This window comes from Serratia sp. PGPR-27 (genome assembly GCF_022678525.1).
Classification (GTDB): domain Bacteria; phylum Pseudomonadota; class Gammaproteobacteria; order Enterobacterales; family Enterobacteriaceae; genus Serratia; species Serratia nematodiphila.
Genome location: NZ_JALBYS010000044.1, coordinates 1 through 46306, shown reverse-complemented (window position 1 = coordinate 46306; position 46306 = coordinate 1). Strand labels below are relative to the sequence as shown.

Genomic DNA, 46306 nt, shown 5'->3' with positions numbered 1-46306 from the left:
GACCTTCGACAGCGTAAGCACCTGCTCGAACAGCTGTACCAACTGGGTTTCATTGACCGCCATGGCCTGTCTCCTGTCACGTCAAGGGTATCCGACGCCCGCAAGGCGACGGTTATTTTTCAAACAATTTAAAGTGAACACACTCATTTTATCTAAGTCAAAAAAGGAAGAGAAAGCAAGCCACAGATGGCCATCATAAGAAAGTCCTATTTCATGCCTTATCAATCCTGTGATTAACATGAGTTTAACAGTAATGCGCTGTCAATTAGCGTGAGCAAGATCTGATTTAACACTTTTGCAACTTTGCGTTATCTAGTGCATACACTATAAATCAATCGTCCAACCACGCGTTGGGCCTACGCTGAAAAAAGCCAACAGACAGGGGAAACATGATGAGCAAACAACCACGCATCGCCGTCGTCGGCGCCGGGCTGGGGGGCGCCGCCGCCGCCGGGCTGCTGCAAAAAGCCGGCTTTACCGTCGATCTGTATGAGCAGAGCCCGGCGTTCTCGCGCCTCGGCGCCGGCATTCACATGGGGCCGAACGTGCTGAAGATTTTCCGCCGTCTCGGTATTGAGCAACGGTTGGAGCAGATGGCGTCTCATCCCGATTTCTGGTTCAGCCGCGACGCCGAAAGCGGCGACTACCTGTCGCGCATCGAACTGGGCGCCTTCGCCCGCCGGGAGTACGGCGCCGCCTATGTGACGGTGCACCGCGGCGATTTGCAGGCGTTGCAGCTCTCCGCGCTGCAGCCCGGCACCCTGCACTTCGGCAAATGCCTGAGCAAGATTGAAGATCGCGGTGACGAGGTGGTGCTGAACTTCGTCGATGGCACCTCGGCCCACGCTGATATCGTGATCGGCGCCGACGGCATCAACTCGCGCATCCGCGAGCATCTGCTGGGCGCCGAAGCGCCGACCTACAGCGGCTGGGTGGCCCACCGCGCGCTGATCCGCGGCGAGAAGCTGGCGAAATATAACCTGACGTTCGAAGACTGCGTGAAGTGGTGGTCGGCGGATCGCCATCTGATGGTCTACTACACCACCCAACGGCGCGACGAATATTACTACGTCAGCGGCGTGCCGCACCCGGCCTGGGATTTCCAGGGCAGCTTCATCGACAGCAGCCGCGAAGAGATGTTCGAGACCTTCGCCGGCTACCATCCGATCGTGCAGGCGCTGATCGAATCCAGCGAACAGGTCACCAAATGGCCATTGCTGAACCGCAAACCACTGCCGTTGTGGAGCGAAGGCCGTCTGGTGCTGCTCGGCGATGCCTGCCACCCGATGAAACCGCACATGGCGCAGGGCGCGGCGATGGCGATCGAAGACGCCGCCATGCTGACCCGCTGCCTGCAGGAAACCGGCCTCAGCGACTACCGCACCGCCTTCCAGCTGTATGAAGCCAACCGCAAGGAGCGCGCCTCCAGGGTGCAGGCGGTGTCCAACGCCAACACCTTCCTGCGCACCCAGGAAGATCCGGCCTGGGTTTACGGCTATGACCTGTACGCGCAAGCGCTGAAATCGGAGAACGCCGCATGAGCACCTTCCTCTACGGCGCCCACGTTCACGCCAACAACATTCGCCAGCACTATCTGCGCTACGGCGGCCACGGCCCGGCGCTGATCCTGGTGCCCGGCATCACCAGCCCGGCGATCACCTGGGGCTTCGTCGCCGAGCGGCTGGGGGAAAAATACGACGTCTACGTGCTCGACGTGCGCGGCCGCGGTTTGTCGTCCAGCGGCCCGGAACTGGCTTATGACGCAGAGACCTGCGCACAGGACGTCAGCGCCTTCGCCGCCGCGCTGAACCTGGACAGTTACGCCCTGCTCGGCCATTCGATGGGCGCCCGCTTCGCCCTGCGCGCCGCCGTTTTGCGGCCCGCCGGCGTGCGGCGGCTGGTGCTGGTCGATCCGCCGGTTTCCGGCCCCGGCCGCCGCGCCTATCCCGGCCAATGGCCATGGTACGCCGACTCCATCCGGCAGTCGCAGCCGGGCATGAGCGCCGAGCAGATGCGCGCCTTTTGCCCAACCTGGAGCGAAGAACAGCGTCAGCTGCGCGCCGAGTGGCTGCATACCTGCTACGAGCCGGCTATCCAACGCGCCTACGACGATTTTCATCAGGTGGACAGCCACCGCGACTACCCGCAGCTGACCATGCCGACGCTGCTGATGGCCGCGGGCAAAGGCGGCGTCATTCAGCCCGAAGACCGGGCGGAGATCCGCGCGCTGCAGCCGGAGATCGCCATCGTCGAGGTCGAGAACGCCGGACACATGATCCCGTGGGACGATTTCGACGGCTTCTTCCGCGCCCTGGGCGATTTTCTGGATTAACTGAGGAACACCGACATGAGCAACCACTACCGCATCGGCCAGATCGTGCCCAGCTCCAACACCACGATGGAAACCGAGATCCCGGCGATGCTGGGCGCGCGCCAGTTGATACGCCCGGAGCGTTTCACCTTTCACTCCAGCCGCATGCGCATGAAACACGTCAATAAAGAAGAATTGGCGGCGATGGACGCCGAGTCCGACCGCTGTGCGCTGGAGCTGTCCGACGCGCGGGTCGACGTGCTCGGCTACGCCTGCCTGGTGGCCATCATGGCGATGGGGCTGGGCTACCACCGCGAATCGCAGGCCCGGCTGGCGCAGGTGACGAAAGACAATCAGGCCGCCGCGCCGGTTATCAGCAGCGCCGGCGCGCTGGTCAACGGCCTGAAGGTGATCGGCGCCAAACGCATCGCGCTGGTGGCGCCCTACATGAAACCGCTGACCCAGCTGGTGGTGGACTACATCCAGCACGAAGGCATCGAGGTCAAGGTATGGCGCGCGCTGGAGATCCCGGACAACCTCGAAGTCGGCCGGCACGATCCGACCAGGCTGCCGGGGATCGTCGCCGAGATGGACTTACGCGAGGTCGATGCTATCGTGCTGTCCGCCTGCGTGCAGATGCCTTCGCTGCCGGCCGTCCCGACGGTGGAGGCCCAAACCGGCAAACCGGTGATCACCGCCGCCATCGCCACCACTTACGCGATGCTGACCGCGCTGGAGCTGGAGCCGATCGTCCCCGGCGCCGGCGCCCTGCTGTCCGGCGCCTATTGAGGAGGCAGAATGAACGACACCCTCAGCGACAACTATCGCGGCGTCTGGGGCCAGCGCATCGGCTTCGGCCGGCGCCCGGCGCTGCTGGCGATCGACTTTATGCAGGCCTACACCACCGAAGGCGCGCCGCTGTTCGCGCCGGGCGTAGTAAGCGCAGTCGAGGAAAGCCGCGAGCTGCTGGCCTGCGCGCGCCGAACGGGAATTCCGGTGATCCACACCCATATCCGCTATCATGCAGGCCATTTTGCCGATGGCGGCCTGTGGGTCAAGAAAGCGCCGGTGATGAAGGACATGGTGGAAGGCAACCCGCTGGCGGCGTTCTGCCCGCCGGTGGCGCCGCTGGGCGATGAGGTGGTGCTGAGCAAGCAATACGCCAGCGCCTTCTTCGGCACCGCGCTGGCGCCGCTGCTGGTGGCGCAAGGGATCGACACGCTGCTGATGATCGGCTGCTCCACCAGCGGCTGCATCCGCGCCAGCGCGGTGGACGCGGTGCAGCACGGCTTTCGCGCCATGGTGGTGCGCGAGTGCGTCGGCGATCGTCACCCCGGCCCGCACGAAGCCAACCTGTTCGACATCGACAGCAAATACGGCGACGTGGTGCACAAACGGGAGGCGCTCGACTATCTGAACCGGTTATGAATCAACGATTCACCTGCAACGACAATAACGAAGGCGCAGACAGCGCCTCAGGCGACCGCCCGAAACAGGGCGGCGTCCATGCAACGCAAACACAACAGGCGCCTCCTGCGGAGGCCAACACGCACCACCTGGAGACAACATCATGGCCATTGTCGACACCCCGCTGGCGGGGAAAGCGGACGCAGAATCGCTGCTGCTGTACCGCAAAATCACCTGGAAACTGATCCCGTTTCTTTGCCTGTGTTATCTGGCGGCCTACCTCGATCGCATCAACGTCGGGCTGGCCAAGCTGCAGATGGCCGACGCGCTGCAGCTGAGCGAAGCGGCCTTCGGCCTGGGCTCCGGGCTGTTCTTCGTCGGCTATATTCTGTTCGAGGTGCCGAGCAACCTGATCCTGCAGCGCGTCGGCGCCAAGATGTGGATCGCCCGCATCATGATCACCTGGGGGCTGCTGTCCACCGCCACCATGTTCGTCACCACGCCGACGCAGTTCTACGTCATTCGCTTTCTGCTCGGCGTGGCGGAAGCCGGTTTCCTGCCCGGCGTGCTCTTTTACCTGACGCTGTGGTTCCCGACCTATCGCCGCGGCCGCATCATCGCGCTGTTCATGATCGGCCTGCCGCTCTCCAGCGTGATCGGCGGGCCGCTCTCCGGCTGGATCATGGGCCATTTCGACATGCGCCACGGGCTGCACGGCTGGCAGTGGCTGTTTCTGCTGGAGGGCATTCCCAGCGTGCTGTTGGGCGTGCTGACCTTCTGGCTGTTGCCTAACACTTATCAGCAGGCCAAGTGGCTGACGCCCGAGGAAAAGCAGCGCATCGCCGACGATTTGGCGCGTGACGACGCCGAGGCCGATCACGGCAAGCACAGCTTCCGCGACGGCTTCTTCAACCTGAAAGTGTGGATGCTCGGCGGCATCGACTTCGCCATTCTGCTCAGCGCCTACGCCATGGGCTTTTGGATGCCGACCTTCATCAAAACCGCCGGCGTCACCGACATCACCACCATCGGCTACCTGACGGCGATCCCCAGCGTCGCCGCCCTGCTCGGCATGCTGCTGATCGGCAGCAGTTCGGACCGGCTGCGCGAACGGCGCTGGCACATCATCGTGCCGTTTATCGTCGGCGCGTTGGCGATGGCCGGCAGCACCTTCTTCACCCACAATGCGCTGGCCACGGTGCTGCTGTTCTCCATCGCCCAGGCGGCGATCATCGGCGCGGTGCCGGTGTTCTTCAGCCTGCCGGCCACCTTCCTGCGCGGCACGGCGGCGGCGACCGGCTTCGCGCTGGCCTGCTCGCTGGCCAACATCGCCGGGCTGGTGAGCAATTCGCTGATGGGGCTGGCGCTGGATCTGACCGGCAAGAGCGGCGGCGCGCTCTGGGCCTTCGCCGGCTGCCTGCTGCTCAGCTCGCTGCTGGTGGTGGCCCTGCCGGCCAAGGTGGTGAACCGCTGACTGTCGGCCAAGCCAAAAAGACGAAGGGCGCATAACGCGCCCTTTTGTTTGCTTACCGGGAATGGCCGAACTTACTCGTCCTTCAGCCCGCGGTTGATCAGCATCGGCTCGATGCTCGGCTCTTTGCCGCGCCAGTCGATGTACAGCTTCTCCAGATCCTGGCTGTTGCCGCGCGACAGGATCATGTCGCGGAAGCGCTGGCCGTTTTCGGCGGTCAGGCCCCCGTGTTCGGTGAACCACTGGAAGGCGTCGTCCGCCAGCATTTCCGTCCACAGATAGGCGTAGTAGCCCGCGGCGTAGCCGTTGCCCCAGATATGCTGGAAGTAGCTGGAGCGGTAGCGCGGCGGCACATAGCTGAGATCCACCTTGTCTTTTTGCAGCGACTCGGCCTCGAACTTGTCCACGTCCTGCTGCGGCTGATCGGCGGTCAGCATATGCCAGTGCATGTCCAGCAGCGCGGCGGACAGCAACTCGGTCATGCTGTAGCCCTTGTTGAACTTGTCGGCCTTCTTGATCTTGTCGACCAGTTCCTGCGGCATCGCCTCGCCGGTCTGGTAGTGCTTGGCGAAATGGCTGAACACTTTCGGATCGCTGACCCAGTGCTCGTTGAACTGCGACGGGAATTCGACGAAGTCGCGCGCGGTGTTGGTGCCCGACAGGCTCGGGTACTCCTGATCGGCGAACATGCCGTGCAGCGCATGGCCGAACTCGTGGAACATGGTGATCACGTCGTCATACGACAGCAGCGCCGGCTGCCCCGGCGCCGGTTTGGTGAAGTTGGCGACGTTGTAGATCACCGGCTTGGTGCCATTGAGCTTCGACTGATCGACGAAGTTGCTCATCCAGGCGCCGCCGCCCTTGTTGTCGCGCTTGAAGTAGTCGGTGTAGAACAGCGCCAGCGATTTGCCGTCCTTGTCGAACACTTCATACACCTTGACGTCCGGCTGATAGACCGGGATGTCCTTGCGCTCTTTGAAGCTGATGCCGTACAGCAGGTTGGCGGCGTAGAACACGCCGTTGTTCAGCACGTTGTTCAGCTCGAAGTAAGGTTTGATCTGCGATTCGTCCAGATCGTACTTGGCCTTGCGCACCTGTTCGGCGTAGAACTGCCAGTCCCAGGCCTGCACCTTGAAGTCGCCTTTCTGCTGATCGATCACCGCCTGTATGTCTTTGGCTTCACGCTCGGCGCGCGCGGTGGCCGCCGGCACGATGTTGCGCATAAAGCTCAGCGCGGCATCCGGCGTCTTGGCCATCTGGTTCTGCAGCTTCCAGGCGGCGTAGTTCGGGTAGCCCAGCAGTTTGGCCTGCTCGGCGCGTACCTTGGCCAGACGCGAAATGGTCTGACGGGTATCGTTGCCGTCGCCCTTCTCCGCACGCGTCCAGGAGGCGTCGAACAGCGCTTTGCGGGTGTCGCGATCTTTCAGGCTCTGCAGCAACGGCTGTTGCGTGGTGTTCTGCAGCACCAGCAGCCACTGTTTCTCCAGCTTGCGTTCGGCGGCCGCCTGCGCTGCCGCGGCCAGTTCGCCTTCGGACAGACCGTCCAGCTTCGCCGGGTCGGTTATCGCCAGCGCGCCGTTTTTGCTCGCCGCCAGCAGTTTGTTGGTGAACTGGGTGCTCAGCGTCGCCGCTTCCTGGTTCAGCGCTTTCAGCTTGGCCTTGTCGGCGTCCGACAGGTTGGCGCCCGCCAGCTCGAAGTTCTTGTAGGTCACTTCCACCAGCCGGCGCGATTCCGGATCCAGCTTCAGCGCATCGCGATCCTGATAAATGGCCTTGATGCGTGCGAACAATTTGCCGTTGAGCATGATGTCGTCGTTCAACGCCGCCAGCTTCGGCGAGGTCTCTTCATCCAGCTTCTGCAGCGCGTCGCTGGTGTTGGCCGAGGTCATGGCGCCGAACACGTTCATCACCCGCGTCAGCAGCGAACCGGCCTGCTCCAGCGCCACGAAGGTATTTTTAAAGTTGGGCTTGGCCGGGTTGTTGGCGATCTTCTCCACCTCTTCCCGCTTTTGCTTGATGCCCGCTGCGATCGCCGGCGCGTAGTCGCTCTCCTTGATCAGGTTGAACGGCGGCGCCTGGAACGGCAGACGGCTTTGATAGAAGAACGGGTTTTGGGTCTTTTGCTTGTCGTGCTGATTGGCTTCACCGGTCACGGTAGCCTCCTTCGCCTGGCCGCTGGGCAGCGCGCTATGGTCGGCGTGAGGTTGGGTTTCTGCTGCCTGTGCCTGCGAGCCCAGCGCCATGCCGATCGCCAGCACCAATGTGGATAAACGCATCAAATCGAAACTCCTCCATGTTCACGGAATAAGGTCTCGGGGAATGGCTCCCTCTGAGTCATCACCTAGCTTAGGCGCAGTTGGCAGTTTGAGCAAAAACAAGTGATTAGAAGTTAGTCGCCTCGCCAACCTGCTGTATCAGAAAGGTCAGCAGCGCGCGCGTTTTGGCCGGCAGATAGCGGCGGCCGGGATAAACGGCATACAGCTGCAGCGGCGCCGGCGGCAAGGCCAGCGGTATCTCAACCAAACGTCCGTCGGCCAGAAACGGCCGGCAGCCGAGCTCGGAGAGCATGGCGAACCCCACGCCGGCCAGGGCCGCCTTCAGCGCCATCTCCCCGCTATTGACGCGATAGCGCGCATTGACCGGGACGGTAACGAACTTGCCGTCCGGGCGCACGAATTGCCACGGCATGCCCTTCAGCGCATCCACCGTGCTAATGCAGGGCAATTGCGTGAATTGCTCAATCTCCGCCGTCGGCGGCCACTGCGCCAGCAGCGCCGGCGCGGCCACCACGATGCAGGGAAAGGTCGCCAGCGGCTGCGCAACATAGTCGCTGTCGTCTAACAGGCCCCGGCTGATCATCACCGCCAGATCGACATCGTCAAGCAGCGACGCCATGCCCGCCAGATTGGTGACGCAGCTGATTTCGATCTGCGGATGCTGCAGGGCGAAGGCCGCCAACGGATCGCCCAACAGGTATGGCCCCACTTCATTCGGCACGCACAGGCGCAGCGGCCCGCGCAGCTGTTGTTGCCGTTCGCTGAGCGTTTGCGCGGTATGATCGAGCGACGCCAGCAACGGCTGAACCCGCTCATGCAACAGCTGGCCGTTCGGCGTCAGCCGCATTGAGCGGGTGCTGCGCTCGATTAAGCGCTGGTCGAGCTGGCGCTCCAGCTGCGAGATAGCGCGGCTGACGTTGGAGGTCGGCATCGCCAGCGCCCGGGCGGCCCCGACGAAGCTGCCTTGCTCCACCACCGCCACGAAAATGCGTAACAGGTTTAAATCCAATTTGGCGCGCATGATTATCCCACATTTGATAACAAACCATGCCATTTCTACCACCTAATCCCGCTCAACGCCAAGCGCTACACTGCCGGCCTGATTCTGCAACCGATGGATGCTTATGACACCCACGAGAAAGCTGACGGCGATAGCGCTGGTCATCGCCTTTATTCAATTCACCAATGCCCTGGAATACATGGTGTTCAACCCGATATTTCTCTATATGGCCGCCGACTTTTCCGTGCCCGTCAGCTACGCCGGTTATGTCAGCGCGGCCTATACGCTGGCGGCGGTGATTTCCGGTATCGGCGCATTCTATTGGATCGGCGGCGTTGAGAAGCGGCGTTTTCTGCTGCTCAACGTCGCGCTGCTGGGGGTGACGACCTTACTGATCGCCGCAACCCGGCAGTTTTATTGGCTGTTGGCGCTGCGGCTGCTGGCCGGTCTGCTGGGAGGCACCACGATGGGCGTGGGGATCGGCTTGCTGCTCAACGCCGCGCCGGCCGCGCTGCACGGCCGAATGTTGGCAACGGTGATCGCATCTTTTTCACTGGTGAGCATCGTCGGCATGCCGGGCATGCTGTACCTGTGCGAGGTGGCGAGCTGGCGCGTTGCGCTGGTGGCGATCGGCGGGCTGTGTCTGCTGGCGGCGGTGTTGGTGGCACTGTTCGTTCCCAGAGATGCGCCGCAGCCGCAGGCCGCCGCCCCCGTCACGCTCGATCGCCGTTTGTTGCTGTTCGCCTCCGCCGCCGGCCTGACACAGTTCAGCCCGATGCTGCTGATCCCGGTGCTGGCGCCGCTGCTCACCCAGCGGCTACAGGTGGCCGACGCGCATTTGGCCTGGCTGTTTCTCATCGGCGGCGTGGCCGGCTATCTGGCGACCGTGCTGGCGGGACGCTGGCTGCAACGCTTTGGCGCCGTGACGCTGACGGTGAGCGCCACGCTGTTGCTGTTGGGCAGCCTGTGGTTGGCGGCGTGCGGTGGCGATCGCGGCGAACTGTTCATGATTGCGTTTCTCGCAGCGGCCTACGCGCGGCTGGTGGCGATCTCTTCCCTGAGCATGCGCTGGCCGGACCATCGGCAACGCGCCGCCTTCGGCACGCTGCAAACCGCCCTGATACACCTGAGCGCCACGGCGGCCTTCTTGCTCTCCTCCGCGCTGCTGAGCGGCGGCCTCACCCCGCTCGGTTTGCAACGCCTGTTATGGCTGTGCGCGCTGAGCGCCGTCGTCGCCGCGCCGCTCAGCGTTTGGCTGCAGGCGCGGCTGCGTCAGCGCGCCGCCTGATAAACCACCTTGCCGTCCACATAGGTGCAATAAATATTGCGATCGTCCCCCAGGGTCATCAGCACAAACCCTTGTTCCATCAGCGTGGCGCTGTTGGCGTGACGCAGCTGCTGCAGCGGCGTGACCGCCGGATCGAGCACCACGAAATCCGCCTCTTTACCGACGTTGAAGTTGCCGATTTTGTCGTCCAGCGCCAGCGCGCGGGCGCCGCCCAGGGTGGCATGATAGAACGCTTCTACGGCGGAGAGCCGGTAATGCTGCAGCTGGCCGACCTTGTACGCCTCGCCTAACGTGCGCAGCATATTGAAGGTGGTGCCGGCCCCCACGTCGGTGCCGATGCCGAGCTTCACCCGCTTGCGCCAGGCCTGCTGCAGATCAAACAGCCCGCTGCCGAGAAACAGGTTGGAGGTGGGGCAAAAGGCGATCGCCGAGCGGGTATCGCACAGGCAGTCCCACTCCTGCTCCTCCAGGTGCAGGCAGTGAGCGAACACGCTTTTATCGCCGGTCATGCCATAACGGTGGTAAACATCCAGATAGCTGCGGTGCTGCGGAAACAGCGCTTTTACCCAGGCCACTTCCTGCGGGTTCTCGCTCAGGTGCGTCTGCAGCCAAACGTCGGGATACTCTTCGCGCAGCCGCTGCACCTGCGCCAGCAGCGCCGGCGTACTGGTAGGCGCAAAGCGCGGCGTAATGGCGTAACCGAGGCGGCCTTTGCCGTGCCAGCGTTCAATCAGCTCACGCGTCTGGCGATAACTCTGCTCCGGCGTTTCCAGCAGCGCCTCCGGCGCATGGCGATCCATCATCACCTTGCCGGCGATCAGGCGCATGTTCAGCGCTGCCGCCTGGCTGAACAGCGCATCGACCGACTGTGGATGCACGGTGCCGAACACCAGCGCGGTGGTGGTGCCGTTACTCAGCAACTGCTGCAGAAAGAAGGCCGACATCGCATCGGTGTGCTGCTCACAGTCATAACGGCTTTCGGTCGGAAAGGTGTAATTGTTTAACCAGTCCAGCAGCTGGTCGCCATAGGCGCCAATCATTTCGGTTTGCGGGTAGTGGATGTGGGTATCGATAAATCCCGGCACGATCAGCTTGTCGCGATACTCCGTGACCGTGAAGCCCGGCGGCAGCAGCGCCTCGCCCTGCTGCCAGTTGCCGAACCAGACGATGACGCCGTCGTTCAGCAGCAGCAAACCGTCGGGAACATGCCGCAGGCGTTCCTCAAGCTGTTGCGGCGCCTCCACACAGGCTGCGATATCAAAAAAATTGCCACGAATAGCCGTGGTGAATTGCAGTGCCATTATTTTCTTCCTTGTCGCGACCGGCCAAGCTCACCCGCGAAATAACCTGCGCCGATGAAACAAGGCTTTTTTGCCCAAACGTAAAGACCGGCTTAAGCATAGCAAGCCGCATGCCAACAGGCGGCGATAAAATACATTTTTAAATAAAAACAATTGATTGGTAATTAACCTGAAAGCATAGGCCGGCGAAAGAGAATAAGACCCACGCTCAGTCTTCGACGGCGGATAAATAGCAACCGTTTGCCTGTCAAAATAACATCGCGCCGCTGCACCTTGAATGAGCAAGCGAATATCTTCACGGCGCACGGCTTATTTCAACACCACGCCTGGGGGTTGAATCTCGGCCTAAGGACAACGGCCAAACTTGAAACGATAACCATTCTCAATTATCATCCGCGCATCTTTTTGACCAGCAATGCGAAAATCATGTCCGCCACCGCTTCTGCCCCGCACGCCGCGCTGTCGCGCCTTTACGCCACCCATCATGCCTGGTTGCAGGGATGGCTGCACCGGCGGCTGGGCTGCGCGTTCGATGCGGACGATGTGGCGCAGGACACCTTTATGCGCCTGCTGAGAAGCGACGCCGCGGCAACCCTGCGCGAACCGAAAGACTTTTTGGTCACCGTCGCCAAACGGGTGATGGTCGATCTGTTCCGCCGCAGAACGCTGGAGCGCGCCTATCTGGAGATGCTGGCGCTGATCCCGGAAGGCTATGCCCCGTCGCCGGAGCAGCGCCAGAGCCTGCTGGACAACCTGCAGCAGATCGACGCCATGCTCGACGGCCTCGGGCCGAAGGTAAAACAGGCCTTTCTGTTGTCGCAGCTCGAAGGCCTGGGCTATGCGGACATCGCCGCGCGCCTCGGCGTGTCGGTCAGCTCGGTTAAAAAATACATGGCCAAGGCCACCGAGCATTGCCTGCTGTTCAGCCTGGAAAACGACGTTTATTCATGAGCAACGCCATCACCCCCGAGCAGCGCCAGGCGCTGAAAATGGCCGCACACTGGTATGCGCTGCTGTGCGACGAGCACGTCACCGAGCGCCAGCGCCAACAGTGGCAAGCCTGGCATCAGCAGCATGACGATCACCGCTGGGCCTGGCAGCGCGTCGAAGCGCTGCAGAGCCAGCTGCAGGGCGTGCCGGGCAAGTTCAGCTACCGTGCGCTCGACCGCGCCGGCCGCCAGGCGGCGATCGATCGCCGCACCCTGCTGAAAAGCCTGCTGCTGTTGCTCGGCGTGGGCGGCGGCGGCTTCCTTTACCAGTCGCCGTTCGGCCGGGAGCTACGCGCCGACTACCGCACCGCCACCGGCGAGATCAAACCCATTGTGTTAAGCGACGGCACCCAACTGGTGCTGAACACCGCCAGCGCGGTGGACGTACATTACGACGATCGTCAACGGCTGATCCGCCTGCACGCCGGGGAAATCAGCCTGATTACCGGACGCGACCCCCGGCCGCTGTGGGTGCAAAGCCCGCAGGGGGCGATGCGCGCGCTCGGCACCCGCTTTTTGGTGCGTGAGAGCGCTGGCGAGACGCGCCTGACGGTGCTGGAGCATGCGGTTGAAGCGCAGCTGGCGCAGGACGCGCGGCAAACGCGCCGGGTGAACGCCGGCGAACAGATTAGCTTCAGCGCCACGGCCTTCGGCGACAAGCAATCGGCTGCGGCGGAGGACGGCTGGCTGCGCGGCGTGCTGAGCGTCAGCCAGTGGCGGCTGGACCGGGTGATCGCCGAACTGGCGCGCTACCGGCGCGGCCACCTGAGCTGCGATCCGGCCGTCGCCGGCCTGCGCGTCAGCGGCAGTTTCCCGCTCAACGATACCGATCGCGCCCTCGCCCTGCTCAGCCAGACCCTGCCGATACGTCTGCAGAGCTTTACCCGCTATTGGCTGCAAATCGTCCCCGCCTGAATCTTTTTAAATGAAAATGATAAAAAATCGCATTTTTGATTGTCCCTTTTGCCTTGCTCATCCGACTCCCAGGAAAACACTGCAGCAATAAATAAAAATGATTCAGGAGAAGGTATGAACAACGCTTGGGGAAAGGTCGCTCCGGCTTCGCTTTGGGGAAAACGGGCCAAACCGCTGGCCGTGGCTATTGGCCTGGCATTCGCCGCACCGCTGATGGCGAGCGCCGCCAGCGCCGCGGCAACCTATCACATTCCAGCCGGTGAGCTGGACGGCGCGCTGAACGCTTTCGCCGCTCGCGCCGGCATCGCACTCTCGGTAGACGGCGCGTTAACCGCAGGTAAACGTTCGCCGGGCCTGAACGGCAGCTACGGTGTCGACGACGGCCTGAACGCCCTGCTGGCGGGCAGCGGCCTGCAGGCTAAAGCGCTCGGCAACAACGGTTACACGCTGGCCACACTGCCGCAGCCGCACAAGGAAGAGGACATCACGGTAGTCGGTGACTGGCTGGCGGAAGGCCGCCAGATCGACGTGTTCGAACACCCCGGCGCGCGCGACGTGGTGCGCCGCGAAGACTTCGCCAAAACCGGCACCACCACCGTGCGCGAAGCGTTGAACCGCGTGCCGGGCGTGGTGGCGCCGGAGAACAACGGCACCGGCAGCCATGATATGGCGCTGAACTTCGGCATTCGTGGCCTCAACCCGCGCCTCGCCAGCCGCTCCACCGTGCTGATGGACGGCATTCCGGTGCCCTTCGCCCCTTACGGCCAGCCGCAGCTGTCGCTGGCGCCGGTCTCGCTCGGCAATATGGATGCGATTGACGTGGTGCGCGGCGGCGGCGCGGTGCGCTACGGGCCGCAGAGCGTCGGCGGCGTCGTCAACTTCGTCACCCGCGCCATCCCGAAAACCTTCGGCATGGAGGCCGGCATGCAGGGGCAGCTCAGCCCGACCTCGCGCCAGGATCACCCGAAAGGCACCGGCAACCTGATGATCGGCGGCACCGCCGACAACGGCTTCGGCGCGGCGCTGCTCTACTCCGGCACCCGCGGCAGCGACTGGCGCGAGCACAGCGCGACCAAAATCGACGACGTGATGCTGAAAAGCCGCTACGCCCCGAACGAGGTGCACACCTTCAACAGCCTGCTGCAATACTACGAAGGCGAAGCGAACATGCCGGGCGGACTGAGCCGGGCGGACTACAACGCCAACCCGTTCCAGTCGACGCGCCCGTACGACAAGTTCTGGGGCCGCCGCCAGTTGGCGAACTTCGGCTACCAATATCAGCCGGATCGGCAGCACAAGTTCGACGTGCAGAGCTTCTACACCTACACCCTGCGCAGCGGCTATCTGGATCAGGGCAAGAACCTGACGCTGTCGCCGCGCGAATACTGGGTGCGCGGCGTAGAACCGCGCTACAGCCAGAGCTTCCGCTGGGGCGACTCGGCGCATGAGGTCGGCGTCGGCTACCGCTACGTCAGCGAATCCACCCACGAACTGCGCTACACCAGCAAAGCCAGCACCGGCAGGCTGCCGTCCACCGCCAGCCCGTACGATCGCGACACCCAGTCCGGCACCGAGGCGCACGCGTTTTATATCGACGATCGCATCGACATCGGCGACTGGACCCTCACGCCGGGCATGCGTTACGAGTACATCAAGTCGTATCAGAACAACTACATCAAGAACAACCGCCTCGACGTCAGCTATAACGCGCCGCTGCCGGCGTTGAACGTGATGTATCACCTGAACGAATACTGGAACCTGTACGCCAACACCGAAGGCTCCTTCGGCACCGTGCAATACAGCCAGATGGGCAAAGCGGTCGACAGCGGCAAAATTGAACCGGAGAAGGCGCGCACCTGGGAGCTGGGCACCCGCTACGCCGGCGATGCGCTGACCGGCGAGATCGGGCTGTTCCTGATCAACTTCAACAACCAGTACGACTCCAACCAGGTGACCGACAGCGTGACCGCGCGCGGCAAAACCCGCCACGCCGGGCTGGAAGGCAGCCTGCGTTACGATCTGTCGCAGCTGACACCGAAACTGGACGACCTGACCGCCTACGCCAGCTACGCCTACGTCAACGCCACCATCCGCGAAGACGGCGGCTACAAGGGCAACCAGGTGCCGTTCTCGCCGAAGCATAAAGGCACGCTGGGGCTGGACTACACGCCGGGCAACTGGGCGTTTAACCTTAACGGCGAGTTCCAGTCCAGCCAGTTCGCCGACAACGCCAACACCGTGGCGGAAAGCGCCGACGGCAGCACCGGCCGCATCCCTGGCTACATGCTGTGGGGTGTGCGCGCCGCCTATGATTTCGGCCCGGAAATGGCCGGCCTGAATCTGGGCGTCGGCGTGAAAAACCTGTTCAACCACGAGTATTTCACCCGCGCCTATGACGACAACAACAAGGGTCTGTACATCGGCCAGCCGCGCACGATTTATCTGCAAGGTTCGGTGAAGTTCTGATCCGCAGCGGCGGGCGCGGTTAACCGTGCTCGCCGTCTTTCTCATCAACGTGACGCCGTCACATAATACCCTTCCTCCGCGCCGTCGCAGCGGCGAAAAATAAGTCGCTTCTGCCGCCAATGCGCGTAATATCGACGATCCGCCCCAACTTATGGGCGCGGATTTTTTTGCCATTCTGGCCTGAAAAGCGAGGGAATAAGATGAATCATAATGACCTTTCTCAGTGCCGCGTTGACACCGACCGTTTGTTGATTGCCCCCTTTACCGCAGCAGACGCCGACGATGTTTACCAGGCGATCACCCCCACTCTGACGCGCTTTATGACCTTTGAGCCGGAGGCGTCGCCGGAGGATTTCGCCAACGTCTGGCAAGGCTGGCTGCCGTTGATGCGCGAAGGTGAAGAAGTGATCTTCGTCGCCCGTCGGCGCGAAGACCGGCAGTTCGTCGGCGTCGGCGGCGCGCATAATCTGCGCAGCCACACCCCGGAGCTGGGCATCTGGGTTAAAGAGAGCCTGCATGGCCAGGGCTACGGCCGCGAAATCGTGCAGGGCATCGCGCGCTGGGCCAGCGAGCGCTTTCAGCCGCCGCACTTTCTCTACCCGGTGGCCGAGCAGAATACCGCCAGCCGCCGCCTCGTCGAGTCGCTGGGCGGCGTGCTGGCCGGCCGTTGCGAGCGCATCAAGTATGACGCCGTGGTGTATCACCTGCCGCCTCAGCGCTAGTCAGCATCGGGCCGCCGGCCCGGTGTCATCTTTTTTGCTTTCCGCCGTGATAACCCCTGCCACTGCCTGCGGGTTTGTGCTAATGATAGAGGCATGTAGGGTAAAAACAGTTGAGGAACAGCAACATGATTATTTTTGTTACCGGCGCCACCTCCGGTTTCGGCGAGGCGATCGCGCGCCGTTTTATCCGTGAAGGCCACCAGGTGATCGCCGCCGGGCGCCGCCTTGAGCGTCTTGAAGAGCTGCAGGAAGAACTCGGCCAAGCGCTGCACATCGTGCGGCTCGACGTGCGCAACCGCGCCGCCATTCAACAGGCGATCGAGGCACTGCCGGCCGAGCTGCGCCAGATCGACGTGCTGGTGAACAACGCCGGGCTGGCGCTGGGGCTGGAGCCGGCGCACAAGGCCAACGCCGATGACTGGGAAACCATGATCGACACCAACGCCAAAGGGCTGGTGAACATGACCCGCGCACTGCTGCCCGCCATGGTCGAGCGCAACGTCGGCCATGTGATCAACATCGGCTCCACCGCCGCCAACTGGCCTTACGCCGGCGGCAACGTGTACGGCGCCACCAAGGCGTTCGTCAAACAGTTCAGCCTGGGTCTGCGCGCCGATCTGCACGGCACGCGCATCCGCGTGACCGATATCGAGCCGGGCCTGGTGGGCGGCACCGAGTTCTCCAACGTGCGCTTCAAAGGCGATGACGGCAAGGTCAACAAAACCTACGAAGGCGCCGATGCGCTGACGCCGGAAGACATCGCCGAGTCGGTGTTCTGGGTCGCGACGTTGCCGGCGCGCGTCAACATCAACACGCTGGAAATGATGCCGGTCAGCCAGTCCTTCGCCGGGCTGAACATCCACCGCGGCGCCTGAGCCGCGACGGCGGGAGGCAACTCCCGCCGCGTTTCCTCAGGCCGCGCGCCAGCCGGAAACGATAATCAGCATGCCCGCCAGCGCCACGCCGGCGCCGACCCAATCCAGCGCAGACAGCTTCACCCCATCAACCACCCGCAGCCATAGCAGCGCAGTCGCCACATACACACCGCCGTAGGCCGCATAGACCCGCCCGCTGGCCGCCGGATGCAGCGTCAACAGCCAGACAAACAGCATCAGGCTTAATGCCGCCGGCAGCAGCAGCCAGGCGCTGCCCTGCTTCTTCAGCCACAGGTAAGGCAGGAAACAGCCGATAATTTCAGCCAGGGCGGTGGCGAAAAACAACAGCGTGGTTTTTAACATCGGTCGCAGTTTTCTCTCGGTAAAGTAAACGAATCGGCGCTTGGCTGGTGAATTCCAGGAGCGCAGTGGTATATTTATCACCACGCCTGCGGGCGAGGTAACGCCAGTGTCGCCATCATCAGGCGCACTCACTCATAAGGATGAAACGATGAAAACATTTTCGACCCAACGACTGCTGCGCGGGATGCTGCCGGTCGCCATGCTGGCCGTTATGGGCGCCTGGCAGGCGCCGGCGCTGGCCGCCACCTGCACGCAGGGCAGCACCTGCGTCACCGTCGATGGCAAAGGCAGCGGCGCGATGAGCACCGAAGAAGCGCGCCAAAGCAAAGAGCAGTGGAATGATACCAAATCCCTGCGCCACAAGGTCAACACTCGCGTCGAGAAAGAGTTCGACAAGGCCGATCGCGCGGCGGATGACGAAGACCGCTGCAACGACAGCAACAACGTCAACGCGTACTGGGAACCGGACACCCGTAAATGTCTGGATCGCCAGACCGGGCGTCGGATTAATCCTTAATCCGCCTGCGGCGGGCGGGCAAGCGTGAAACCCGGCCGCCGTTGCTGCTATCCTGTTACAGGAAGTTCATTGTCTAAAAGGATGACGTGATGAAGAAAACGCTGATATTAACCGCTGTCTTGCTGGCCGGCGCCCCATTGGCGGCTCTGGCCTCTTGTGAAAGCGTGAAAGCGGACATTTCGCAAAAAATCGTCAATAACGGCGTTCCGGAGTCCGGCTTCAAACTGGAGATCGTGCCTAACGATCAGGCCGTTCAAGCGGGCGGCCAGGTGGTCGGCCACTGCGAAAACGACACCCAGAAGATCGTTTATACCCGCCTGAACAACGGCGACGATAGTGGTGACGCGGCGCAGACCGGCACCAGCCAGGACACCTCCAACGCGCAGTAAGCCGCATCGGCTACCCAGGGCGCGCAACAGCCGCGCCCTTTCCTTTTCCTTTACGCCTGCTCCGCCTCTTCCTCTTCGCCTTGCGGCCGACAACGCGCCGGGATCAGCATCGCCGCCGCCAGCGCCAGCAACGACACCAACGCCGATACCAGGAACACCCAATGCAGCGAAGCCGCCACCTGCTGGATAAGCTGCGCCAGCGCTTCGCTCCCCATGCTCTGCCGCACCGCCGGCTCCATCAGCCGCTGCACCGGATCGTCAATCTCCGGCAAACGCCACTGCAGGTTGAGGTTCAGCGTGGCGCCCAAAATCGCGGTGCCGATGGCCGAGCCCACCATGCGGGTAAACACTGTACAGGCGGTGGCAATGCCGCGAATGCTGTAATGCGCCGCGTTCTGCACCGAAACCAGAAACGTCGTGTTGCACAATCCCATGCCGGCGCCGACCATAAACGCCGCCACCCGGCCCCACAGCAGACCGCCGTTCGGCTGCAACATCAGCAGGATCAGGCCGCCCGCCACCAGCAGCAGCGCGCCCAACAGCGCCGTGGCGCGATACGAAGTCATCAGCATCAAACGGCCGCTCAGCGTGCTGGCCAGCGGCCAGCCGATCGACATCAACGCCAGCGTGGTGCCCGCCTCCAGCGGTGAGCCCCCCATCACGCCCTGAATGAAGGTGGGCAGAAAGGCGCTGATGCCCATCATCGCCGCGCCGATCACCAGCCCGCCGATGTTACCGGCGACGATCACCCGGCTTTGCCACAGCGCCAGCGGGAACAGCGGCTCAACCGCGCGCCGCTCCTGGCGGATCAGCAGCGCCAGCGACGCCGCCGCCAGCGCCAGCAGCGGCGCCACCCACCATCCGAGACTTTCCATCTGCAACAGTGCCAGCAGCAGCGCGGAAACGAACAGCGTCAACCAGGCGGTGCCCGCCAGATCCAGCGCGTGCCGCCGCAACTGCTGATGCGCCGGCAGATAGCGCCAGAGGAAGAGCATCGCCAACAGGCCGATCGGCAGGTTGACCCAGAACACCAGCGCCCACGGCAGGTGTTGCACGATAAACACGCCCAGCAGCGGGCCGATGATCGCCGATACGCCCCACACGCTCGACAGGTAGCCCATCACCTTCGGCCGCTCGGTGGCGCTGTAGATGTCGCCGATGATGGTGGACGCGATCGGCATGATGGCGCCGGCGCCCAATCCCTGCAATAAGCGGAAGCCGATCAGCCAATACATGTCGGGGGCGAAGCCGCACAGCACCGATCCCAGCAGGAACAGCGTCGCGCCGAAGAAGAACACCCGCTTGCGGCCGTAGAGATCCGCCAGCCGGCCGTAGATGGGAATGGTGATCGCCTGCGCCAGCAAATAGACCGCGAACACCCAGCCCAGCAGCGAGAAACCGCCGAGATCGCCGATGATGGTCGGCATGGCGGTGGCGACGATGGTGGCTTCGATCGCCGACATGAACATCGCCAGCATGCAGGCGATCAGGATCAGCGGGCGGTGGGCAATGGGTGCGGGTGAAACGTTATTTGTCATGGCGTTATGCAGGTTTCCTGGCGTTTTTATTTTCCCTGAGTATATCAGCAAGCGCCAGCGCCAAGTCTATCCGCCCTCACATCCTGCCTTTGCCGGCGGCGAATCGCACCATTTGGACTAACTGTTACGGCGTAACGTTTTGCCGTGGATTTTTTTCACTTTACCCGCATCCCAGCGCTGACGCGGGCTGCGGCGCCAATACGGGCAAACTCAATCAACTGATTTTGTTCATAAAACTTGGCATGGCCAACGACAGGGTGCTATACCTTCCCTAGCCGGGGTCATTGGGCTTCGTGCTTTCTCTAGTTTAAATATCAGTATCTTATACTGATTAACTCACGTATTGAGCCACCGTTCAGCACGCTATGCCGAACACACCCTTCGCTCAATGTCGCTAACCTCATGCGAAACGCCCGTTTTGTACCGCCACGCCCGCCGGGCAGTGGGTAACAATCAGAGCGGAATGCGCCGTCTCATCGGCCGCTCCGCGCAACGGAGGACGCAACATCATGCACAAGTCAGCGCCATACCGGCGCCTGCTCCTCGGGAGCCTGCTGTTTATCGCCGTCATCGCGCTGCTGGTTTACGGCATCGGTTGGGAAACCCTTAAGTCGCGCCGGGAAGATTTGATTTACCTCGGCCAGCAGCACATGTTCCTGGTGGTGTGTTCCATGCTGCTGTCGCTGCTGGTCGGCATTCCCAGCGGCATCCTGCTGAGCCGCCCCTTCGCCCGCCGCTGGGCGGAGCACGTGATGCAGATCTTTAACGTCGGCAACACCCTGCCGCCGCTGGCGGTGCTGGCGCTGGCGATGGTGATTATCGGCATCGGCGACCGGCCGGCGGTGGTGGCGCTGTTCCTCGCCTCGCTGCTGCCCATCGTGCGCAATACCTATGCCGGCCTGCGTTCGGTGCCGCCGGCGCTGGTCGAGGCCGCCAACGGTATTGGCATGACCGCCGGGCAGCGGCTGCGCCAGGTCGAACTGCCCAACGCGCTGCCGGTGATCTTCGCCGGGGTGCGCATCGCGATGGCGATCAACGTCGGCACCGCGCCGCTGGCGTTTTTGATCGGCGCCAGCAGCTACGGCGAGCTGATCTTCCCCGGCATCTACCTGAACGACTTCCCGACGCTGATCCTCGGCGCCGCCGCCACCGCGCTGATCGCCCTGCTGCTCGATCTGGCGCTGGCCGGTCTCGGCCGCCGGCTCAGCCCGCACACCGCATCCTGATGGGAGAAACGCGATGACTCGATGGTTACAACGCCTCCGCCACGCGCTGCTGTTCTCTTTGCTGATGACCGGCGCGGCCGCCTGGGCCGCCCCGCTCACGCTGGCGAGCAAGAACTTTACCGAACAGCGCATTCTGTCGGCGATCACCGTGCAATACCTGCGGGCCAAAGGTTTTCAGGTCGAACCCAAGACCAATCTGGCCACGGTGATCACCCGCAACGCCATGATCAACAAACAGATCGACATGACCTGGGAATACACCGGCACCTCGCTGATCATCTTTAACCACATCAATAAGCGCATGTCGCCGCAGGAAACCTACGACACGGTGAAAAAGCTCGACGCCAAACTCGGCCTGGTGTGGCTGCAGCCGGCGGACATGAACAACACCTACGCCTTCGCCATGCAGCGCCGGCGCGCGGAAAAAGAGCAGATCCGCACGATGTCGCAGCTGGTGGCCAAAGTGGAACAGGTGCGTAAAACCGACCCGAAACACAACTGGCTGCTGGGGCTGGATCTGGAATTTGCCGGCCGCTCGGACGGCCTGAAGCCGATGCAGGCGCTGTACGACATGCCGCTGGATCGCCCGCAAATCCGCCAGATGGATCCCGGCCTGGTCTACAACGCCATCCGCGACGGCTTCGTCGACGCCGGGCTGGTATACACCACCGATGGCCGGGTGAAAGGCTTCGATCTGCAGGTGCTGGAAGACGACAAAGGCTATTTCCCGAGCTATGCAGTCACGCCGGTGGTGCGCGCCGACGTGTTGCAAAACACGCCGGGGCTGGAAGCGGCGCTGAACACGCTGTCGAAACAGTTCAACAATCAGGTGATCACCGAGCTTAACGCCAGAGTGGATATCGACTACCAGACGCCGCAACAGGTCGCCGACGCGTTCCTCAAGCAGCGCGGCCTGATTTAGGAGGCATGATGAATACCTTACTTTACGCCTGGCAAAACTGGGCCTATATCGCCGGATTGACGCTGGAACACCTGCTGCTGGTCGGCATCGCCGTCGGCCTGGCGATCCTGATCGGCGTGCCGCTCGGCGTGCTGATCGTCCGCCACAAATGGCTGGCGACACCGGTGCTGAGCCTGGCCACGCTGGTGCTGACCGTGCCCTCCATCGCCCTGTTCGGGCTGATGATCCCGCTGTTTTCCTTAATCGGCCACGGCATCGGCTACGTGCCGGCGATCACCGCGGTGTTCCTCTATTCGCTGCTGCCGATCGTGCGCAATACCCACACCGCGCTCGACAACCTGCCCGGCGGGCTGCGCGAAGCCGGCCGCGGCATCGGCATGACCTTCTGGCAACGCCTGCGCTGGGTGGAGATCCCGGTAGCGCTGCCGGTGATTTTCGGCGGCATTCGCACCGCCGTGGTGATGAATATCGGCGTGATGGCGATAGCCGCCGTGATCGGCGCCGGCGGCCTCGGCCTGCTGCTGCTCAACGGCATCAGCAGCAGCGACATCCGCCAGTTGATTACCGGCGCCGTGATGATCAGCCTGCTGGCGATCGTCCTCGATTGGTTATTGCACCGTTTGCAAATTGCGCTCACGCCCAAGGGGATCCGCTCATGATTAAATTGGAAAATCTGACCAAACAGTTCATGCAAAAGAACGGCACGCCGTTCAACGCCGTCGACAACATCAATCTGGACGTGCCGGAAGGCGAAATCTGCGTGCTGCTCGGCCCATCCGGCTGCGGCAAAACCACCACGCTGAAGATGATCAACCGCCTGATCGAACCCACCGGCGGCACCATTCTGATCAACGGCGAAGACACCAGCGCGCTGGATACCGTCAGCCTGCGCCGCAAAATCGGCTACGTCATCCAGCAGATCGGTCTGTTCCCCAACATGACCATCGAGGAGAACATCACCGTAGTGCCGCGCATGCTGGGCTGGGACAAAAAACGCTGCCACGATCGCGCCGAGGAGCTGATGAGCATGGTGGCGCTGGATCCCAAGCGCTTTTTGCACCGCTACCCGAAAGAGATGTCCGGCGGGCAGCAGCAGCGCATCGGCGTGATCCGCGCGCTGGCGGCCGATCCGCCGGTGCTGCTGATGGATGAACCCTTCGGCGCGGTGGATCCGATCAACCGCGAAACCATCCAAAACGAGTTTCTCGACATGCAGCGTCAGCTGAAGAAGACCGTGATGCTGGTCAGCCACGACATCGACGAAGCGCTGAAGCTCGGCGATCGCATCGCGGTGTTCCGCCAGGGCAAGATCGTGCAGAACGCCAGCGCCGATGAGCTGCTGGCGCGCCCGGCGAACGACTTCGTCGCCTCCTTTGTCGGCCAGGATCGCACGCTGAAGCGCCTGCTGCTGGTGCAGGCCGGCGACGTGGCAGACCAACAAGAGACGGTGACGGTACGCCGGGAAACGCCGCTGACAGAGGCATTCGGGTTGATGGACGATATCGACGCCCGTTCGGTGACGGTCGTGGACGCCGACGGCAAACCGCTGGGTTACGTCAAACGCCGCGAGGCGCGCGGTGCGCCGGGGGTATGCGCCGACAGCCTGCACCACTTTCGCGTCACCGCCCGCGCGGAAGAGAACCTGCGCGTGGTGCTGTCGAAGCTGTATGAGCACAATACGTCCTGGATGCCGATCGTCGATGAAGACGGCCGCTACAGCGGCGAAATCTCGCAGGATTATATCGCTGACTACCTTAGCTCCGGCCGCACGCGCCGGGTGCTGACGCCGCAATAACCCCCGCCGGGGCGCCGACCGCCCCGCCCATGCCGCAGTTTGATAAAGATTCACTGGTCATCGGCCGGAGCGCCAAGCACAATGCGCTGATGACCCTTTGATTTTTCTCACGACGCCGCCCACGCATGAAAAGATTGGTCCACCTGCACCACTATCGCGCACTGTTGCGCAGCCTGTTTATCGCCGTGTTCATCGGCGTCGCCGCCGCCCTGGCGGTGTGGCTGTTCCACCGTTCGATGATTGGCCTCGAGTGGCTGTTGCTCGGCAATGCCGACGGCAGTCTGGTGGCCGCCGCCGCCGCGCTGCCCGGCTGGCGGCGCGCCCTGACGCCTGCGTTGGGCGGGCTGGCGGCGGGCCTGCTGCTGTATGTTCACCAGCGCTACCGCCACCAGCGCCCGGCGGCGCCCACCGACTATATGGAAGCGATCGAGACCGGCAACGGCAAGCTGGACACCGGCGCCAGCCTGGTGAAGTGTCTGGCGTCGCTGCTGGTGGTGTCGAGCGGCAGCGCCATCGGCCGTGAAGGCGCGATGATCCTGCTGGCAGCGCTGGTGGGCTCGCTGTTTGCCCAGCGCTTTACGCACGAGAAAGAATGGAAACTGTGGGTGGCCTGCGCCGCCGCCGCCGGGATGGCCAGCGCCTATCATGCGCCGCTGGCGGGCAGCCTGTTTATCGCCGAGATCCTGTTCGGCACCCTGATGCTGGCCTCGCTCGGCCCGGTGGTGATCGCCGCGGTCAGCGCCCTGCTGATGACCAACCTGCTCAACGGCGGCCAGGCGCCGCTCTACCTGGTGACGCCGCTCGCCGCCCCCTTGCCGACGCAATACCTGCTGATGGCGCTGGTCGGCGTGGTGGCCGGCGCCGGCGGGCCGCTGTTTTTATGGTTGATGACCGCCACCGGCCGCGCGTTCCGATCGCTTCGCCTGAAGCCGCCGCTGCAGCTGGCGCTGGGCGGCCTGATCGTTGGGCTGCTTTCGCTGTTGTTCCCGCAGGTATGGGGCAATGGCTACAGCGTGGTGCAGGCGCTGCTGATCGCGCCGCCGGGGGTGTTGCTGCTGGGGGCGATCCTGGTATGCAAGCTGTTGGCGATCCTCGCCAGCAGCGGGTCGGGCGCGCCCGGCGGGGTCTTCACCCCGACGCTGTTCGTCGGCGCCGCGCTCGGTTCGATGATCGGCCAGCTGTTCGGCCTGTGGCCGGGGATGGATGCGGCGGTGCCGCTGCTGCTGGCGCTGACCGGCATGGCTACCCTGCTGGCCGCCACCACCCATGCGCCGATCATGGCGGCGCTGATGGTGTTTGAAATGACCGGCGAATACGCGCTGCTGCCCGGCATTCTGCTGGCCTGCGTGATCGCCACCACCGTGTCGCGCGGCCTGCGGCCGGTATCGGTCTACCACACCGCGCCGCCGCCCAAACGCGAGGCTTAAAACTCGCCCTGCTGCAGCAGCTTCCTGAACTGCGGGCACTGCAGGTGCTCCGGTTCAGGGCAATCGACCATGTGCTGCAAACCGGCGCGCACCTGCCCCAGACGCCGCAGGGTGCGATCCAGTTCTTCAATCCGCGCCGCCAGCAGCCGGCGATCGAGGGCGATGCGCCCCCGCTCGTCAAACAGCGAGGCGATCTCATCCAGCGTGAATCCCGCCAGCCGCCCAAGGGCGATCAGCTTCAGTTGCTCCAGCACGCCGGCGGCGTATTGGCGACGTAAACCGTTGCGGCCTATCGAGGCGATCAGCCCCTTTTTCTCGTAATGCCGCAGCGCCGAGGGCGCGATGCCGCTCAAACGCGCCACCTCGCCAATATCCAGTTCTTTTTCCATTGACTTGAAGTCGACTTTAAGTTGCAGACTGTGCGCACATTACACCATGAGTGACTTTAAGGACACAAAAATGACGACAGAAATTTTACTGATGATTGTGCTGACCGGGGTGGGCGCCACGCTGTGCACCGATCTGTGGGCCATCGTGCAAAAGCGCGTGCTGGGCATCCCGCCCCTTAACTACGCGCTGGTCGGCCGCTGGTTTATCGGCCTGTTCGACGGCCGGTTTTATCACGCTCCGATCATGGCTGCGCCGGTGCGGCGGGGAGAAAAAGCGATGGGATGGCTGCTGCACTACGCGATCGGCGTCGCCTTCGCCTTTATCCCGCTCGGCTTGGCGGGCATCGCGTGGTATGCCGCGCCGACGCCGCTGGTCGCGCTGTTGAGCGGCTGGCTGAGCCTGGCGGCGCCCTTCTTCGTGATGCAGCCGGCGTTGGGCTTTGGCGTGGCGGCGGCGAACACCCCCAATCCGACGCGTAGCCGCATCATCAGCCTGCTGGTGCATACGGTGTACGGCCTGGGGCTGTTTGTCTCCGCCCGTTTGCTGGCCCCTTTGCTGGCCTGAGCGCGCTAGCGCAGCAGCGTGGAGATGTCGAGGTAGTGCGCCAGTTCGCGCTGCTCCGCGCGCGGCAGATACGGAATTTCACCCAGCAGCGGCGCGGAAATGCGCTGCTGCAGCGCCGCAATGGTTTCGGCATAGTGCGCCAACCCCGGGTTGATGCGGTTGGCGACCCAGCCCAGCAACGGCAGGCCGTCGTTGATAATCGACTGTGCGGTCAGCAACGCGTGGCTGACGCAGCCCAGCTTGATGCCCACCACCAGCACCACCGGCAGCTGTTCCTGCACCACCCACTCGGCGTAAGGCCGCAGATCGTTCATCAGCACCCGCCAACCGCCGCTGCCTTCCACCACCACCGTATCGGCTTTGGCCGACAGATCCCGCAGACCGCTGCTCATCACGCCATAGTTGATGTCCTCGGTCGCATGCGCATGAAACACCTCATCCAGGCAGGTGATGGGATTGATCTCCTCGTAGGACAGCGGCAGGGTTGAAGATGCCTGCAATACCAAAGCGTCTTTATTGCGGATGCCCTCGCTGGTTTCCTGGCAGCGCGCGGCGATCGGCTTGTAGCCGGCCACCGAACGGCCTTCGGCGGCCAGCGCCTGCATCAACCCGCGGGAAACCACGGTTTTACCGACGTCGGTATCCGTGCCTGTCACAAATAAACGCTTCAACATGAATAAAATGCCCCAGAATGCCCCGTTAACAATGTATCGCCGCACCGGCGGCGAAGAAGTCTTTCGGAAAAATTCTAGGGGATGCTGCCGCGTAGGGGCTTGAGGTAGCTCAATCTTTTGCGGAATTAATAAGAGGTTCTGATGTTAGCCTTGCAGCAGCTGCACCAGCAATGAACCGTTATACAGCGCCTCTTTCACCAGCGCCGCGCCGGGCATGGTGCCCTGATTGAAGAACTGCGTGGATTCGACCTTGACCTGCTCGCTGTAGGCCGGCAGCGCCTGCTGGCGAATGCAGGAGGCGATGGCCGGGTGCAGGATCTCCGCCGCGCGGTTGAGCGGCGAGCCCACCAGGATCTTCTCGGGATTGAACAGGTTGACCATGATAGCCAGAATGCGCCCCACGCTGTGGCCGACGCCGAGAATAATGTCCCGCGCCAGCTGATCGCCCGCCAGCGCGGCGTCGCACAGCGATTCGACGGTCAGCGGCGCGCCGTGCAGGCTGGAGCTCATCGAGCCGCTCAGCCGCTGCTGGGCGATCTCCAGCATGTTCTCAATGCTGGCCACGGTTTCGAGACAGCCGTGGTTGCCGCAGTAACAGCGTTTGCCGTAGGGATCGACCTGGGTGTGGCCGATCTCCACCACGCTGTGGCTGCCGGCGTGCAACACATGGCCGCCGGTGATCACCCCGGCGCCGACGTTGTGGTCGATCACCACCTGAATCACGTTCTGGCTGCCGCGCGAGGCGCCGTACAGCGCCTCGGCCATGGTCCAGGCGCTGATGTCGTGCTGCAGGTAAACCGGCAGGCCGGTGCGGGTTTCCAGCGCCGGGCCGAGCGGCATCTCCAGCACGTCGTAAAACGGCATGCGGTGCACCACGCCCGACTGCACGTCGATCATGCCCGGCAGCGTAATGGCGATCGCCGTTAACCGTTCCAGCTTGCTTTGGTGGCGAATAAAGAACTGATCGACTTCGGTCAGGATGCGTTTCAGCAGCGGTTCGGGATCTTCGGCCGCCAGCGGCAGCTGTTCCTCCACCACCAGCTTGCTGCTGAGATCGCGCAGCGCCAGCGTGATGCTGCCGCGGCTGATGCGTGCGGAAAGGTAGTGCCAGGCTTCGGTGTCCAGCACCAGCCCCACCGCCGGGCGCCCCCGGCTGCCGATCTCCTGGTACTCGGTTTCCTTGACCAGATGGGCTTCCAGCAGCTCGCGCACGATCTTGGTGATGCTGGCGGGCGCCAGCTGCGCGCGTTTTGACAGTTCGATGCGCGAAATCGGACCCAGTTGATCGATTAGCCGATAAACCGCCCCCGCATTGGTCTGTTTGATTTGATCGATATGCCCAGGCTGCCCAACCGCAATCACAAACCGGCTCCTACTATTTTTCGCGCTTCTAAATAAAGACTAGGGGTTATGGTGGGGCTTTTGTCATACAGCGTCAACTATTTGATTCGTTATGTGATTTGCTGCACAAATTCCTCGCAATTTCAGCGTGAATTGATTTTTATTTGCCCAAGCTCAACGTCATTTCAGCATCAACGCCATCAGCGACTGCGCCGCCGCGGTCAACGGCCGCCGGCGGTGGTGCACCAGCCACACTTCGGTGGTGGCGTCCGGCTCCGCCAGCGGCAAATAGCGCACGCCGTCCACCCGCACCCGGGCGAAAGACGCCGGCAGAATCGAGACTCCCAACCCGGCGGAGACCAGCCCGATGATAGTCATCGCTTCCCCCACTTCCTGGGTGATATATGGAGTGATGCCGGCCTTGCCGAGCAGCAGCAGAATTTCGTCGTACAGCGCGGTGCCCACTTCGCGCGAGAAGAACACGAACGGCTCCTGCGCCAGATGTTGAAAACGCAGCGCGCCGCCGGGCGTTTCCGCCAGCGGATGCCCCTCCGGCACCACCGCCACCAGCGGTTCGCGCAGCAGCAGCTGGTAGTGCAGCGCTTCCGGCAGTCGCGTGTTGCGCATCACCCCCAGATCCAGTTCGCCGTTCAGCAGCGGTTCGATCTGCTGTTTGGTGTTGATTTCGCGCATCTTGATGTGCACCTGCGGGGACTGCTGGCGAAAGGCGCGCAGGCTGCGCGCCACCACGCCGATAAAGGGCGCGGAAGAGGTAAACCCGATGGTCATTTCCCCCAGTTCGCCGCGATCCAGGCGCGCCGCCTTTTCCGCCGCGCGCCCGACCTGATCGAGCACCTGATAGGCTTCTTTGAGAAACATCTCCCCGGCCTGGGTCAAACTGACGTTGCGGTTGTTGCGCGCCAGCAGCCGCGCGCCGACCATCTCTTCCAGCGCCTGAATTTGCTGGCTGAGCGGCGGCTGGGAGATGCGCAACCGCTCGGCGGCGCGGCCAAAATGCAGCTCTTCAGCCACGGCGATAAAGTAACGCAGGTGTCTCAACTCGATATTCATATTTAAAAAGTCTTAATTGTAATTATTAATATATTAGACAAAAAATTCGCCGCTCCCTATCATTTTGTTATCTGCAAAGTGTCTGTTTATCTCCCCGAAGTTCGGTAAGGAAACGCTGTGACAACCCCTGTGCGTTCTGCGGCCGTGATGCCGTCGACGCTGGCCGCCAACGATGACGCGGCCGCTGCGCCAAAAGTAAAACGCTCCACCCTCAACAATAAACTCCCCTATATCGAACGCGGCACGCCGCAGTTTATGCGCGTCACGCTGGCGCTGTTTTCCGCCGGGCTGGCGACCTTCGCGTTGCTTTACTGCGTGCAGCCGATCCTGCCGGTGCTGTCGCAAGACTTCGGCGTCTCGCCGGCGGAAAGCAGCCTGTCGCTCTCGGTCTCCACCGGCCTGCTGGCGATCGGCCTGATGTTCACCGGGCCGTTGTCCGACGCCATCGGCCGCAAGTCGGTGATGGTGGTGGCGCTGCTGCTGGCGGCGGTTTGCACGCTGATTTGCGCCTTTATGACCAGCTGGCACGGCATTTTACTGATGCGCGCATTGATCGGCCTGTCGCTGAGCGGCGTCGCCGCGGTCGGCATGACCTACCTCAGCGAAGAGATCCACCCCAGCTTCGTCGCTTTCTCGATGGGGCTGTACATCAGCGGCAACTCGATCGGCGGCATGAGCGGCCGTCTGGTGACCGGGGTGCTGACCGACTTCTTCTCCTGGCGCGTCTCGCTCGGGGTCATCGGTCTGTTCGCCCTCGCCGCCGCCTGCATGTTCTGGCGCATCCTGCCCGCCTCGCGGCATTTTCGCGCCAGCTCGCTGCGCCCGCGCACCCTGCTGATCAACTTCAAACTGCATTGGCACGATAAGGGCCTGCCGCTGCTGTTCGCGGAAGGTTTCCTGCTGATGGGCAGCTTCGTCACCCTGTTCAACTACATCGGTTATCGCCTGCTGGCGGATCCTTATCACCTGAGCCAGGCGACCGTCGGCCTGCTGTCGGTGGTGTACCTCACCGGCTCCTACAGTTCGCCCAAGGCCGGCGCGCTCACCTCGCGCTTCGGGCGCGGCCCGGTGCTGCTGGCGTCGATCGTGATTATGCTGATCGGGATCCTGATTACCGCGCTGCCGCAGGTGCCGGCGATCTTTATCGGCATGATGCTGTTCACCGCCGGTTTCTTCGCCGCCCACTCGGTGGCCAGCAGCTGGATCGGCCGCCGTGCGCGCCGCGCCAAAGGCCAGGCGTCGTCGCTGTATCTGTTCTGCTATTACGTCGGCTCCAGCGTGGCCGGCACCCTGGGCGGCGTGTTCTGGCACAGCTTCGGCTGGAATGGCGTGGCGGCGTTTATCAGCCTGATGCTATTGCTGGCGCTGCTGGTGGTGCATTACCTGAAACGGCTGCCGGAAGCGGCGCGCCTGTGAATGGAAAAAGCCGCGGTGGTTAGCCGCGGCTCGTCATGCCAGAGCCCGTGATTATTGACCGGGTTTCCAGCGAGTTTGCAGGTACTCCACCGCCTTGTCCGTTTGCGGCTCGGTCAGATAACGTTGCCGGAACAGGATGGTTCCCCCCATCCCCGGCAGGCTCTCGTTGAGATCCAACTGCCTTTTCAGCTCGGGGACGCCGCCGTCGACGGTCCAGGCCGGCTCGCTGGCCGATGGCGTGCCCACTTTATACAGCGCCACCCCGGCATAGAGCCGAACCGGCGTGTCTTTCACCACCTCGGCCCACCAGTTGGCCAGCACGTCGTAGCGAACAATTTCACGATCGAAAGGCCAATACAGCTGCGGTGCGATATAGTCGAGCAGCCCCAGTTTGACCCACTGGCGCGTATCGGCATAGGCCGTATCGTACGACGGCGCGCCGGCCCGCGTCGCCGAACCGGCAGGATCGTCCGCTTTGTTTCGCCATACGCCCGCCGGGCTGACGCCAAACGCGACCGCGGGCTTCAGTGCTTTGACGGTGGCGGAAACCTGTTTTATCAATTGCAGCGTGTTGTCTCTTCGCCAGTCGGCCTTGTCTGCAAACCCTTTGCCGTATGCGCGATACGTCTTTTCATCATCCAGCGGCGATTGCGGCGTTTCGTAATAGAAATAATCGTCAAACTGAATGCCGTCGACATCGTAGTTTTTGACGACTTCAGCCACCACGCCGGTGATCCAGTTGCGCACCTCGGGCAGGCCGGGGTCGAGCACGAAGCGATCGCTGGCGGTGCGTATCCAGTCGGGATGTAGCGCATAGACGCTGGCCGGCGGCGACTGCAGCGTATGATTGAGTGCATCAATCGTTTGCTGTCGGGTATTCATGGAAACCCGATAAGGGTTCAGCCAGGCATGCACTTTGATGCCGCGTCGGTGCGCTTCTGTCAGCATAAAGGCCAGCGGATCATAACCGGGGTCCTGGCCCACGGTGCCGGTCAATACCTCCGACCAGGGCAAGATGTCAGAACGCCACAGGGCCGTGCCGTCCGGTTTAACCTGAAAATACACCGTGTTAATCCCGGTTTTCACCATGTCGTCCAGCGCGTCCGTCAGCCCCTGCTTCTGCAGACGCACCCGCTCTTGCGTGGATTCCGCTTTCAGCGAGGCCGCCGGCGGCCAGTCCAAGCCAATGACCGTGGCCAGCCAGATGCCCCGCATCGGCGTTGCCGGCGGTACAGGCTGCGGAGGCTTTTCCGGCTCAGGGGGTTTGGCGCATCCGCTCACGCCCAGCATGGCGGCCATCAACAGCCATCCGCCTAGTTTTGTTGCGCCTGTCGGCATAAATGTTCTCCTTCCGTGAGTGACGGTTATCCCATGTCGCGGCGTGCGGAGCAAGAAACCGCCCGCTTTATCAACGCCATCCAGCGACCGGCGCCGCCCTTTCTGGCGACGCCTCTCCTTATCCCATCACCAGCTCAGCCCCGTCCCGCGAGGGAACGCCACCTTGCCGGTATTGGTTTGCTCATCGTAGTCATGCCAGGTATTAACCGGCAGTTTTCCGTGCGGTCTGATTTTCCCCGTCAGCACCTGCGCCAGCGATATCATCGAAGGGCCACGCCATACGCCGCTGTCATACCCGTAGTAAGAATAGGTGGCGACAGCCGCATCCACGTCTGCGGCATAGTTCACGATATCGTAAGGCGCGCGCAATGAGAGGTGAACGCATTTTTTCCCCTGCTCGGCGGCGTATTTCAGCCAGCCCGGGTAAGGGCTGCTGTCATTAGCCGCCCCGGTTGCGGCGGTCACGACCCCATCCTGCTCGGCAGGCGTAAAGCGGGTTGAGAGGGTTCCAAGCAAGAACACGTCGCAGCCGGCAATATGTTCCCTGACCTGGGCGTCGCTCAGTTCCGTTTCCTTCGCGGCCACGACGTTCTGATAGCCCTCCTGCGCCATCACGTTCGCAATGCCTTTGGCCTGCTCGCCCCACGGAGTCAGAATAAAGTAGCGCAGCGCTTTGTCCTTTAACGGCAGCAGACATTGACGGTTGATAACCACGGTAATGGAACGATCGGCAATCCGTTTCTCTAGCTGATGCGCGGAGGACGAAACGTCGTGGGAACAGGGTTTATCGCTATGGCCCATCAGGTGATGGCGCAATTTGAGGCGCAAAATGCGCTCGACCGAAGCATCGATATCGGCCTCGCTGAGATGCCCGGTTTTCACCCGCTGCGCAATGTAGCGGATAAGCTCGGGCAGCAGGCTCGCCTGCGCCGGCGAGGCGATGCTGACAGGCATCAGAGCAATATCCACCCCGGCGGTAAAGACGTTTTCAGCCGCCGTTTGCTGGCTGAAATGCTCGGCAATCGCGCCCATATCCAGCGCGTCTGAAATCATTACGCCGGCATAACCCAGCTCATTGCGCAGGATCTGGGTCTGGATTTCGCGCGACATGGTGGCCGGCACCGTGATTTTTTCACCGTTGCGGGTGTCGATCTGGCTGTTATCCAGTGCGGGGTACTGAATATGCGCAGTCATCACCATATCCGGCGCCGCGCAGCGATCGATGGCCTGTTTATAAGGGGCGATATCAATGGCAAAAGCTTCTTCCCGCGTACGATCGACGCGCGGCAAACCGGTATGCGAGTCGGTGGAGGTGCTGCCATGGCCGGGGAAGTGTTTGTACGCGGTGATCAGCCCCTGCTGTTTCATGCCCGCCACCATGTTTTCCGCCAGGCGGGCAACGGTGTTCTTATCATCGCTGAAGGCGCGAACGTTAATCACCGGGTTGAACGGGTTGGTGTTGATGTCCACGACCGGGGCAAAGTTGGTATTGATATGCAACGCGCGCATATCCTGGGCCATCAGTTTGCCCTGTTCAACGGCGAGCTGTTTATCCGCACCGCCCTCGATCGCCGCCGCCAGCGCCATATTGCCGGGGAATGAGGCGTAGTCGCCGCGCGGCAGCCGGAAAACGTTACCGCCTTCGTTATCCGTGCCAATAAACAAACGAACGCCCGCGTGGGTTTTCAGCGCGGCATACCAGGCCGTCAACGTTTTGATCTGCTGCTTGTCTTTCAGATTATTGGCAAACAGGATCACCCCACCGATGTGGTTATCGGTGATCAGCTTGCCAATGGCTGCATCGGGAACGGTCATATCCTGATTGCCGCTACCGTTCTGATCCCAGTAGCGAAAATCCAGCATGATTTTTTGCCCGATCTTCTCTTCCAGCGTCATGTTTTTGACTTTCTGTTTAATATCCACAGTAAACCTCCGTTTAAAGCACCCGTTAATGACAGAAGAAAAGATAACCCGAGGGGCTCATAGCGTCCTGCCATTCTGTTTGTTCCAGCAATTGGACAACGGCAAACGGAAAATGGATCAAACAAAATATCAACCAACAGAAAAAATCCATCAATGAATCAAACCCATACCAATGCAAAGTCTATTTCGCGCCCTGCTGTAGAAGTCCCTCTGGCGTATTTTTCGCTGACAAGCCGGGTGGCCAGTGAAGCCGCTCCCTCTTCGTTTGCCTATGTTGCCCCCAGTCGGCCACTCTTCTATAGTATGTTGTAACTAATATGGGGGTGTGCGATGAGCAGATACGATGTGATTGGCCGAATGAACGCCTGCTTTAACGAGCTGGAGCAGGCGCTCGGCGCGTTGCAGCAGCAGATCGCCCCGCTGCGGTTGCTGGCGGCGCGGGTGTTCAGCCTGCCGGAGGTTGAAAAAGGCCAGGAACATCAGGCCATTTCGCATATCGCGGTCGAGCAGCATGTGGGGCAAGCGGCGCGCGATCTGGCGCTGGAGCATTATCAGCGGCTGTTCATTCACCACAACCGGGAGAATGTCAGCAGCAAGGCCGCCGTGCGCCTGCCCGGCGTCATCTGTCTGGCGGTGGAGCAACCGGAGTATCAGGCGCTGCAAACGCAGCTGGCGCTGATCAACCGCCTGAAGGGCGAACTGGAGCAGATTATCACCGTCGATTCCGGCCTGGCGCCGGAGCAGCGTTTCGAGTTCGTGCACACCCATCTGCACGGGCTGATTACCCTCAGCGCCTATCGCACCCTCACCGCCCTGACCAATCCCGACTCCGTGCGCTTCGGCTGGGCCAACAAGCACATCATCAAAAACGTCAAGCGGGACGACATTCTGGCGCAGCTGGAGAAAAGCCTGAAAGCCGGCCGCGCGGTGCCGCCGCACAGCCGTGAACAGTGGGCCGCCCTGGTCAGCCGTGAGATCGACGACGTCAGCCGGCTGCCGCAGCAGGCGACGCTGAAGATCAAACGGCCGGTAAAAGTGCAGCCGATCGCCCGGGTGTGGTATCAGCAGCAGCAAAAACAGGTGCAGCACCCCTGCCCGCTACCGCTGATCGCCCTGTGTCAGGTTGAAAGCGGCGCCGCGGTGCCGAAGATCGGCGAACTGCTCAACTACGACGCCGAGGCGGTGAAACACCGTTACAAACCCGACGCCAGGCCGCTGCGGCTGCTGGTGCCGCGTCTGCACCTGTATACCGACGACGCTACTCGCTGAGGGCATACACCCGCAGGCGATGGCCGTCCGGATCTCGCGCCACGAAGGTGTAACCGAACTCCATCTCGGTCGGCGTTTGCTCGATAGTCAGCCCAAGTTCGCGCCACTGGTTATAGCGCGCCTCCACTTCTTGCGGATCCTGGCATAAAAAGCCCAGTTCACCGCCGCCCCCGGTCAGCGTGGCGGCGGGTTTTACCCCCTGTTTGGCCCACATCCCCAGCTTGAAGCCGTTGTTGAGCACGAACAGGGCAAAGCCGGGCGAAAGCTCCACCGGCGCCTGCCCCAGCAGGCGTTGATAAAAGGCGGCGCTGTTGAGCGGGTTGTCGACGTAAAGCAGGGTCATGCTGGGAAGGGTCATCGGTCTGTCCTTTGGGTGATGGGAACCGGCCGGTTCCCGATAGGCACAGACTAAGGCGCGCGACTGACAGTTTATGGCAGCAGCGTGCCGCTATTGCTCCGCAATGCCCTCGCTGAGGCGCCACTCTTTCAGCAGCCGCCGCCGGCCACGCGGATAGCGCTGTGCAAGCGGCGTGGCGGCCTGAATGCGATCGAGACGAAAATGGCGAAAGGCCTGACGCAGCTCGCACCAGGCGACCAACATCTGAAACTGATCGAAAAAACCCAGCGCAAAGGGCCACAGCAGGCGTTCGCTGCGCTGCCCCGCCAGATCGAGGTAGTCGATATGCAGTTTGCGCTCGCAGCGGATGGTGTCTCGGATCAGCACCCGCATCTCATCCGCCACCGGCGGCGCCTGAACCGGCGCGATAAGCAGCGTATTGGCCTCCAGCTCCTCCCGCAGCGCCGGCGGCAGCACCGCGGCGATCTTGGCCAGCGCCTGACCCGCCGCGCTCGCCAGTTGGCTGTCACCGCGGCGGCTGACCCAGCGCATCCCCAGCACCAGCGCTTCTGTCTCCGCCGGCGAGAACATCAGCGGCGGCAGCATAAAGCCGGGGCGCAGCACATAGCCGACGCCCGCCTCACCGGCGATTTCCGCCCCCTGCTGCTGCAGCGTGGCGATATCGCGGTACAGGGTGCGCATGCTGATGCCCAGCGTCTGCGCCAGCGCATGGCCCGCCACCGGATAACGGTGGTTGCGCAGCAGCTGCATCAGATCGAGTAAACGTTGTGCGCGCGACATATCACGGCTCCCTGCATAGCGCGGTTTGGACAAAATCAGCAAAGGCTCGCGCCTTGGCCGAGACGAAATGGCCACCGGGGAACACCGCCCACAGCGCCAGCGGCGGCAGTTGCCAGTCCGCTAAAGCCGCAATCGCCGCCCCGCTTTGCAGCTCGCTGCGAAACAGGCCTTCGCTGGCGACGGTGGCGCCAAAGCCCGCCAGCACCAACTCGCGCACGCACTCCGCCGCGTTAACCCGCATGCGCCCCGGCAACCGCAGCGCGCGCTGCTCTTCTCCGCGGCTGAAGCGCCACTGCTCGCCGCCGCCACGGCGATGGTAAATCACCATCTCGTGCTGCAACAGATCTTCCGGCCGCTGCGGCATACCGGCAGCGGCAAAATAGCCGGGCGTGCCGATCACGCATTGCTTTACCTCACCCAGCTTGCGGGCGGTAAAACCGGAATCCTCCAACTCGCCAACACACAGGGCAATATCGATGCCTTCTTCAATCAGCGACAGATTGCCGTCATCCAGCAGCAAATCAACGTGCAACCGTGGATTGGCGCGCATAAACGCCGTCAAATCAGGCAAGGGAACGATGCGGGCGAACACCGCCGCCGAAGCGACCCGCAACCGGCCGCTCAGGGTCTCGCCGGCGCTCTGCACCAGCGCTTCCGTCTCCGCCAGCTCGTTCAGGATACGCCGGGTGCGTTGATACAGCTGCTGTCCCGCATCCGTCGGCTGCAGGCCGTGGGTCGAGCGCAGCATCAGGCGCGTGCCGAGCTGCTGTTCCAGCCGCGCCACCGCTTTTGAGACCGCCGGCTGCCCCACGTGCAGCCGCCGCGCCGCAGCGGTAAAGGAGCCGCTCTCGTAAACGCAGGCATAGGTTTCGTAATCGGCAAATTTACCCATGGCATTCCTTGTTGGAATAACTGTTAGCATTTATTGCAGTCTACACGCGCCATTTTGGAATGGGCAAGATAAGCGCTCCCCCTCATTCCCGTCAGGAGAACGCATGACACTGCAAGACAAACTCGATGCCTTCAAAGCGGCATTCGAGGCCGACCAACTGCCGTTCAAACTCGCGGTGCAAGATCACGCGCTGATGCGTGAGGCGATCCAGGCGCAGATCGCGTCGGGCGTGGCCGAACGCGCCCTGAAGGTCGGCGACGCCGCGCCCGGCTTTACACTGTCGGACAGCGAAAACCGACCATGCTCTTCCACGGCGCTGTTGGCAAAAGGGCCGCTGGTCGTCAGTTTCTATCGCGGGATCTGGTGCCCTTACTGTACGCTCGATCTGCAGGCGCTGCAGGCCGCATTGCCCGCCATCACGCAGTACGGCGCGCAGTTGTTGGCCGTTTCGCCGCAGAGCGCGGTGCATAACCGCCAGGCCACGCGCGATCACGATCTCACTTTTCCGTTGCTCAGCGATACAGGCAACCGTCTGGCGGCCCAGTTCGGCCTGCGTTACCGCCTGCCGGACGCGCTGATCGCCCTGTATCAACAGCGGCTCGGCCTCGATCTGGCGCAGTTCAACCAGGATGACAGCTGGACGCTGCCGCTGCCGGCGCGATTCGTCATCGCCCGCGATGGCCGTATTGTCTACGCCGAAGCGCACGCCGATTACACCCAGCGGCCGGAGCCGCAGGCGCTGTTATCGGTGCTAGAGATGTTGGCTTGAAAAGACGGGGCGCAACCGCGCCCCATTTAGGCATGACGTCATTATTTCTGCATGCTGCCGACCATCGCTTCCGGCCGCACCCACTCGTCGAACTGCGCTTCGGTCAGGTAGCCGAGCTTCAGCGCCGCGGCTTTCAGCGTCAGCCCTTCCTTGTGCGCTTTCTTGGCGATTTCCGCCGCCTTGTCATAACCGATATGGGTATTGAGCGCCGTCACCAGCATCAGCGATTCGTTCAGCAATTGGGAGATGCGATCGCGGTTCGGTTCGATGCCCACCGCGCAGTGCTCGTTAAAGCCCTGCATGCCGTCGGCCAGCAGGCGAATCGACTGCAGGTAGTTGTGGATCACCATCGGGCGGAACACGTTCAACTCGAAGTTGCCGGAAGCGCCGCCAATGTTCACCGCCACGTCGTTACCCAGCACCTGAGCGCACAGCATGGTCATCGCTTCGCACTGGGTCGGGTTGACCTTGCCCGGCATGATGGAGCTGCCCGGCTCGTTCTCCGGGATCGAAATCTCACCAATGCCGCAGCGCGGGCCGGACGCCAGCCAACGCACGTCGTTGGCGATCTTCATCAGCGAAGCCGCCAGCCCTTTCAGCGCGCCATGCCCTTGCACCAGCGCATCGCAAGTCGCCAGCGCTTCGAACTTGTTCGGCGCCGTGACGAACGGCTGATGGGTCAATTCCGCCAGCGCTTTAGCGACGCGCACCGCGTACTCCGGATGGGTGTTCAGGCCGGTGCCGACCGCCGTGCCGCCCAGCGCCAGCTCGGCAATGTGCGGGATACTGTCCTCGATGTGTTTCAGATTGTGCGCCAGCATCGCCGCCCAACCGGATATCTCTTGCCCCAGGGTCAGCGGCGTGGCGTCCTGCAGATGGGTGCGGCCGATTTTGACGATATCGCGGTAGGCTTCGGCCTTGTCGCTCAGCGTCTTGTGCAGCACTTTCAGCTCAGGGATCAGGTGTTCGCGCAGCGCAATCACCGCCGCCACGTGCATCGCGGTGGGAAACACATCGTTGGAGCTCTGGCTTTTATTGACGTCGTCGTTCGGGTGCACCTTGCGCTCTTCACCGCGCACGCCGCCCAGCAGCTCGCTGGCGCGGTTGGCCAACACTTCGTTCATGTTCATGTTGGTCTGGGTGCCGGAGCCGGTTTGCCAGATTGATAACGGGAACTGGTCGGCATGGCTGTCCGCCAGCACTTCGTCGGCGGCGTTGATAATGGCGGCGCCCCGTTCGGCCGGCAGCAGCCCCAGATCCACGTTCACCTGCGCGGCGGCGCGCTTGGTCAACGCCAGCGCGTGGATCAGCGCGGTCGGCATCTTTTCGGAGGAAATACGGAAATGCGCCAACGAACGCTGGGTTTGCGCGCCCCACAGCTTGTCGGCCGGTACTTCGATGGGGCCCATAGAGTCTTTTTCGATACGAACGCCTGCCATCACGATCTCCTTAGCATAATTCCTAAAATTGTAGGGTTAGGCCGACGCGCTCCCCCCCACGTCGGCATGCACTCCCAGTATAGTGACATAATAACTATTCGCATTAAGAGAGTTATCTCACAGCACGTTTCATCTCTTTTACCCATTAACGACGCGGTTATTTTCCGCCGGTTAACCCGCGGTGAAATAAACGGCCGGGAATGAGCCTGGAGAATAAAAATCTGGATAACCATTAACGCGGATGACGCGCATTAAAATTATTGATGCGCTGCGCCTGTAAATGATTGAGTTCATCGATCCGTTGCTGCTGCAGATGATTGATCTCGTCGTAGGCGTCCTGCCGTTCATGATGCCGATACGCCCCGGTCGCCGCCGCACCGGCGGTGAGTGCCAGCGGATACGCCACAGGCGCGATCGCGGCGGGAACCGTGACCGGGGCGGGTGTGACGACGATCGGCGCCGGCGCGATCACCACGGCGCGCGGCGCCGCGTAGGGATAGGCGACAATCACCGCCGCCTGGGCTGCGCCGGTGCAAAACCCCAACAGCAACAACAGTGTTTTCATGCAACAGACCTCTTGTTTCGTTAAATCGACGTGTTAGCCGTTACGGTAAAGGGGTCTGACGCCCAGGTTTAAGCTCAGCGTGTGATAGCCCGGTGCAGCGCGAGAATAATAATAAGGGAATGGCTCAGACGGTAAAAAATAAATTCAGCCGACATAGTTTGACATGCTGAAAAAATAAATAATGACGTTGAATGACCAGGCTAACGGCAATAATCCCCGTTGAGCCAAATAATAATCGATCGGCGGGTTTTCCGGGTCGCCTTGGGACCTGCGCGCCAATTGAGACGCCGATCGTTATCACGTTATACTATGGCCCCATTGCCGGGCGCGACGTTATCCGGCGTTTTTTTGATCGCGCCCATGATTTTTCCTGCCGACGCGGGCGTAGGATAGTCGTCGGCACAGATTTAGTTAACCGTATAAAATCAGTAGGTTATTGTCATCCAGTGCGACAATGACGTTAAGGACGTTTATCGACATGCAAAAAATGACCAACGCGGTACAGAATTACGCCTGGGGCAGCCACGATGCGCTGACCCGTCTTTACGGCATCGCCAACCCGGATAATCAGCCGATGGCCGAACTGTGGATGGGCGCCCATCCCAAGAGCCCTTCCCGCGTGCCGGGCGCCGACGGCGAACTGCGTTCGCTGCGCTTTCTTATCGATGAAGACCAGCCAAAACAGCTGGGCGCCGACGTCGCCAGCCGTTTTGGCGAGTTGCCGTTCCTGTTTAAAGTGCTGTGCGCCGATCAGCCGCTGTCGATCCAGGTTCACCCGAGTAAAGCGGCGGCCGAGATCGGCTTCGCGAAAGAGAATGCCGCCGGCATCCCGCTGAGCGCCGCCGAACGCAACTATAAAGATCCCAACCACAAGCCCGAGCTGGTGTTCGCCCTGACGCCGTTCCTGGCGATGAACGGCTTTCGCGAACTGGCCGATATCGTTTCCCTGCTGCAACCGATCGCGGGCGCGCACCACGACATCGCCGCCTTCCTGCAACAGCCGGACACCGCGCACCTCGCGACCCTGTTCGCCAGCCTGTTGACGATGAGTGGCGAACAAAAATCGCTGGCGCTCGGCGTGCTGAAAGCCGCGCTCAACAACCAGCAGGGGGAACCCTGGGATACCGTGCGCTTTATCGCCGGCTTCTATCCGGACGACAGCGGTCTGTTCTCACCGCTGCTGCTGAACGTGGTGCAGCTCGCGCCGGGCGAGGCGATGTTCCTGTATGCCGAAACGCCGCACGCCTACCTGAAAGGCGTGGCGCTGGAGGTGATGGCCAACTCGGATAACGTGCTGCGCGCGGGCCTGACGCCGAAATTCATCGACGTGCCCGAGCTGCTGGCCAACCTGCAGTTCCGCCCGCAACCGGCTTCCGGCCTGCTGACCCAACCGGAGCAACGCGGCAACGAGCTGTTCTTCCCGATCCCGGTGGAGGATTTCGCCTTCTCACTGCACGATTTGACCGCCGCACCACAGGCGCTGGCACAGCGAAGCGCCGCCATCGTGTTCTGCGTCGCCGGCGAAGCGACGCTGGAGAAATCCGGGCAACGCCTGACGCTCAAACCGGGCGAATCCTGCTTTATCGGGGCGTTCGAATCCCCGGTCAACGTCAGCGGCAGCGGCCGCATCGCCCGGGTTTATAACCAGCTGGCCTAACCGTTGATAAATTTCAGCAAATTGCTTGCTGAAAGCGAGAGCTACCCCCACAATTAAACGCCTGCGGGCGTTTTTTGTCGGCCCCTATTTTCCCCTCCCATGCAACGGAGGGTGATAAGAAAAAAAGGATGAAACAGAGCTATGAAAAAATCGTTAGTCGCTGTCAGCGTCATTGTCGTTCTTGGCGCAGCATGGACCGGGGCATCCTGGTACACCGGGAAACAGATCGAGCAGCACATGGGCGAAGTCGTCGACAACGCCAACGGCCAACTGAAAGCCTACCTGCCGAAAGCCGGCGTCAAGCTGAGCTATGAAAATTACCAGCGCGGCCTGTTCAGCAGTAAAGTGCGTTATGTGCTGCGTTCCGACGGCACGGATACCAGCGAAAACGCGGCGCTGAAAGCCGGTGAAGAAGTGGCGTTCCTGGAAACCATCGATCACGGTCCGTTCCCGTTCGCGCAGCTGAAAAAATTCAACCTGCTGCCGAGCATGGCGTCGGTGCATACCGAGCTGGAAAACACCCCGGCGGTGAAAGGTCTGTTTGAAACCACCAAAGGCAAATCGCTGTTTACCGCCGATTCGCGCATCTCGTACAGCGGCGATACCGCGTCCACCATCGACTTTATCCCACTGGACTACCAGAAGGATAAATCTTCGCTGAAATTCAGCGGCGCCACCATTGACGCCGATGTGTCCCGCGATCTGAAAAAATTCGCGCTGGACGCCAATAGCGACACTATCGTGTTCGCCAGCCCGAACGAATTCGGCCAAAACGAGCAGATCACCTTCCAGGGCTTCAACCTGAAAGGCAACAGCAACGAAAGCAAGTTCGGCGTGAAGCTCGGCGATCAGACGATGACGCTGAAGCAGTTCAAACTGACGATCGACGGTAAAGATACCGTGGCGTTGGACGGTTTCAATCTGGTGAGCAAGTTTGGCGAGCAAGGCAGCAGCAATATCGGCGGCCAGATCGACTACACCATGGACGCGCTCAAGGTGCAGGGCAACGACTTCGGTGCCGGTAAACTGACGCTGAAAATCGACAACGTCGACGGCAAGGCGCTGAAAGACTTCTCCGACAGCTACAACCGCCAAACCATGGCGCTGCTGCAGCAGGGCGAGAACCTGGATCCGGACGTCTACGAACAGCAGACCTCCGAGATGCTGCAAAAGAACCTGCCGATGCTGCTGAAAGGCAACCCAAGCCTCAGCATCGCCCCGCTGAGCTGGAAAAACAGCAAGGGTGAGAGCGTCTTCACGCTGGATCTGGCGATGACCGATCCGAGTAAGGCTGCCTCCCCGGCACAATCGCCGGATCAGCTGATCGCTCAGGCGGTTAAAAAGCTGGATCTCAGCCTGACCATTCCGGAAGCGATGGCTACCGAAGTGACCGCGAAGACCGCCTTGTTGCAGGGCTATAATGCGGAAGACGCGCAGAAACTGGCGCAGCAGCAAGTGCAGGGCCTGGCGGCCATGGGGCAGATGTTCAAGCTGACCACCCAGAAAGACGGCGTGATCGCGAGCCAGTTCCACTATGCCGACAACCAGGTTGACCTGAACGGCAACAAAATGTCGCTGCAGGAGTTCATCGGCCAGTTCGCCATGCTGGGCGCCCCGGCGGAAGACGCTGAACCGGCTCAGGAAGCGGAACCCGCTCCGGCACCGGCGCAGTAATCGCCTGAAAACCTGACAAGGGCCCCCTGCGGGGCCCTTTTTATTTACGCCGCATAAACCGCATCGCGGATCTGCTGCGGGTAGCGGCCGCACATGCCTTCAAACGCGGTGTTGGTCAGTATCACCACGCTCAGCTGCGCCTGTGGATCAAAGAACCAGCTGTGGCCGTAAACGCCGCCCCAGGTCAGGGTGCCGGCGTGCTGCGGCGTCTGCGCGGCGTCTGGATCCACCAGCAGCGCGCCGCCAAAGCCGAAGCCCCAGCCCAGCCCTTGCGTTTGCGCCTGCGCGCCCACGTGCGGGCTGCGCAGCAACGCCACCGTGTCCGGCTGCAACATGCCCTGCCCGCCGCTGCGCAGCGCTTCCACCAGCTTCAGCACGTCGTCGGCATCGCCGACCATGCCCGCGCCGCCGGAAGGATAAGCCTCCGCGTTAAGCGCCCGCGCGGGTGAAAACAGCACCTCGCCCCCCGCCATCTCCTCCGGCAGCGCCACCCGCAGGCCTTCATACATGCGCAGTGGCCCTTGCGGGGTGTTGTAATACGGCGTCGCCAGGTTCGCGGCGTCCGTCGCATGGAATGCGGTGTTGCCAAGCCCCAGCGGCTGCGCCACCCATTCGACAAACAGTTGCGGCAGCGACATGCCCGTCACCCGCTCCAGCACCGCGCCAAGCACATCGATCGCCAGCGAATAATTGAAGCGCTCCCCCGGCGCCGACAGCAACGGCGCCTGCGCCAACAGCCGCAGGTTTTGCTCCAGCGTCAGCGTCGACAGCTCCACGCCGTCCTGGATCCCCAACTGATGGTAAACGCCCGCCGGCGGTTGGTTCAGCCGATAGTCCAGCCCGGCGGTATGGCTCAGCAAATGACGGATCTTGATCGTCGGGCGCCGGCCGTCCGCCAGTGCCGGGGTAAACCACGGCAGCCAGTCGCTGACCGCATCGTCCAGGCTCAGCTTGCCTTGCTCAATCAAACGCAACGCCGCCAGCGTGGTATAGGGTTTGGAAACCGACGACAGCCGAAACTGCGTTTCCCGCCGCATCGGTTGCCGCGCTTCGCGATCGGCATAGCCGGCCGCCCCGGCGTAGCAAATTTCGCCCCGCCGCGCCACCAGCACCACGCTGCCGACGATGCGCCCTTCGGCCATCGCCTGTTGATCGATCGCCGCGATCCGTTCTGTTAACGCCTGTTGTATTGCCGACATGATTTTAATCTCTCTGAGGGAAAGTAAAACCAGTCTAAAACGTTCTTCATAAATTAAAATAAGGCATAATTTAATGAATCATTAAGCAGAGGTTATTGATAGATGAGTTCACTCCTGCAACTGCTGCCCTATTTCGAAGCCGTGGCACGCCTGGGCAACTTTACCCGCGCGGCCAGCCAACTGGGCGTCACGCCGCCGGCGGTGTCGCAAAACATTCAGGCGCTGGAGAATCAGCTGGGAGTGCGGTTATTTCACCGCACCAGCCGCTCGGTGCGCCTCAGCGACGAAGGCCGGTTGTTCTATCAGAAGGTGTCGCCGGCCATGGGCCAGATCGATGTGGCGGCGGACGATGTGCGCGCCCTGGGCGCACAGCCGGCAGGCCTGCTGCGCATTACGCTGCCGCAGTTGGCCGCTTCGCTGCTGGTGATGCCGCATCTGGCGGCGTTTCAGCGGCGCTATCCCGAGGTGCAGCTGGAGCTGTTTACCGAAGACCGCTTTTCCGATCTGGTGCTGGGCAGTTTCGATGCCGGCATTCGCATGCACGCCATGCTGCAAAAGGACATGATCGCCGTGCCGATCGATAACGGCCAGCGCCGGGTGCTGGTCGCTTCGCCTGACTATCTGGCGCGCTGCGGCGCACCGGCCACGCCGGACGATCTGCTCGCGCACCATTGCCTGCGCTACCGTTTTCCCGGCAGCGGCAAACTGGAACCCTGGTATTTCAGCCTGGGCGACGATGAACGCGCGCTGGACGTCAGCGGCAGTTTGATTTTTAACGAAGACAGGCTGATCAAGGATGCGGCATTGGCGGGGCTGGGTATCGCACAGCGTTTTCAGGGCACGGTGTTGCAGGAGCTGGCACAGGGGCAACTGGTGGAAGTGCTGCCGGGTTACGCCAGCGAAGCATCGGGATTTTTCATCTACTTCCCCGCCGGCAGACATCTGCCGCTCAAACTGCGCGCCTTTATCGATTTCATGCGCGAGCAACGTGAACGGCAGCATCGGTGGTAGGGGCGCCCCGCCGGCGCCCCTGATTGTCAGCGCTTCTCCAGCGCCTGGATGATGCGATAAGTCGCCTCGACCCGATCGTCGTTCGGGAACCATTTGTTGGCCAGCATCACCACGGCGATATTCTTCGCCGGGATGAACACCGCGTAGGTGGAGAAACCGCCGGTAGAGCCGGTTTTGTTATACCAGCCGGCGCGCAATTCCGGCTGCGGCGGCGTGATGGCGGTAGCCGGCGTGCCATTCATGATCATCCCGGCGTTGTTGCCCTCGATCAAACGCGACAGTTTCACCGGATACGGGTAGTTCTCCCACATCAGATCCTGCGTGAACGCGCCCGCCTTATAATAGCCGACGTGCGTCCCGGCCAGCGCGTCGCGCCATGGCTGTGCGACCTTCACCTGCTGCAGGTTGGCGTCCAGATAGCGAATCAGATCGCGAGCGTTGGACTTGATGCCGTAAGACTCGGCGTCCAGCGGGCCGGGATTGACCCGCACCGGCTTATCGTCCTTGTTGTAACCCTGCGCATAGTTGGCCATCTGCGCCGCCGGCACCTGAACGTAGGTGTGGCTCATGCCCAACGCCGGCAACATCCCCTGTTCCATCGCCTGGATAAACGGCTGGTCGAGGCTTTTGGCGGCGATCATGCCCAGCATGCCGATACCGAGATTGGAATAGACGCGGTAGCTGCCCGCCGGGTGTTTCGGCTGCCAGGCCCGGTAGTAGGCCATCAGTTGGGCGTTGTCGGTCACGTCGTCCGGCACGAACAGCGGCAGGCCGGAGG

Annotated in this window: 43 protein-coding genes; 25 read left to right on the top strand and 18 right to left on the bottom strand. The window is 62.1% G+C overall.

Annotated features, from left to right (window positions below; all coding sequences use genetic code 11):
* The first annotated feature begins 389 nt into the window (after positions 1-389).
* The 5 genes from MMS95_RS20505 (at position 390) to MMS95_RS20485 (ending at position 5192) form a co-directional block, all read left to right on the top strand.
* The gene (locus MMS95_RS20505; protein WP_033634195.1) at positions 390-1541 is read left to right on the top strand and encodes an FAD-dependent monooxygenase; all 1152 of its coding nucleotides are present in this window, start codon (positions 390-392) and stop codon (positions 1539-1541) included.
* Complete coding sequence (locus tag MMS95_RS20500) at positions 1538-2332, top strand: alpha/beta hydrolase (protein ID WP_160125448.1); 795 nt, start codon at positions 1538-1540, stop codon at positions 2330-2332. The genes MMS95_RS20505 and MMS95_RS20500 overlap by 4 nt, the downstream gene beginning before the upstream one ends.
* 66 nt (positions 2333-2398) lie before the next feature.
* Positions 2399-3100, top strand: a complete 702-nt coding sequence (locus tag MMS95_RS20495) for an Asp/Glu racemase (RefSeq protein WP_174242121.1) — start codon at positions 2399-2401, stop codon at positions 3098-3100.
* A gap of 9 nt (positions 3101-3109) precedes the next feature.
* On the top strand, positions 3110-3739 hold the full coding sequence (locus MMS95_RS20490; RefSeq protein WP_015377792.1) for an N-carbamoylsarcosine amidohydrolase: 630 nt from the start codon (positions 3110-3112) through the stop codon (positions 3737-3739).
* 142 nt (positions 3740-3881) lie between these two features.
* Positions 3882-5192 (top strand): MFS transporter, encoded by a 1311-nt coding sequence (locus MMS95_RS20485; protein ID WP_242142189.1) that lies wholly within the window; start codon positions 3882-3884, stop codon positions 5190-5192.
* A 71-nt stretch (positions 5193-5263) separates the two neighbouring features.
* On the opposite strand, the gene dcp is transcribed toward MMS95_RS20485, so the two are convergent.
* Positions 5264-7465 carry a peptidyl-dipeptidase Dcp gene (dcp, locus tag MMS95_RS20480; RefSeq protein ID WP_076740249.1) on the bottom strand — a complete coding sequence of 734 codons (2202 nt, stop codon included), beginning with the start codon at positions 7463-7465 and terminating at the stop codon, positions 5264-5266.
* A gap of 106 nt (positions 7466-7571) precedes the next feature.
* Positions 7572-8486, bottom strand: a complete 915-nt coding sequence (locus tag MMS95_RS20475) for a LysR family transcriptional regulator (protein WP_076740250.1) — start codon at positions 8484-8486, stop codon at positions 7572-7574.
* Between the two features lie 103 nt (positions 8487-8589).
* Here MMS95_RS20475 and MMS95_RS20470 point away from each other — a divergent pair, with 103 nt between their 5' ends.
* Positions 8590-9753, top strand: a complete 1164-nt coding sequence (locus MMS95_RS20470) for an MFS transporter (RefSeq protein ID WP_076740251.1) — start codon at positions 8590-8592, stop codon at positions 9751-9753.
* On the opposite strand, the gene guaD is transcribed toward MMS95_RS20470, so the two are convergent.
* Positions 9738-11054 carry a guanine deaminase gene (guaD, locus tag MMS95_RS20465; RefSeq protein ID WP_076740252.1) on the bottom strand — a complete coding sequence of 439 codons (1317 nt, stop codon included), beginning with the start codon at positions 11052-11054 and terminating at the stop codon, positions 9738-9740. The two genes, MMS95_RS20470 and guaD, sit on opposite strands and share 16 nt — an antisense overlap.
* Before the next feature lie 426 nt (positions 11055-11480).
* Between guaD and fecI the strand changes: the two genes are divergently transcribed.
* From fecI to ydfG, 5 genes are all read left to right on the top strand, one after another.
* Positions 11481-12005 (top strand): ferric citrate uptake sigma factor FecI, encoded by a 525-nt coding sequence (gene fecI / locus MMS95_RS20460; RefSeq protein WP_048323324.1) that lies wholly within the window; start codon positions 11481-11483, stop codon positions 12003-12005.
* The gene (gene fecR, locus MMS95_RS20455; protein ID WP_242142187.1) at positions 12002-12958 is read left to right on the top strand and encodes a ferric citrate uptake sigma factor regulator FecR; all 957 of its coding nucleotides are present in this window, start codon (positions 12002-12004) and stop codon (positions 12956-12958) included. The genes fecI and fecR overlap by 4 nt, the downstream gene beginning before the upstream one ends.
* A 114-nt stretch (positions 12959-13072) precedes the next feature.
* A complete protein-coding gene (gene fecA, locus MMS95_RS20450) occupies positions 13073-15424 on the top strand; it encodes a TonB-dependent Fe(3+) dicitrate receptor FecA (protein ID WP_015377786.1) in 2352 nt (783 codons plus the stop codon).
* Between the two features lie 200 nt (positions 15425-15624).
* The gene (locus MMS95_RS20445; RefSeq protein ID WP_004938571.1) at positions 15625-16146 is read left to right on the top strand and encodes a GNAT family N-acetyltransferase; all 522 of its coding nucleotides are present in this window, start codon (positions 15625-15627) and stop codon (positions 16144-16146) included.
* A gap of 125 nt (positions 16147-16271) precedes the next feature.
* Complete coding sequence (gene ydfG / locus MMS95_RS20440; RefSeq protein ID WP_016927858.1) at positions 16272-17021, top strand: bifunctional NADP-dependent 3-hydroxy acid dehydrogenase/3-hydroxypropionate dehydrogenase YdfG; 750 nt, start codon at positions 16272-16274, stop codon at positions 17019-17021.
* 36 nt (positions 17022-17057) lie between these two features.
* Here ydfG and MMS95_RS20435 read toward each other — a convergent pair whose 3' ends face one another.
* The gene (locus tag MMS95_RS20435) at positions 17058-17384 is read right to left on the bottom strand and encodes a YnfA family protein (protein ID WP_004938563.1); all 327 of its coding nucleotides are present in this window, start codon (positions 17382-17384) and stop codon (positions 17058-17060) included.
* A gap of 148 nt (positions 17385-17532) precedes the next feature.
* On the opposite strand from MMS95_RS20435, the gene MMS95_RS20430 reads away from it, so the two are divergent.
* On the top strand, positions 17533-17901 hold the full coding sequence (locus tag MMS95_RS20430) for a DUF1283 family protein (protein WP_004938560.1): 369 nt from the start codon (positions 17533-17535) through the stop codon (positions 17899-17901).
* Positions 17902-17990: 89 nt separating this feature from the next.
* Positions 17991-18290 (top strand): DUF1161 domain-containing protein, encoded by a 300-nt coding sequence (locus MMS95_RS20425; protein ID WP_242142185.1) that lies wholly within the window; start codon positions 17991-17993, stop codon positions 18288-18290.
* 50 nt (positions 18291-18340) lie between these two features.
* On the opposite strand, the gene MMS95_RS20420 is transcribed toward MMS95_RS20425, so the two are convergent.
* Positions 18341-19828, bottom strand: coding sequence for an MDR family MFS transporter (locus MMS95_RS20420; RefSeq protein ID WP_242142182.1), 1488 nt, complete (start codon positions 19826-19828; stop codon positions 18341-18343).
* Positions 19829-20337: 509 nt separating this feature from the next.
* Here MMS95_RS20420 and MMS95_RS20415 point away from each other — a divergent pair.
* From MMS95_RS20415 to clcB, 5 genes are all read left to right on the top strand, one after another.
* Positions 20338-21054 (top strand): ABC transporter permease, encoded by a 717-nt coding sequence (locus tag MMS95_RS20415; RefSeq protein ID WP_004938551.1) that lies wholly within the window; start codon positions 20338-20340, stop codon positions 21052-21054.
* Positions 21055-21118: 64 nt separating this feature from the next.
* Positions 21119-21976: a glycine betaine ABC transporter substrate-binding protein gene (locus MMS95_RS20410; protein WP_198509697.1), complete on the top strand. Its 858-nt coding sequence runs from the start codon at positions 21119-21121 to the stop codon at positions 21974-21976.
* Positions 21977-21984: 8 nt separating this feature from the next.
* Positions 21985-22635, top strand: a complete 651-nt coding sequence (gene osmW, locus MMS95_RS20405; RefSeq protein WP_004938544.1) for an osmoprotectant ABC transporter permease OsmW — start codon at positions 21985-21987, stop codon at positions 22633-22635.
* Positions 22632-23771: an osmoprotectant ABC transporter ATP-binding protein OsmV gene (osmV, locus tag MMS95_RS20400; RefSeq protein ID WP_015377781.1), complete on the top strand. Its 1140-nt coding sequence runs from the start codon at positions 22632-22634 to the stop codon at positions 23769-23771. Before osmW ends, osmV begins: the two co-directional genes overlap by 4 nt.
* Before the next feature lie 125 nt (positions 23772-23896).
* Complete coding sequence (clcB, locus tag MMS95_RS20395) at positions 23897-25198, top strand: voltage-gated ClC-type chloride channel ClcB (protein WP_033633138.1); 1302 nt, start codon at positions 23897-23899, stop codon at positions 25196-25198.
* Here clcB and MMS95_RS20390 read toward each other — a convergent pair.
* Positions 25195-25587: a helix-turn-helix domain-containing protein gene (locus MMS95_RS20390; RefSeq protein WP_044031310.1), complete on the bottom strand. Its 393-nt coding sequence runs from the start codon at positions 25585-25587 to the stop codon at positions 25195-25197. The two genes, clcB and MMS95_RS20390, sit on opposite strands and share 4 nt — an antisense overlap.
* Positions 25588-25657: 70 nt before the next feature.
* Here MMS95_RS20390 and MMS95_RS20385 point away from each other — a divergent pair, with 70 nt between their 5' ends.
* The gene (locus tag MMS95_RS20385; protein ID WP_085336954.1) at positions 25658-26152 is read left to right on the top strand and encodes a DUF2938 domain-containing protein; all 495 of its coding nucleotides are present in this window, start codon (positions 25658-25660) and stop codon (positions 26150-26152) included.
* Positions 26153-26157: 5 nt separating this feature from the next.
* Here the strand turns inward: MMS95_RS20385 and bioD are convergent, their stop codons facing one another.
* The 3 genes from bioD to MMS95_RS20370 form a co-directional block, all read right to left on the bottom strand.
* The gene (gene bioD, locus MMS95_RS20380; protein WP_004938529.1) at positions 26158-26826 is read right to left on the bottom strand and encodes a dethiobiotin synthase; all 669 of its coding nucleotides are present in this window, start codon (positions 26824-26826) and stop codon (positions 26158-26160) included.
* Between the two features lie 144 nt (positions 26827-26970).
* Positions 26971-28188, bottom strand: a complete 1218-nt coding sequence (locus MMS95_RS20375; protein WP_088381542.1) for an ROK family transcriptional regulator — start codon at positions 28186-28188, stop codon at positions 26971-26973.
* 159 nt (positions 28189-28347) lie between these two features.
* Positions 28348-29238 (bottom strand): LysR family transcriptional regulator, encoded by an 891-nt coding sequence (locus MMS95_RS20370; RefSeq protein ID WP_044031312.1) that lies wholly within the window; start codon positions 29236-29238, stop codon positions 28348-28350.
* A 147-nt stretch (positions 29239-29385) separates the two neighbouring features.
* Between MMS95_RS20370 and MMS95_RS20365 the strand changes: the two genes are divergently transcribed.
* Positions 29386-30654, top strand: a complete 1269-nt coding sequence (locus MMS95_RS20365) for an MFS transporter (RefSeq protein ID WP_176326271.1) — start codon at positions 29386-29388, stop codon at positions 30652-30654.
* Positions 30655-30705: 51 nt separating this feature from the next.
* Here MMS95_RS20365 and MMS95_RS20360 read toward each other — a convergent pair whose 3' ends face one another.
* Together MMS95_RS20360 and MMS95_RS20355 are read right to left on the bottom strand one after the other, a co-directional pair.
* Entirely contained in the window at positions 30706-31953 is a 1248-nt protein-coding gene (locus tag MMS95_RS20360; protein ID WP_021505426.1) for a glycoside hydrolase family 10 protein, read from the bottom strand.
* Between the two features lie 165 nt (positions 31954-32118).
* The gene (locus MMS95_RS20355) at positions 32119-33915 is read right to left on the bottom strand and encodes a glycoside hydrolase family 3 protein (protein WP_242142180.1); all 1797 of its coding nucleotides are present in this window, start codon (positions 33913-33915) and stop codon (positions 32119-32121) included.
* 330 nt (positions 33916-34245) lie between these two features.
* On the opposite strand from MMS95_RS20355, the gene tus reads away from it, so the two are divergent.
* Complete coding sequence (gene tus, locus MMS95_RS20350; RefSeq protein ID WP_015377774.1) at positions 34246-35184, top strand: DNA replication terminus site-binding protein; 939 nt, start codon at positions 34246-34248, stop codon at positions 35182-35184.
* Here the strand turns inward: tus and MMS95_RS20345 are convergent.
* The 3 genes from MMS95_RS20345 to MMS95_RS20335 all read right to left on the bottom strand — a co-directional run bounded on the left by MMS95_RS20345 (position 35174) and on the right by MMS95_RS20335 (position 37214).
* Positions 35174-35542 (bottom strand): VOC family protein, encoded by a 369-nt coding sequence (locus MMS95_RS20345; RefSeq protein WP_004938508.1) that lies wholly within the window; start codon positions 35540-35542, stop codon positions 35174-35176. The genes tus and MMS95_RS20345 overlap by 11 nt on opposite strands.
* A 90-nt stretch (positions 35543-35632) precedes the next feature.
* Entirely contained in the window at positions 35633-36322 is a 690-nt protein-coding gene (locus MMS95_RS20340) for a YafY family protein (RefSeq protein ID WP_015377773.1), read from the bottom strand.
* A gap of 1 nt (position 36323) precedes the next feature.
* Positions 36324-37214 carry a LysR family transcriptional regulator gene (locus MMS95_RS20335; protein WP_015377772.1) on the bottom strand — a complete coding sequence of 297 codons (891 nt, stop codon included), beginning with the start codon at positions 37212-37214 and terminating at the stop codon, positions 36324-36326.
* Between the two features lie 103 nt (positions 37215-37317).
* On the opposite strand from MMS95_RS20335, the gene MMS95_RS20330 reads away from it, so the two are divergent.
* Positions 37318-37983: a peroxiredoxin-like family protein gene (locus MMS95_RS20330; protein WP_021505431.1), complete on the top strand. Its 666-nt coding sequence runs from the start codon at positions 37318-37320 to the stop codon at positions 37981-37983.
* Positions 37984-38024: 41 nt separating this feature from the next.
* On the opposite strand, the gene fumC is transcribed toward MMS95_RS20330, so the two are convergent.
* On the bottom strand, positions 38025-39422 hold the full coding sequence (gene fumC / locus MMS95_RS20325; RefSeq protein WP_004938497.1) for a class II fumarate hydratase: 1398 nt from the start codon (positions 39420-39422) through the stop codon (positions 38025-38027).
* Between the two features lie 232 nt (positions 39423-39654).
* Positions 39655-39987, bottom strand: coding sequence for a hypothetical protein (locus MMS95_RS20320; protein WP_021505432.1), 333 nt, complete (start codon positions 39985-39987; stop codon positions 39655-39657).
* A gap of 478 nt (positions 39988-40465) precedes the next feature.
* On the opposite strand from MMS95_RS20320, the gene manA reads away from it, so the two are divergent.
* Positions 40466-41644, top strand: coding sequence for a mannose-6-phosphate isomerase (gene manA / locus MMS95_RS20315; protein ID WP_015377769.1), 1179 nt, complete (start codon positions 40466-40468; stop codon positions 41642-41644).
* A 141-nt stretch (positions 41645-41785) separates the two neighbouring features.
* Positions 41786-43318 carry a YdgA family protein gene (locus MMS95_RS20310; protein WP_242142178.1) on the top strand — a complete coding sequence of 511 codons (1533 nt, stop codon included), beginning with the start codon at positions 41786-41788 and terminating at the stop codon, positions 43316-43318.
* A gap of 44 nt (positions 43319-43362) precedes the next feature.
* On the opposite strand, the gene MMS95_RS20305 is transcribed toward MMS95_RS20310, so the two are convergent.
* Positions 43363-44517, bottom strand: coding sequence for a serine hydrolase domain-containing protein (locus MMS95_RS20305; RefSeq protein WP_242142177.1), 1155 nt, complete (start codon positions 44515-44517; stop codon positions 43363-43365).
* 102 nt (positions 44518-44619) lie between these two features.
* Here MMS95_RS20305 and MMS95_RS20300 point away from each other — a divergent pair, with 102 nt between their 5' ends.
* Complete coding sequence (locus tag MMS95_RS20300) at positions 44620-45528, top strand: LysR family transcriptional regulator (RefSeq protein ID WP_021505436.1); 909 nt, start codon at positions 44620-44622, stop codon at positions 45526-45528.
* A 26-nt stretch (positions 45529-45554) separates the two neighbouring features.
* Here the strand turns inward: MMS95_RS20300 and MMS95_RS20295 are convergent.
* Positions 45555-46306 (bottom strand): beta-lactamase (locus tag MMS95_RS20295; protein WP_242142175.1); only part of this gene is annotated, 752 nt, incomplete at its 5' end.

Bases quoted from the DNA above. Each gene is read 5' to 3' on its own strand.
- MMS95_RS20505 (WP_033634195.1), top strand. From the start codon at position 390: ATGATGAGCAAACAACCACGCATCGCCGTCGTCGGCGCCGGGCTGGGG.
- MMS95_RS20500 (WP_160125448.1), top strand. From the start codon at position 1,538: ATGAGCACCTTCCTCTACGGCGCCCACGTTCACGCCAACAACATTCGC.
- MMS95_RS20495 (WP_174242121.1), top strand. From the start codon at position 2,399: ATGGAAACCGAGATCCCGGCGATGCTGGGCGCGCGCCAGTTGATACGC.
- MMS95_RS20490 (WP_015377792.1), top strand. From the start codon at position 3,110: ATGAACGACACCCTCAGCGACAACTATCGCGGCGTCTGGGGCCAGCGC.
- MMS95_RS20485 (WP_242142189.1), top strand. From the start codon at position 3,882: ATGGCCATTGTCGACACCCCGCTGGCGGGGAAAGCGGACGCAGAATCG.
- dcp (WP_076740249.1), bottom strand. From the start codon at position 7,465: ATGCGTTTATCCACATTGGTGCTGGCGATCGGCATGGCGCTGGGCTCG.
- MMS95_RS20475 (WP_076740250.1), bottom strand. From the start codon at position 8,486: ATGCGCGCCAAATTGGATTTAAACCTGTTACGCATTTTCGTGGCGGTG.
- MMS95_RS20470 (WP_076740251.1), top strand. From the start codon at position 8,590: ATGACACCCACGAGAAAGCTGACGGCGATAGCGCTGGTCATCGCCTTT.
- guaD (WP_076740252.1), bottom strand. From the start codon at position 11,054: ATGGCACTGCAATTCACCACGGCTATTCGTGGCAATTTTTTTGATATC.
- fecI (WP_048323324.1), top strand. From the start codon at position 11,481: ATGTCCGCCACCGCTTCTGCCCCGCACGCCGCGCTGTCGCGCCTTTAC.
- fecR (WP_242142187.1), top strand. From the start codon at position 12,002: ATGAGCAACGCCATCACCCCCGAGCAGCGCCAGGCGCTGAAAATGGCC.
- fecA (WP_015377786.1), top strand. From the start codon at position 13,073: ATGAACAACGCTTGGGGAAAGGTCGCTCCGGCTTCGCTTTGGGGAAAA.
- MMS95_RS20445 (WP_004938571.1), top strand. From the start codon at position 15,625: ATGAATCATAATGACCTTTCTCAGTGCCGCGTTGACACCGACCGTTTG.
- ydfG (WP_016927858.1), top strand. From the start codon at position 16,272: ATGATTATTTTTGTTACCGGCGCCACCTCCGGTTTCGGCGAGGCGATC.
- MMS95_RS20435 (WP_004938563.1), bottom strand. From the start codon at position 17,384: ATGTTAAAAACCACGCTGTTGTTTTTCGCCACCGCCCTGGCTGAAATT.
- MMS95_RS20430 (WP_004938560.1), top strand. From the start codon at position 17,533: ATGAAAACATTTTCGACCCAACGACTGCTGCGCGGGATGCTGCCGGTC.
- MMS95_RS20425 (WP_242142185.1), top strand. From the start codon at position 17,991: ATGAAGAAAACGCTGATATTAACCGCTGTCTTGCTGGCCGGCGCCCCA.
- MMS95_RS20420 (WP_242142182.1), bottom strand. From the start codon at position 19,828: ATGACAAATAACGTTTCACCCGCACCCATTGCCCACCGCCCGCTGATC.
- MMS95_RS20415 (WP_004938551.1), top strand. From the start codon at position 20,338: ATGCACAAGTCAGCGCCATACCGGCGCCTGCTCCTCGGGAGCCTGCTG.
- MMS95_RS20410 (WP_198509697.1), top strand. From the start codon at position 21,119: ATGACCGGCGCGGCCGCCTGGGCCGCCCCGCTCACGCTGGCGAGCAAG.
- osmW (WP_004938544.1), top strand. From the start codon at position 21,985: ATGAATACCTTACTTTACGCCTGGCAAAACTGGGCCTATATCGCCGGA.
- osmV (WP_015377781.1), top strand. From the start codon at position 22,632: ATGATTAAATTGGAAAATCTGACCAAACAGTTCATGCAAAAGAACGGC.
- clcB (WP_033633138.1), top strand. From the start codon at position 23,897: ATGAAAAGATTGGTCCACCTGCACCACTATCGCGCACTGTTGCGCAGC.
- MMS95_RS20390 (WP_044031310.1), bottom strand. From the start codon at position 25,587: ATGGAAAAAGAACTGGATATTGGCGAGGTGGCGCGTTTGAGCGGCATC.
- MMS95_RS20385 (WP_085336954.1), top strand. From the start codon at position 25,658: ATGACGACAGAAATTTTACTGATGATTGTGCTGACCGGGGTGGGCGCC.
- bioD (WP_004938529.1), bottom strand. From the start codon at position 26,826: ATGTTGAAGCGTTTATTTGTGACAGGCACGGATACCGACGTCGGTAAA.
- MMS95_RS20370 (WP_044031312.1), bottom strand. From the start codon at position 29,238: ATGAATATCGAGTTGAGACACCTGCGTTACTTTATCGCCGTGGCTGAA.
- MMS95_RS20365 (WP_176326271.1), top strand. From the start codon at position 29,386: ATGCCGTCGACGCTGGCCGCCAACGATGACGCGGCCGCTGCGCCAAAA.
- MMS95_RS20360 (WP_021505426.1), bottom strand. From the start codon at position 31,953: ATGGCCGCCATGCTGGGCGTGAGCGGATGCGCCAAACCCCCTGAGCCG.
- tus (WP_015377774.1), top strand. From the start codon at position 34,246: ATGAGCAGATACGATGTGATTGGCCGAATGAACGCCTGCTTTAACGAG.
- MMS95_RS20345 (WP_004938508.1), bottom strand. From the start codon at position 35,542: ATGACCCTTCCCAGCATGACCCTGCTTTACGTCGACAACCCGCTCAAC.
- MMS95_RS20340 (WP_015377773.1), bottom strand. From the start codon at position 36,322: ATGTCGCGCGCACAACGTTTACTCGATCTGATGCAGCTGCTGCGCAAC.
- MMS95_RS20335 (WP_015377772.1), bottom strand. From the start codon at position 37,214: ATGGGTAAATTTGCCGATTACGAAACCTATGCCTGCGTTTACGAGAGC.
- MMS95_RS20330 (WP_021505431.1), top strand. From the start codon at position 37,318: ATGACACTGCAAGACAAACTCGATGCCTTCAAAGCGGCATTCGAGGCC.
- fumC (WP_004938497.1), bottom strand. From the start codon at position 39,422: ATGGCAGGCGTTCGTATCGAAAAAGACTCTATGGGCCCCATCGAAGTA.
- MMS95_RS20320 (WP_021505432.1), bottom strand. From the start codon at position 39,987: ATGAAAACACTGTTGTTGCTGTTGGGGTTTTGCACCGGCGCAGCCCAG.
- manA (WP_015377769.1), top strand. From the start codon at position 40,466: ATGCAAAAAATGACCAACGCGGTACAGAATTACGCCTGGGGCAGCCAC.
- MMS95_RS20310 (WP_242142178.1), top strand. From the start codon at position 41,786: ATGAAAAAATCGTTAGTCGCTGTCAGCGTCATTGTCGTTCTTGGCGCA.
- MMS95_RS20305 (WP_242142177.1), bottom strand. From the start codon at position 44,517: ATGTCGGCAATACAACAGGCGTTAACAGAACGGATCGCGGCGATCGAT.
- MMS95_RS20300 (WP_021505436.1), top strand. From the start codon at position 44,620: ATGAGTTCACTCCTGCAACTGCTGCCCTATTTCGAAGCCGTGGCACGC.